Raw genomic sequence first — 57,671 nt, forward strand, 5'->3', positions numbered from 1 at the left:
AAGCGCGACAGAAGCTGCGTTGCGTTGCCGTCTTGGGAGAAATCGTTCAGCGACTGGCCCGGAAAGCTGATCTCGGTCAGCATGATGTCGTCCTTGCCCAGAAAGGACATCGCCCGATCCAGCGCGGCCTCATAGGCGGCGGGGTCGGTCTCGCCCTTTGCGGCATGCCAGCCGGGATAGACATGCGCCGCCCAGACCAGCCGCGGGCCGATCTCGGCGCGCAGGAAATCCAGCGCCGATTGCGCGCCGACCCGTTCCTCGGCCAGATCGTCGAACTGCGCCGAATAGGCCCAGCCGCCGACCAGAATGCGCCCGTCGTCGCGCGGCGCGATCACGTCGGCCAGCGCGGCCATGTGGCGGGCGTAAAGGGCCACGAACTGCGCCTCGGCCGCGCCCTTGGTGCCTTGCGGCGCCAGCTCCACCGCGCGTTCATAGGCGGCGGGCTCATTGGCCAGCTCATAGCCCCAGACCGCGTTTTTCACCCCGGGATGGCGGTCAAGCCAATCCATCATCCGGTCCCATGTCGCTAGCGCGCGCGCCTGCACATCCTGTTCCAGCGCGGTCTTCATCTCGGCGGTGGTCAGGCTGCGATCGGCGCCCAGTTGCTGCTGGTCGCCATCGGCATAGGTCAGCAACAGCCGGAAGCCCTGCGCGGCGGCAGCGGCCAGAAAGCGTTCATATTGCGGATGCAGCGCACCCTGCGCGTCAAAGGCCCAGGCGTTGAAGGTCAGCCGCAAGGTATTGACCCCCGGCAGGCTGGCACGCAGCCCGGCGGCAAAGCCCTCGGGGTCGCCATCCATGCCAAGCGGCATCATGCGCTGCTGGCCCTGCCAGAGGTAATATTGCGGATCGGCGGCGATATTCGCGTCATAGCGCCCGGCGGCCCGATCGGCCGTCGCGGCATCCTCGCCATAGCAGAGGATGTTGATCGCGTTGATATCGCCCAGATTACTCATCATCGTCCAGAATTGCCGTGCCAACAGGGACTAGGGGGCAATTGCGGCAGCAATGCGCCCGCACCGCGGCGACAAGACGGGAGAGTTTCCGGAATGGAAAACGCCCGCCGGTTGCGGCGGGCGTTCGGGATGTCGTTCGGTGCAGCTGCGGGTCAGGCCCGGCCGCGCCGGCCGCCACGGCGACCGCCGGCGGCCTGGCTGGCCGCGGCCGAGGCCTCGGCAAAGCTCGCGCCGCCCTCGACGGCTTCCAGCACCTTGGCAAAACGGATCCACTCGCCGCCATTGGCGTCGTGATTCATCAGGAAGTTGGCGGCGCGGATCGCCTCCATCTCCACCTGACGGACCGGGTTCATGATCGCGCTGGTCATGCCGGCGCCGATGGCCATCGGCAGGAAGGCCGCGTTGATGCCATGGCGATGCGGCAGACCGAACGAGATGTTCGAGGCGCCACAGGTGGTGTTCACGCCCAGTTCCTCGCGCAGGCGGCGGACCAGAGCAAAGACCTGCTGGCCGGCGCTCGCCATGGCGCCGACCGGCATCACCAGCGGGTCCACCACGATGTCATGCGCCGGAATGCCGAAATCGGCGGCGCGTTCCACGATCTTTTTCGCCACGGCAAAGCGGACATCCGGGTCGGGCGAGATGCCGGTATCGTCGTTGGAGATGGCGACGACCGGGACGTTGTATTTCTTGACCAGCGGCAGCACCAGTTCCAGCCGCTCTTCCTCGCCCGTGACCGAGTTCAGGAGCGGGCGGCCCTCGCAGGCCATCAGGCCCGCTTCCAGCGCGCCCGGCACCGAGCTGTCGATGCAGAGCGGCACGTCCACCGTCTGCTGGATGATCTCGATCAGCGATTTCATCAGCGGCGGTTCGACAAAGTTGTTGTCGGCATAGCGCGGGTCTTCGGCCATCTTGTTGGTGAAGACGGCGCCCGAGTTCACGTCCAGCACGGTCGCGCCGCAGGCGACCTGTTCCAGCGCGTCCTTGATGACGGTGTCGAAATTGCCCATCTCCAGCTCGGCCGCCAGTTTCTTGCGGCCGGTGGGGTTGATGCGCTCGCCGATCACGCAAAAGGGCTCGTCAAAGCCGATGACGACGGTTTTGGTCTTGGATTCGAGAACGGTCCGGGTCACGGGTCTTTATCCTTATGCTTGAGCGGCGGGCACGCCCGAGGCGCCGCCATTGTCGGTCGCCCACTGGGCGTTGGTCTTGATGCCACCCAACGGGAAGAAATGCACCTGTTCAATGCCGAAGCCCGGGTTTTTCGCCTTGTGGGCGGCCAGTTCGGCGACGAATTCGGTGGGCTCATAGGGCAGCAGCAGCTTGGTCACATCCATCGCGCGCTTTTGCAACACGCGCAGCGACGGGCCGACGCCGCAGGCGATGGCGAACTTGATCATGGTTTGCAGCTTGGCGGGGCCGGCGACGCCGATATGCACCGGCAGCGCCACGCCCGCCGCATTGATGCGGTTGACCCAGTCGATGACCGGCTTGGCCTCAAAGCAGAACTGGGTCGCGATCGCCATCTTCGCATCGGAGCGGTTGGCGAAATCCTGCTTCCATTTCAGCGCCTGCATCACGATGCGGTCGCCGCCATCCTTGTCGATATCCTTGTTGCCCTCGGGGTGGCCGGCGACATGCAGCCGCTCGAACCCGTCGAACAGCCCGGTCTCGATCAGCTGCATCGAGGCGTCGAATTCGCCCGCCGGCGTGTTCACACCGCCGCCCAGCAGCAGCGCCTGTTTCACATCCGCCTCACCCTTGTAGCGCGCGATCCAGTCGGCCAGCGTCGCGCGGTCGGGGATGATGCGCGCCGGGAAATGCGGCATGACCGGAAAGCCCTCGGCATTCAACCGTTTGGCAGTCGCGACCATATCCTCGATCGGGGTGCCCTCGATATGGGCGATATAGACCCGCGTGCCCTTGGGCAGGATGGCGCGGAAATCCTCGACCTTTTCGGCGGTGCGCGGCATCACCTCCATTGAAAAGCCCTGGAGGAAGGCCTCCATCTCGGCGGTCGCGCCGGTGGCGGCGGCAGGGTTCGTATCGCGGCGGAAGTTGAACAGCGCCATCGGCGGTTTCCTTGGGCTAATGGGGCAGGGCGCTCAGGCCCGGCCCTCGGCTTCGATCAGCGCCTTGAGGCGCGCAGTATCATAAAGGGTTTCCAGCCGCGTGGCCTCGGCTTGCGCCACGGCCTCCGGCTCGCCCTCGACCTCATAGGGGGCTGCCTTGCGCCATTCCGCCAGATAGGCGTCGGCATCCTTTGCGCCCACCTTCATCGCGCAGCGGTCGATCGCCTGTTCAAAGCGTTCGCTCAGCTGCACCTTGGCGCCGCGCCGTCCCTTGCCCACGATGACCTGGGCGGGGATGTCGCGCCAATAGACGATGGTGACCTCCGGCATCGGTTGATTCCCTCCTCGGTTGCCCTTCGTTCTATGCCTGTGCGCGACCTCTCCGGCGTCGGTTTTCGACATGTGCCACGCAAGTTGCGACAGCGGCCCGCGCGGCGCAGTCCTACGCGCATCCGTGCCACAGCGGGAGAGGGGGCGTTCGGAAAAACATTCATTCAAAGCATGAGTTTTCCGCAACATCCCCTGCGGGGCCGGATCGGCGCTTGCGCAAGGGCGGCATCGCGACTAGGCTTGGATCAACCACATATGGAGGGCGGTCATGACGCCCGAGCGTCCCCGAGGGGAGGACGCGATCCCGCAGCCCGCGACGCAAACGCCGTCGTTCCGGGCGCCTGCGGTCGAACCGTCGCCCCCTCGTTCCGCCCAGTCGGCGCCGCAGCTTTACGCGGCGCTCGATCTGGGCACCAACAGTTGCCGGATGCTGATTGCCCAGGCGAAGGGCAGCCAGTTTCAGGTCGTGGACAGTTTCTCGAAATCTGTCCAGCTTGGCGTGGGGCTCGAAGCCTCGGGCCGGTTGTCGCGCAGCTCCATGGGGCGCACGATCCAGGCCCTGCGCATCTGCCAGAAGAAGATCGAGAAACATGGCGTCAGCCGGATGCGGCTTGTCGCGACCGAGGCCTGCCGCCGCGCCCGCAATTCGCGCGATTTCATGCGCCAGATCCGGCGCGAGACCGGCCTTTCGGTCGAGATCATCCCGGCCGAGGAGGAGGCGCGGCTGGCGGTGATTTCCTGCGCGCCGCTGGTGTCGCGCCGGACCGAGCAGTTGCTGGTGGTCGATATCGGCGGCGGATCTACCGAACTGGTCTGGATCGACCTTTCCGCCGTGCCGCCCGAGGATCGCGCCCGCGCCATCATGCGGCTTCATGCGGGCTTTGCGCCGACCGGGCCGCTGCCGGCGGCGCGGGTGGTGGACTGGATCTCGGTGCCGCTGGGGGTGGCCACGCTCAAGGACCAGTTCGTCGATGTGGAGGATGACGCGGCGCGTTTTGCCCTGATGAGCTGGTTTTTCGAGGAAAATCTGGCCAGCTTTTCGCCCTATAACGCCGACAATCCGCGCGAGGGGTTCCAGATCATCGGCACCTCGGGCACGGTGACGACGGTGGCGGCCAGTTTCCTGAACCTGCGCCGCTATGACCGGACCAAGGTGGACGGGCTGTCGATGACCTCGGACCAGATCGACAGCGTGATCCGCGAATATCTCTCGCTCGGCCCCGAGGGCCGGCGCAGCGACCCGCGCATCGGGCGTGACCGGCATTCGCTGATCATGTCGGGCGCGGCGATTCTTCAGGCCCTGATGCGCATCTGGCCGACCGACCGCCTTTCGGTGGCGGATCGCGGTCTGCGCGAGGGGCTGCTATATGCCCAGATGAGCGCCGATGGCGTTCTCGGAGATGGACCCTACAGATGAAGACACCTTCCAAGTCCGGCGACGGCAAGAATAGTTCGGGGCGCGGCCAGCGTGACCTGCGCGTCAAGGTCAAGACCGCCAAGGGGCGGAAACTATCCTCGACGCTCTGGCTCGAACGGCAGTTGAACGACCCCTATGTGCAGCGCGCCAAGCGCGAGGGCTATCGCGGTCGCGCGGCGTTCAAGATCATGGAACTGGACGACCGCTATGGTTTTCTGAAGCCGGGGGCGCGGGTCGTCGATCTGGGCTGCGCGCCGGGCGGCTGGTGCCAGGTGGCGGTGCCCCGCATCAATGCCCTGGGCGAGAACAGCAGGAAACCGCAGGGCCGCATCATCGGCGTCGATCTGCAAGAGGTGGAGCCGATCGCCGGGGTGGAGCTGCACCAGCTCGATTTCCTGTCCGATGACGCGGATGAAAAGGTCAAATCCTGGCTGGGCGGGCGTGCGGATGTGGTGATGTCGGACATGGCCGCCGCCGCCTCGGGGCACAAGGGCACCGATCACCTGCGCATCATCGCACTGATCGAGGCGGCGCTGGCCTTTGCCTTTGACGTGCTGGAGGATGACGGCACCTTTGTCGCCAAGGTGCTGGCCGGCGGCGCGGAAAACGAGATGCAGACGATCCTGAAGCGCAACTTCAAGAAGGTCGCGAATGTCAAACCGCCCGCCAGCCGGTCGGACAGTTCCGAGAAATTCGTGGTCGCCATGGGCTATCGCGGCCGGCAGGCCGACCCCGCGCCCGAGGATGACGGGATGTGACACGAAAAAGGGCGCCCGAGGGCGCCCTTTTTTCTGCCGGTCTGCCGAAAGGGGCGGTCAGCCGCCCCAGTGCCGCACCGGGCCGCAATCCATATGCACGAAATTCGACCCGGAATAGCGCCCGACCCCGCCCGAGGCGCAGGCCTCAGCCGCGCGGGCCATCTGCCCGACCGAGCGCGATTTCAGCCGCAGGTCGGCCGCCTGGCCCTTCATATGCAGCGAATTCTTGGCAACGCCGCTGGATTTCGACCGCAGCATCGCATTGGTGCGCGGGCTGCGATAGCCCGAGAGCAGCATGAAGGGTTCGGACACGTCAAGCAGCCGATGCGAGGCCGCCATGATATCGACGGTGCGGGGGTCCATGGTCATGGAGTCATCCGTGCGCCAGTCGCGCATGAAGTGATTGATTTCAACCAGAACTTCCTTGATGTATTTGCCTTCGATCCAATAGATCGTGTCCATGCTTTCGCCGGTGCGCCCCGAATACATGCGGATGCGGCGAATGTCGCCGGCGCCCCGCAGCAGGCCGAAAGCGTTGGAATAGGTCGGTGCGGCGACGGCGGCCGTCGCTGCAAACACGCCAAGAAGGCCCCGCCGCGAAAACCCGGTTTGCGCAAGTCTGGTCATGAAAGCCTGTCCCTCGGTCTTCTACCGCATGTGCCTGCGGTTCCTGCCACTTTCCTCAAGTGCCTTTATCTTATGGCACAGGACGAATCGCAACAGAAGCGCAAGTTTGCTCTCCGCTGCCCATCTGACACCCGATCGGCAAAGATTTGCTGAATCCGAAAATGCGTGGGAACCGTTTCAAGCCAGGTTCCGCTCTGTTGCCCAAATGTGACAAAATAGCCCCTTGCCTGCGTCCCGGCGGCCACCCTCACGGCGGTTGTGAATGGACTCGCCCCCGGAAATCCCGGAAATTGGAGAGACGTTCTTGCCGAGGATCCGATGCCTGTTTTTTCCGCCCCGTTTCGCCGCCCGCATCTGACATTTGCGCTTGCGCTGGCTGTCTGTGGGGCCTTTGCGGCGCCCGGTGCGGCCCAGGTCATCGACCCTTTCACCCAATCGCTTGCCGTGGCCGCCGCCGAGGATGAGGCGATCGCAAGCTTTTACGCGGCGCGCGCCTATCAGCCGGTCTGGACCGGCGCCGCCGATGCGGAGCGGCGTCAGCAGCTTCTGGCGGCCTTTGTGACGGCGGCCGATCACGGGCTGCCGGTGCAGCGCTATGATGCGCGCGCGCTGGCCGATGCCTTTCGCGCCGCGGTGACCGAAGGCGATCGTGGCCGGCTGGAGGTGCGGATGACCCGCGCCTACCTGACCTTCGTGCATGACCTGCATTCCGGCGTGCTGGACCCCAAGCGGATCGACCCGACCATCGTGCGGGATCTGCCGCGCATTCCGGCAGCGGCATCGCTGGCCGCGATCACCGGGCCGGATTTTCAGGGCTGGCTGGCCGCGCTGCCGCCTTCGGCGCCAGCCTATGCGCAACTGATCAAGGCCAAGCTTCGGCTGGAGGGCCAGATCGCCAAGGGTGGATGGGGGCCGGCGCTGGCCAAGACCACGCTGCAACCGGGCAGCAGCGGCGAGGCGGTGGTGGCGCTGCGCGACCGGCTGGTCGCCATGGGCTATCTCGGGCGGTCCTCCACCCGCGAATTTGACGGCGAAGTGCAAAAGGCGGTGCAGCGGTTCCAGGTAAGCCACGGGCTTGAACCCGATGGAATTGCTGATGAATCCACGATTGCCGAGATCAATGTCGCCCCCGAGGCGCGGCTGCAATCCGTGCTGGTCGCGCTGGAACGCGAACGCTGGATCAACATCCCGCGCGGCAAGCGCCATATCTGGGTCAATCTCACCGATTTCACCGCCCGCATCATGGATGACGGCAAGGAAACCTTCGTCACCCGTGCCGTGATCGGCAAGGAGGTGAAGGACCAGCGCACGCCCGAATTCTCGGACGAGATGGAATATATGGTCGTGAACCCGAGCTGGTCGGTGCCGCGCTCCATCACGACCAAGGAATATCTGCCGCTTTTGAAGAAAAACCCCAATGCCGCCGGGCATTTGCAGATCGTGGATCGCAATGGCCGGGTGGTCAGCCGGGGGTCGGTGAATTTCGGCAAATATACCGCCGCGAATTTCCCCTTTGCCATGCGTCAGCCGCCCTCGGATGGCAACGCGCTTGGGCTGGTGAAGTTCATGTTCCCCAATCAGTGGAACATCTATCTGCATGATACGCCGTCGAAATCCCTGTTCGACCGCGAAGTGCGCGCCTTCAGCCATGGTTGTATCCGGCTGGGGCAGCCCTTTGAATTCGCGCAGGCGCTGCTGGCGGTGCAAAGCGACGATCCGGTCGGCATGTTCAAGGCAGCCCTTTCCAGCGGCCGCGAACAGGCGCTGAAGCTGGAACAGCATGTGCCGGTGCATCTGGTCTATTTTACCGCTTTCCCCGGCGCCAAGGGCGAAATGAACTATCGCCGCGACATTTACGGCCGCGACGCGCTGATCCATGACGCGCTGATCGAGGCCGGGGTGGCGCCGGGCGGTCATCAGGGCTAAATCAGGGGCGGGGCCGGTTGCCCCGCTGATGAGGGTGCCATGAGCTATACGATCCGGGAAATTGCGGCGGCGCTTGGCGCCGAGGCGGCAGGCGATCTGGAACTGCGCGTGTCGCGCGCGGCCGAGCCGCAGGCGGCGGGGCCGCAGGATCTGGCACTGGCGATGGACCCGAAATATGCCGAAGGGCTGCGCGCCGGCGCCGCAGAGGCGGCGATGCTGTGGCCGGGGGCCGACTGGCAGTCGCTGGGCCTGAAGGCCGCGCTTTTCGCCCCGCGTTCGCGTCTGGCGATGGCGGGCCTCAGCCGGATGATGGATCCTGGCCCCGAGATCGCGCCAGGCATCCATGCCAGCGCGGTGATCGACCCGAGCGCCGAGATCGGCGCCGAGGCCGCCATTGGCCCCTTTGTGGTGATCGGGCGGGACGTGCGGATCGGCGCGCGGGCGCGGATCGCCAGCCATGTCAGCATTTCCGAAGGCGCCTCAATCGGTTGCGATGCGTTACTCATGCAGGGTGTGCGGATCGGGTCGCAGGTTACCATCGGCGACCGCTTCATCGGGCAGCCGGGCTGCGTGATCGGGGGCGACGGGTTTTCCTTCGTCACGCCGGAAAAGAGCGGGGTAGAGGAAATCCGCGCAACCCTTGGACATCGCGACGAAATCCGCGAACAGACCTGGACGCGGATCCACAGCCTGGGCGCTGTGACGCTGGGCGATGACGTGGAGGTCGGCGCCAATGCCACCATCGACAAGGGCACGATCCGCGACACCTCGGTCGGGCGCGGCAGCAAGATCGACAATCTGGTGCATCTGGGCCATAACGTGCAGGTCGGCGAGGATTGCCTGATCTGCGGCCAGGTTGGCGTTGCCGGATCGACCCGGATCGGCAATCGCGTGGTGCTGGCGGGGCAATGTGGGGTCAGCGACAACATCTTTGTCGGCGATGACGTGATCGCGGGCGGGTCGTCCAAGATCTTTACCAATGTGCCGGCGGGTCGGGTGATCCTGGGCAATCCGGCGGTGAAGATGGAAACCCAGGTCGAGATCAACAAGGCGCTGCGCCGCCTCCCGCGTCTGGCGGCAACGGTGGCCGAGCTTCAGAAACTTGTTTCAAAACTGTGAGATGACCCCCATATCTTCCCGGCAAGGGATCAGGAGGTGCATATGACGCAGAACGTGACCGAGCGGGTGATCGCCATTCTGGCCGATCAGGCGATGATGGATCCGGCGGCGATCCGGCTGGAGGATACGCTGGCGGATCTGGGGCTCGACAGTCTGGGGCTGGTGGAAAGCCTGTTCGCCCTTGAGGAGGCGTTCGACATTTCGGTGCCGTTCAACGCCAATGAGCCGGCCAAGTCGGATTTCGACCTGTCGTCGGTCGCCGCGATCATCGCGGCGGTGGAGGGGCTGGTCGCCGAAGCGCGGGCCGCATGAGGCGGGTCGTCATCACCGGGGCGGGCACGATCAACGCGCTGGCGCGCGACGTGCCCGGAACCCTGGCCGCCTTTCGCGAGGGGCGCTGCGGCATCGGCCCGCTGGAGTTTCGCGATGTGGAGCGCCTGTCGATCCAGATCGGCGGGCAGGTGCGGGACTGGAACCCGGAACAGCACTTCAACCGCCAACAACTTGTCATCTATGACAAATTCACGCAGTTCACCCTGCTCGCCGCCCGCGAGGCCGTGGCGCAGTCGGGGCTGAATTTCGACGGCCATCTGGGCTATGAGGCCGGTGTCGTGCTGGGCACCGCCGGCGGGGGCGTCAACACCTGGGACGAGAATTACCGCACGGTCTATGAGGAGGGGAAGAACCGCGTTCACCCCTTTGTCGTGCCGCGCCTGATGAACAATGCCGCCGCCAGCCATCTGTCGATGGAATTCAACCTGCGTGGCCCGGTCTTCACCGTCTCCACCGCCTGCGCCTCCAGCAATCACGCCATGGGGCAAGCCTTTCAGATGATCCGCGCCGGGCAATGCAAGGCGGTGCTGACCGGCGGGTCGGAATCCATGCTGTGCTTCGGGGGCATCAAGGCGTGGGAGGGGCTGCGCGTCATGTCAAAGGACGCCTGCCGCCCTTTCAGCCTCAATCGCAACGGGATGGTGCAGGGCGAGGGCGCGGCGGTCTTTGTCTTTGAGGATTACGAACATGCCGCCCGGCGCGGGGCGGAGATTCTGGCCGAGGTGGCGGGTTTTGCCATGACCTCGGATGCGGGCGATATCGTCATGCCGTCGCAGCAGGGCGCCGCGCGGGCGATGGCCGGGGCGCTGCGCGATGCGGGGCTGGCGCCCGATGAGGTGGGCTATATCAACGCCCATGGCACGGGCACCGCCGCGAATGACCGCACCGAATGCGCGGCGGTGGCCGAGGTGTTCGGCGCGGCGGCGGATCGGGTGATGATCTCCTCCACCAAGGCGATGCACGGGCATCTGATCGGCGGCACCGGCGCGGTGGAATTGCTGGCCTGCATCATGGCGCTGCGCGACGGCGTGATCGCGCCGACCATCGGCCATGACGAGCCGGACCCGGAATGCGCGCTGGACGTGGTGCCGAATGTCGCGCGCATGGCGCGGGTGAAGGCGGTTCTGTCCAATGCCTTTGCCTTTGGCGGGCTGAACGCGGTGCTGGCGCTGCGGGCGGCGCCCTGAATGCGGAAAAGGCGAATGCGAAAAGGCCGCGCCGGGGGGGCGCGGCCTTTCCAATGGGCGATCCCGGGCGCGTTACTGCGCGGCCGGCACCGGCATCGAGTCATAGGACTTGGTAAAGCCCTTGAGAGAGATCGACAGATTGACCTTCTGGTCGGGGGCGATTACCGGCACGATGGTCATCGTGGCCTTGTTGCCGCCCTTGAGCGCGGCCAGATCCTCGGCGGTGAAGCCCACGCGGGCGACGCAGCTCTGACGGTCGCACCAGGTATAGGGGTAGATGCGCGGTTTGCCCGAATCGACCTGGATCACCAGATTTTCGGTCAGCAGCGTTTCCAGCGGCACCGAGACGGTGGCGCCGGTCACCGCCTTCTGGCCGGTGGCCAGCGGGAAGACCGAGATTTCGGCGACCGAATTGCCCTTGTCGTCCTTCAGCAGCTGATACATCTGGCAAGGCTCGGTCTGGCCGGCCTCGACGCGGATGCAGCGCATTTCCCAGTCGCCCTCGGTGCCCTTGAGGTAGACCGAGCCCGGGCCATCGGCCGGCTGGGCCGCTGCGGGGGTCTCGGCCGGGGCGGCCGGGGTGGTTGCCGGTGCTTCGGCGGCGGGCGTTTCTGTCGGGGCGGGCTGGGTCGTGTCCTGCGCGACAGCGGCGCCTGCGACCAGGCCCAGCGACAGGGCGAAGGCGACGGCCTTGGTCGTGTCAATCATCGACATCTGCAATGGTCCTCAAATGATGATGGGGCGGCTTTAGCATGGCGGCCTGCCACTGTCACGCCGGCGCCTGCTGGCAAAGGCCGGTTTCCGCCGGTTGTGACCGGGGCAAGTGTGCGGCGGCAAAGTAGAAACTCCGGCATGGCCGGCCTGCGGGCAGGGGCGCAGCGGGCCGGGCGTCGGGAATAAGAAAAGGGCCGGCGGTGCCGACCCTTTTCCTGTCTTTATGCTCCCTGTCGGACTGGCCGACTTCATTGAGGCAGACGCTAGTGCCTGTCAGGCCACAGGTCAACACAATTTTGTGCATGACCCTTGCGAGGCTGCGAAATGGCGCGGGCGGAAAAAGGCCGCGATCCGCAACGGGATCGCGGCAAGGTCAGAGGGAGGAAGTCACACCGGCATCCGACCCGAACGGATGCGGCAAGATGAGGGTGGCACGAAGCGGTTAACATTGTATTTTCGGGGCGAACCGGCGTCAGGCAGGAGATGGATGTGAGCGGTGAGGCAGGGACGATTTTCGTGGGTGGCGGCGGCGAGGGCTATGGCCTGCCGCAGTCGCTCTTGCTCAAATATGGCAACCGCCACGGGCTGATCGCGGGCGCGACCGGCACCGGCAAGACGGTGACCTTGCAGATTCTGGCCGAAGGGTTTTCGGCGGCGGGGGTGCCGGTATTCCTGTCGGATGTGAAGGGCGATCTGTCGGGCCTCGCCGTGGCGGGATCGGCGGCGCACAAGCTGCATGAACCCTTCATGAAGCGCGCGGCCACCATCGGGCTGGATCTGCACTATGCCGCCTGTCCGGTCACCTTCTGGGATCTGTTCGGCGAACAGGGCCACCCGATCCGCGCCACGGTGACAGAGATGGGCCCCTTGCTGCTGTCGCGGCTGCTGGAACTGACCGAGGCGCAGGAGGGCGTGCTGAACGTGGCCTTCCGGCTGGCCGACGAGGAAGGGCTGCCGCTGCTCGACCTCAAGGATTTGCAGGCGATGCTGGTCTTCATCGGCGAGAATGCCGAGACGATCTCCACCCGCTATGGCCTGGTGGCCACCGCGTCGATCGGGGCGATCCAGCGGCGGCTGCTGGTGCTGGAGAATGAGGGCGGCGCGCGGCTGTTCGGGGAACCGGCGCTGGCGCTGTCCGACCTCATGCTGACCGATGCGGCGGGGCAGGGCCGGGTCAATATCCTGGCCGCCGACAAGCTGATGAACAGCCCCCGGCTTTATGCGACCTTCCTGCTGTGGCTCTTGTCGGAACTGTTCGAGGAACTGCCCGAGGTGGGCGACCCCGACAAGCCGAAGCTGGTCTTCTTTTTCGACGAGGCGCATCTGCTGTTCAACGATGCGCCCAAGGCCCTGGTGCAAAAGGTGGAACAGGTCGCGCGGCTGATCCGGTCCAAGGGGGTGGGGGTCTATTTCATCACCCAGAACCCGGCGGATGTGCCCGAGGCGATTCTGGGCCAGTTGGGCAACCGGGTGCAGCACGCGCTGCGCGCCTTTACCGCCAAGGACCAGAAAGACCTTCGTCTGGCGGCCGAGACCTATCGCCCCAATCCGCGCTTTGCCACCGAGGATGCAATCCGCGAGGTCGGCACCGGCGAGGCGGTGACTTCCTTCCTGGAGGCCAAGGGCGTGCCGGGCGTGGTGGAACGCACGCTGGTTCGCCCGCCCGCGTCGCAGGTCGGCCCGATCGACGCGGTGACCCGCGCTATGGTGATGGCCGGATCGCCGGTCAAGGGCAAGTATGACACCATCGTCGATCGCGAATCGGCCTATGAAAAGCTCAAGGCCCGGGCCGAGGTGGCGGCCAGGGCGGCGGCCGAACAGGATCAGGCGGCAACGCGCGATGACCTGCGCATCGACGACAGCGACCTGCGCGAGTTCAAGAAGGGCCGGCGCTATGAGGGCGGGGCGGCAGACAAGCCTGCGCCCAAACCGCGCAGCAGTTCCAGCCGGTCCGACAGCGTGACCGAGGCCTTTGCCAAGAGCTTTGCCCGCCAGCTGGGCTCGCGCTCGGGTCAGGCATTGGTGCGCGGCGTGCTGGGCACCATCTTTGGCACCAAACGCTAAGGGGGGCAGGGCGCGCGTCACCGATCTGGAAACAGTCCGTTTCCGCCATGACAATGCGCCCTGCCTGCCACAATTGGCCGTCACCCCTGTCCTCGACGCCCCGCTTCTGTCGGGGGCGCCCGTAACGAGGAGAGGGTCTGATGGCACTGACGGCAGCCGAGCAATATGCGATCGAACTGTTGAACCGGGCGCGGCTTGACCCCGCGGCCGAGGCGCGGCGGCAGGGCATCGGGTTGAACGACAATCTGCCGGCGGGCACCATCAAGGCGCTGCCGATGCAGGTGGTCGCGCCCTATAGTCCGGGCGAAAAGGCCGCGGTGCTGCATGCGGTCTGGATGATCGAGAATGACGTCTTTTCGCATAATCAGGGCGGCAAGCTGGATCGCGCGGATTCGCGGCTCATGGCCTCGGGCTTTGACACCGGGTCGGGACGCTGGGGCTGGGGCGAGAATCTGGGCGCGCAGACCACGTCGGGGCGCAGCGACCAGACCCTGATCCAGGAATTCCAGAAGGGCTGGATGCTGAGCGCGAGCCACCGCGAGGGCATGCTTGACCCCAATCAGCGCGAGATCGGCTATGCCCATGTGAAGGGCGACCTTTCGGTGCAGGGCGTCACCTTCCAGGAAATCGGCGTCGAGGTGTTTTCCTATTCCGCCAGCCGCGTCTATGTGACCGGCGTCGCCTATGCCGATCGGGACGGCGACGGCTTCTATTCCATGGGTGAGGGGCAGGGCCGGCTGGCCATGTCGATCGTCGGCGGCAAAGCCACCACCACCGCCAGCGCGGGGGGCTATGCGCTTTTGGCCAATGCGGGCGACGAGGTGACGGTGCAGATCGGCAGCGGCGCCTCGGTCACGCGGGTCAGGGTCGATCTGGAGCCGGGCAATGCCAAGCTCGACGTGGTCGGCGGGTCATGGCTCAAGGTCTCGGGCGATACGACGCTGGTTTCGGGCGCGATCCGCAAGGTCGAGGCGCTTGGCATCGGGCATATCGACCTGACGGGCAACGGCTATGCCAACCGGCTGGTCGGCAATCGTGGCAACAATGATCTGACCGGCAAGAACGGTGCCGACCGGCTGTTCGGCAATGGCGGGCATGACAAGCTGGATGGCGGCAACGGCGCCGATGTGCTGAATGGCGGGGCGGGCCGTGACCGGCTGATCGGTGGGGCGGGCAATGACCTGCTGACCGGCGGCGCCGGCCCCGACAAGTTCGTCTTTGCCCTTGGCGGCGATCAGGACCGCATCAGCGATTACAACCTGCGCCAGAACGACCGGCTGCTGCTGGATGATGCGCTCTGGTCTGATGCGGGCACGCTGACCGGCGCGCAGGTGGTCAGCCGCTTTGCCGAGGTGACAAGGGCGGGTGTGCTGTTCGACTTTGGCGATGGCGATACGCTGCAACTGAACGGGGTGAAGTCGCTGGCCGGCCTTGCCAGCCATATCGACATCATCTGACCGGGGTCAGAGCGGGCGGATCTTCAGCCGGGTCAGGCGGTTTTCCCGTCGGGCCGCCACCTCGAAGCGAAAGCCGTGAAAGCTGAAGGCCTGCCCCTCATTCGGGATCATCTGCGCCTCGTGGATGACCAGACCGGCGATGGTATTGGCCTCGTCATCGGGCAGGTTCCAGTCCATCGCGCGGTTGAGGTCGCGGATCGTCATCGCGCCATCCACCACGAAATCGCCATTGGCGTCGCGCTTCAGCCCCTCGTCCTTTTTCACCACGTCGAATTCGTCGGTGATCTCGCCCACGATTTCCTCGATGATGTCTTCCAGCGTGATCAGGCCCTGAAGCGCGCCATATTCATCGACCACCAGCGCGAAATGCGTGCGGCGTTTCAGGAATTCGCGCATCTGTTCATCCAGCGTCGTCGTCTCGGGCACGAAATAGGGCTTCATCGCCACTTTCAGCACATCGAGCCGCGCCAGCCCCTCGGCGCCGTCATCGGCCTCGGAGGTGCCGCGCATCAGGCGTTCCACCTCGCGCAGCAGATCCTTGGCATGGATCACGCCCACGATGTTTTCGGGGTCGTCGCGATAGACCGGCAGGCGGGTATGGGGCGAGGACAGAACCTGATTGAGCAAGATCTCCACCGGCAGGTCGGCATCGATCATCTCGATATGGCGGCGGTGCTTCATCACCTCTTCTACCGTGCGTTCGCCCAGATCGAGCGCCCCCAGCAGGCGGTCGCGATCTTCCTTTTCCACCGCGCCCTCGCTATGGCCAAGCGCAATGGCCCCCACGATTTCCTCACGCATGGCCAGCATGCGGCCATCGTCATTGGGCCGCAGCCCGAACAGCCGCAGCAAGCCGCGCACCAGCAGCCGCACCACCGACACGATGGGCGAGAACAGCGCCATCAGCACCCGGATCACCGGGGCCACGCGGGTTGCCACGGGTTCGGGATAGGTGATCGACAGAGTCTTGGGCAGCACCTCGCCAAAGACCAGCACCAGGACGGTCATCACGATCGTCGCCACCGCCACGCCATTGGCACCGAACAGCTTGGTCAGCAGCGCCGTGGCCAGCGAGGCGGACAGGATGTTGACGATGTTGTTGCCCAGAAGCAGCGCGCCGATCATGCGTTCGCTGTCCTCGGTCACCCGCATCGCGGCATGGGCCCCGCGCGAGCCCCGGTCGGCCTGCGCCTTGAGCTTGCCGCGCGAGGCGGCGGTCAGCGCGGTCTCGGATCCGGAAAAGAACGCCGACAGCACCAGCAGCAGCAGGATGGCGGCGCCCATCATCCAGTCACCCGGCGTCAGCAGGGGGGCGGCGGCGGTGGCGTCGGGGGTCATGTCTTGTCGGTCCTGTCAGCAAGGGGGTGGTGATCCAGCACGAGCGAGGTCAGATGCTCGTCAAGGACATGGGTATAGATCTCGGTCGTGGCAACATCGGCATGGCCCAGCAGGGTCTGGATCACCCGCAGATCGGCGCCGCCCGCCAGCAGATGCGTGGCAAAGGCATGGCGCAGCGTATGGGGCGTGACCTTGGCGGGGCTGACCCCGGCCAGAACCGCGATCTGCTTGATCAGCACATAGAAATGGTTGCGCGTCAGGTGCCCGGCGGCGCCGCGGCCGGGAAAGAGGTGCTTCGCCGCGGGCTGGCCGGCCTTGCGCGCGATATCCTCGGCGCGGTCGCGGCGCTCCAGCCAGTCGGCCACGGCCTCGCGCGCGGGGGGCGACAGCGGCACCATGCGTTCCTTGCCGCCCTTGCCCCGCACCAGGATCATGCGCGGATCGCCCCGCACCGCGGCGACCGGCAGTTCCACCAGTTCGGACACGCGCATGCCGGTGGCATAAAGCAGTTCCAGCAGGGCGCGGTTGCGGATCTGGTCATCGAGCGAGCGGCCCTTGTCGCGCGCGGCCTCCAGCAGGCGGTCCACCTCGTCATGGGTCAGCACCTTGGGCAGCCGCTGGTCCAGCCCCGGCCCCTTGAGCCGCAGCGCCGGATTGTCGGCGCGCCAGCCCTCTTCATGCGCGAAACGATACAGTTGGCGGATCGCCGACAGACGGCGGGCGCGGGTGGCCTTTGACAGGCCCTCGGCCTCGCAGGAAACCAGATAGGCCTCGACCTCGTCGCGGGTGGCCCCGGCGAAATCCTGCCCGCGATGGCCCAGCCAGCCCGCGAAATCCAGCAGGTCGCGGCCATAGGCCAGCCGGGTATTGCGCGCGGCATCGCGCTCGGCGGCCTGCGCGTCGAGAAAGGTGGAAATCCAGCGTTGCATCGCATCGGCCATGGCGCGGTTCAGCCCCGCCGTTCCAGCAGCAGCAATTCCAGTGCGGTGCGGCGGGCGACATCCTCCAGCCCCAGCCGGCGCAACAGCGACAGCCCTTCGGCCACGCCGCGCGGATCGCCGGTCACCCCGCGCCCGACATCGTCCAGTGCCAGCAGCAGCGCCTCGCCCACGCGGCGATCCTCCAGCAGATGCAGCGCCTCGTCGGTGACCTGCGGCGCCAGAAAGGCCGGGCGGATGGCGCGGGACATGCTGTCGGGCGGGGCCAGCCCCTCGACCCGACCGCGCGCGAGGCCGATCAGAAAGGCCTCGGTCAGGTCGGGCGGCGGGCTGGCGGCGGCGCGCGCCTGCGCGGCCTCTTGGTATTGCGGAGAAAGCAGGCCCACGCGAAAGGCCAGCGCGGCCGCCTCGCCGGTCAGCGGCACCTTCATCAGCCTTTCGCCATAAAGCTGCGCGAAGGGGATCTCCAGCTCGACCGAGGTCATGGCGGACCAGGCCTCGGGCAGCGCCTCGGCGATGGCGGCGGGTTCGCCCACCGACAGGGCGCGGTCGAAGCGCTGAAAGGCCGCGACGCGATCCCAGACCCCGCCCGAGGCTGCAGGGCGGCGTTCGGTATAAAGCCCGAGCAACTGGTTGGGGTCGATCGCGCCCATGCGGGCCAGCCGCTCTGCCGCTTCGATCTGCGCCTTCCAGCCGGCTTGCGGGCGCAGCTCGGCATGGCTGAAGGCCACGGGCAGGCCCAGCGTCGGCAGCGGCTCGCCGATTGCCTCATAAAGCCGCCAGACCAGCGGCGTGGGCTGATCGGGCGGCGGCAGCGGATCGGCGCCATCGGCAAGGCCGGGGTCGAGAAAGCGCACCAGCAATTCTTCCTCGGCCGGATCGACCTGGCCAAGCGCCTGCGCCGTGCCCAACGTCAGCGCCGCGGCCTGCCAGTCGCCGGCCCGGGCCAGACAGAAGATGCGCGCGGGCAATGTGGGCGCCAGATGCGGCGCGGCCTGCATCTCGGCGCAGGCGGCATCCTCGGTGCCGGTCAGCAGCGCGATGTCAAAGCGGCGGCGGAACAGGTCGGGCGAGGTGGTTTCCACCATGGCCGTCAGCGCCTGCGCCTGTTCCAGTGCGCCCATCGACAGCAGCTTGTCGATCCGCGCCAGCAACAGCATGCCCTGACCGCCGCTATCGACCGGCGGCTCCGCCTCGGCCAGCAAGAGCGTGAGCAGCAGCCCCTGAAGCGCGGGCAGGGTATCGGTGCGCTCTGCCGTCAGGCGGCGGGCGATATCCTCGGTGCGCGCCAGCGCCCAGAGCCGGTAGGGCAGCCCGGTGCGCGCCGCCGACAAGAGCCCGACCGCATCGGGCGAGGGTTTGCCCAGCACCGTCGCGGTGATCGGGGCGGGGCTCGCATCCTTTGTGATGGCGGGTTCGCCCGGCAGCTTGCGCGGCAGCGGCACCGAGGCGGGCAGGGCCGTGCCGCGCGGCAGGCTGGAACCGGGCTTGACCCCGCCGGCGGGCGGGGCGACCTGCGTGCCCTTGGGCGTCGTCACCGATTTCGACAGCCAGTCGATCGCCGAAAGCGGGCCCTCGGCCCGGGCGGGCAGCGCGACCAGCGTGGCGGCGAGGCAGGCCGCGATCAGCCGCGGGTCAATTGCCATCCAGCGGCACCGGCTTGACCACCTGATTCTGCGCGGGCGCCAGATCGCCCAGATAGGCATAGCCCGTCAGCCCGACAAACCCCACGATCCCCAGCAACAGCACCAGTTTGATGATCCGACCCATGGGCGCGTCTTCCTTCTCGTCTTCCAGCCCCTAAATGACGCCCCCGCCCACCGATGCCAAGGGGGGCGCCCCGGCTTCGCGCCGCTTCGTGCAGATTATATATGGCATTCGCCGCGACTTCACGCCATTCAGGGAAAGAGGGGACGTCGCGGGGCGAACATCCGCCAACGGGGACAAGATGGGAACAATCGTGGCCGAGCGCCTGAAAAAGACGGTCGTGCTGGTCGGAATGATGGGGGCGGGCAAGACGGCGGTCGGCACCGCGCTGGCGCGGCTTCTGGGTGTGCCGTTCTGCGATTCCGATGAAGAAATCGTGAAGGCCGCACAGCGCAGCATCGCCGAGATCTTTGAGCGCGATGGCGAACCGTTCTTCCGCGCCCGGGAATCGCAGGTTCTGGCGCGGCTGGTCAACGGCCCGCCCTGCATCCTGTCTACCGGCGGCGGCGCCTTCCTCTCGGCCCAGAACCGCGAGATTGTGGGTGCGGCAGGCATCTCGGTCTGGCTGCGGGCCGATCTGGAATTGCTGTGGAGCCGGGTGCGCCACAAGACGACCCGCCCGCTGCTGCGCACCGCCAATCCCAAGGAAACGCTGCGCGACCTCTACGCCGCGCGCGTGCCGCTTTATGGTCTGGCCGATCTGGCGGTGGATGCCGCGCCCGAATTGTCGATCGACGACATGGCGCATCGCGTGCTGGAGGCGTTGCGCGGCCGCGACGATGTGCTGGAAAGGATCTGAGAGGATGAACGGTTTGGATGTGGTGCCGGTCGCACTGGGCGCGCGGTCCTATGAGGTGCGCATCGGGCGCGGGCTGATCGGCCGGGCGGGGGCCGAGATCGCGCCGCTGTTGCGCCGCAAGCGCGTGGCGATCGTCACCGATGAAACCGTCGCCGCGCATCATCTGGCCGCGCTGGAGGCCGCACTGGCCGCCGAGGGCATCGCCTGCACCAGCCTTGCGCTGCCACCGGGCGAGGCGACGAAAGGCTGGCCGCAATTCGCCCGCTGCGTGGAATGGTTGCTGGAGCAAAAGGTCGAACGGCGCGATGTGGTGGTGGCCTTTGGCGGCGGGGTGATCGGCGATCTGGTCGGTTTTGCCGCATCCGTGCTGCGCCGGGGTGTGCGCTTCGTGCAGATCCCCACCACGCTCCTGGCCCAGGTGGACAGTTCTGTCGGCGGCAAGACCGGCATCAATACCGCGCAGGGCAAGAACCTGGTCGGCGCCTTTCACCAGCCCAGCCTGGTTCTGGCCGATATCGACGCGCTTGACACCCTCGCGCCGCGCGATTTTCTGGCCGGCTATGGCGAGGTGGTGAAATATGGCCTGCTGGGGGATGCCGATTTCTTTGACTGGCTGGAGGTGAACGGCCCGGCCCTCGCCGCCGATCCGGCGCGGCGCCAGCGTGCCGTGCGCCGCTCGGTCGAGATGAAGGCCGAGATCGTTGCCCGCGACGAGACCGAGGAAGGCGACCGCGCGCTGCTCAATCTGGGGCATACCTTCTGTCATGCGCTGGAAAAGGCCACCGGCTATTCCGACCGGCTCTTGCATGGCGAGGGCGTGGCGATCGGCTGCGCGCTGGCCTTTGAACTGAGCCAACGGCTTGGCCTGTGCAGCCAGGAGGCGCCAAGCCGTGTGCGCGCCCATCTGCGCGCCATGGGGATGAAGGTCGATCTGGCCGATATTCCGGGTGATCTGCCCGATGCGGCGGGGCTGCTCGCGCTGATGGGGCAGGACAAGAAGGTGGTTGATGGCCGCCTGCGTTTCATCCTGGCGCGCGGGATCGGCGCCGCCTTCGTGGCCGATGACGTACCGGGCGAGGCGGTGACCGCCGTGCTGACCGAGGCGCTGCACCGCCGCTGAAGCGGCGGTGGCTCTTGCGGATAGGGCCGGATCACCGAAGGACGAGACAGGCGCGGCCTGTCGCTACAGCGGAAAGGCCCAGAGGATCACCGGGATGCCGACCGCCGCGACGACGATCTCCAGCGGCAGGCCAAGCCGCCAGTAATCGCCAAAGCGAAAGCCGCCGGGGCCCAGGATCAGCGTGTTGTTCTGATGCCCGATGGGCGTGAGGAAGGAACAGGAGGCGCCGACCGCGACCGCCATCAGAAAGGCGTCGGGGTTGACGCCAAGCGCCCCTGCGGCGCCTATGGCGATCGGGCACATCACCGCCGCGGTGGCGGCATTGTTCATCACATCCGACAGCGTCATCGTCACCACCAGAATGAGCCCGAGCGCCAGCACCGCATGGCCGCGCGCGACATGGGTCATCAGCGCCTCGGCGATCAGGGCGGCGGTGCCCGATGTCTCCATCGCGCGGGCGACCGGCATCATCGCCGCCAGCAGCACGATCACCGACCAGTCGATGCTGTGATAGACCTCGGACAGCGGCAGGATGCGCGTCAGCATCACCGCCAGCATCCCGCCGGCAAAGGCGATGGCCGGCGGCGCAAGGCCCATGGCGGCGGCGGCCACCGCGCAGCCCATGATGGCGGCGGCCAGCAGCGCCTGTTTCGGGTCGGGCAGGCGCAGGTCGCGTGCGGCCAGCGGCACGAAACCCGCCGTCTGCGCAAAGGCCGACAGCGCCTCGGCCGCGCCTTGCAGCAAGAGCGTGTCGCCCGCCCGGAACCGCCAGGCCCGCAGCCGCGTCGCGGCCCGCGTGCCTGACCGGCCGACCGCCAGCAGGTTGATGCCATGGCGCGTGCGCAGCGACAGGTCGGTCGGCGTCGATCCGGCGATGCCGCTGTCGGGGCGCACCACATATTCGCGCAGCACGATTTCGTCGCTGCGTTCGGCGCGGGGCGTGTCCTCGCGCTGCGCGAGTTTCAGGCCCAGCGGCCGCACCACCTCGATCAGCGCCGAAAGGTCGGCCTCCAGCACGAGGATGTCGCCTTGCTGCACCCGGCGCGACGGGCGCGGCGCCGAAAGAAAGGCGCCGCCACGTTCCAGTGCCACCACCTGACCGCCGGCCTCGGCCAGCGCGGCCTCGATCTCGGCCAGGGTGGCGCCGATGGCGGGGGCGCCCTCGGGCACGGTCAGTTCGGCCATATAGGCGCCGGGATCGAATTCGTCGCCGCCGCTGCCCGACCGGCCCGGCACCAGGCGCCAGCCCGCCAGCACGATGAAGACCAGCCCCGCCAGCGTCACGGCCAGACCCGCAGGGGTAAAGTCGAACATCTCGAAGGGCTGGCCGGCCTCGCGGCCGCGAAAGCCCGCGACGATCAGGTTCGGCGGCGTGCCGATCAGCGTGACCGTGCCGCCCAGCACCGTGGCAAAGGCCAGCGGCATCAGCACCTGGCCCGGCATCAGCCCGACCCGCGTCGCCGCCTGAAGCGCCACCGGCATCAGCAAGGCCAGCGCCCCCACATTGTTCATGAAGGCCGACAGAAAGGCCCCCAGCCCGCACAGCGCCGCCAGCGTCAGCACCGCGCCGCCCCGCGCCGGCAGCACATGCCGCGCCAGCCAGTCCACCGCGCCGCTGACCTGAAGCGCCCGGCTCAGCACCAGCACGCAGGCGACCGTGATCACCGCGGGATCGGCGAAGCCGGCAAAGGCCTCGCGCGCCGGCACCAGCCCGACCGCCACCGCGGCCAGCAGGGCCGACAGCGCCACCACGTCATGCCTGAGCCGCCCGGACAGGAACAGCAACACCGTCGCACCGATCAACAGAAGGGTCAGGCCCTGATCCTGGGTCATCGCGTCCGCTCTCAGGCCTCCAGCTCGATCCAGACCGGCACATGGTCCGAGGGTTTCTCTCCGGCGCGCTCGGCCTTGTCGATGCCGCTGCCCGTCAGCAGGTCGGCCGCCTGGGGCGACAGCAGCAGATGGTCAATGCGGATGCCGTTGTTCCGTTCCCAGGCGCCGGCCTGATAATCCCAGAAGGTATACACCCCCGGCTGCGGGTGCTGCGCCCGGATCGCCTCGGTATAGCCGAGGTTCAGGATCCGCCGGAACGCGGCGCGGCTTTGCGGCAGGAACAGCGCGTCGCGGGTCCAGGTTTCGGGGCGGGCGGCGTCTTCGGGCTGGGGGATGATGTTGTAATCGCCCGCCAGCACCACCGGCTCTTCGGTCGCCAGCAGATCGGCGGCGCGCGCGCGCATCCGCTCCATCCAGGCCAGCTTGTAGCCGTATTTGCCGCTGGCCTCGGGCTGATCGGCGGCGTCGAAGGTGACGGGGTTGCCGTTGGGCAGATAAAGCCCGCACAGCCGCACCGCGCGGCTTTCGCCGATCACCGTCGCTTCGATCCAGCGGGCCTGTTCGTCGCTCTCGTCGCCGGGCAGGCCGCGCCTCACATCCTCCAGCGGCAGGCGCGACAGGATCGCCACGCCGTTAAAGCCTTTCTGCCCATGGGTTTCCACGCGCCAGCCCAGATCCTCGAACAGGGCGCGGGGAAAGGCCTCGTCCACCGACTTGATTTCCTGCAAGGCCACGACATCGGGCCGCGCGTGATCGAGCCAGCGGGGCAGGGCCTCCAGTCGCGCCTTGATGCCGTTGATGTTGAAGGTTGCGATCTTCATGCCGGTGCCCTTTTCCCGCCGCTGACCCCCTCTATCGCCCGCGCCCTGCTATATCGCAAGGCTTTCGCGGTTTGGGGGCGAGAACCGCCGTGTTAACACATTGTTAATACTTGCGAATCAATCTTGCCGCGTCTCCCTGTGGACAATTTACCCGCTCCGGTGCGGTGGATAACTCGGTCGGGGCGCAGTATTCTGAATGCCGCCATATGGTTAATGGCCCCCGGCTGTGTGGACAAGTCGGCGCGCAACCTGTGGATGCAATTTTGTTTGAAAAAACAATCATTTGGCGCAACCGTGAGAGGACAATCCTGCTCAATTACGGAGATCCCATCATGAGCGCACTGCGGAAAATCCAAGCCGAAACCACGCTGGAGACCATCGCCGACATGTCGATGGGCCTCGCGGCCGATCTGATGCCCTGCTCGAATGTCGAGGGCACCGAGATGATCCTGGGCGGCGCGACCGCGCTGATGCCCTGCTCCAACGTGGAGACCGGCGTCGCCGCCGACCTGATGCCCTGCTCCAACATCGAAACCGGCGACATGACCGCAGGTGCCGGCGTGGCGCTGATGCCCTGCTCGAACTGAGCGGAACGCGACCCCCGTTTCCCGTGCCGCCCGGCCGGGAACGGGGGCTCCCCGTCGTGACGGCCGGGCCAGAGTTGCGTCCCGGCGCCACATGCACGGGACGGGGAGGGTGACATGTCCAATGTGGTTTCCTTTGCAAGCCTTGCGCGGGCGCCGCGCGTAGCGGGGCAGGCTGTGCCGCAGGCCAACGGGGCCGGGGCGCTGCTGGCCGTTTTCGCCCATCACCGCCGCCGTCAGGGCGATGCCTGGTGGCTGAAGGAAAATGCCGAACTCCTGATGATCCTTGCCGCACTCGGGCGCAAGCCGGGCGATCTGGGCCTGGCGGCCTATCAGCCGTTTTACGAGGGCGCGGCCGAGATGGTGACTTTTCACCCGCAATATTACCGGCTGATCCTCGGCGTGGTGACCGCGCTCGAATCGCTGGGCTATCCCGGCGATCTGGGGCCGCGCCTGGCGCAATGGATCGCCGCCGAGGGCTGGATCGAGAGCGAGGTGAACGACCTGCAACGCGCCGAGGTGCGGCATCTGCTGGCGCGCAATGGCGTGACGCTGGACTGCCCGGGGCTGGATCAGCGGCTGATCGGCTTTCTGTCGCGGCCCGCCAGTTTTGCCCTGCCCAATCCGCGCGCGGCCTATGATCTGCTGCATGTGGTGTTCTACCTGTCCGATTACGGCCGGCGCCTGATCGACCTGCCCGAAGCCGCGATCGAAAGCCTGCTGATGCTGGGTTGCCTCGCGCATCTGGAACAGAATGGCGATCTCTTGGGCGAGGTGCTGCTGGCGCTGCATTATGCGGGTCAGGCGCTGCCGCCGCTCTGGCGCGATCATCTGCGCGCCGAGACCGCGGCCTTTCGGGTGGAAACCGTGCCCTGCCGCGATTCTTCGGACGCTTACCACAATTTTCTTGTCAATCAGTGGTTGATGGGCACTATGGGGGAAAGTGCTTTTCAGGATATTCCTTCGGCAGGTGCCATGAGCTTTCGCCTTACCCGCCCCGTTATCGCACCACTGCTGGAGTGGTCGCAGGCCCTCAAGGGCCTTGGCGCGCAGCGAAGCGGCGACTGGCCGGAGATGCGCGTGGCCTGCGCGCCGCAACTCTCCGATCAGGCACTGGCAGTGGCCGATGCGGGGGCGGCGGGGTCGCCCTTGTTCGACCGCTTCTTCACCAGTTTTGCGCGCGCCGCCGGACCGGCCGCGCCGCCGCTGCGCCGGAAGCTCGCATGACGCTGCCGCAGCCCCGCACCGCGCTGAAGCTCAGCGCCCTGCTCGGGGCCGCGCTGACCATTGTGAATACGCTGGTGGGCGTTTCGACCGATGCCCTGGCCAAGGGGCTGGTGGCGCATCATGCCGCGCCGCAACTGATGGCGCTGTCGGCCAGCCTTGCGGTGGTGATCGGGCTGGGCGCCGTGGCAGGCGGGCAGGGGCGCCGCATCCTTGCGACCGCGACGCCGCGCCGGGTGGCGCTGCGCTCGACGCTGGCCGCGTTCAGCACGATCGGGTTCTTTCTGGCGCTGCGCGATCTGCCCTTCGTGCAGATGTTCCTTTTCATGGGGTTGATGCCCATCCTGGGCGCGCTGCTGTCGGGGCTGATCCTGCGGGAAAGGCTGCGCCCGGGCATCTGGGCGGCTTTGGCGCTTGGCTTTGGCGGCATGGTGCTGATGGTGCCGGGCGGGCTGACGGGCCTGGGCCCGGGCCATGGCTGGGGGTTTTTCGCCACGCTGTGCGGCGCGGGATCCATCGTGCTGTCGCGCGGCATCTGCCGCAGCCATACCCATGCCTTCGCGCAGGTTTTCTACGCGCAACTGGCCTGTGCCACGCTGGGCCTCGTGCTGCTGCCCTGGTATTGGCAGCCGATGACCGCGGCCGATCTGGGGTTGCTCGGGCTCTATACGCTCTGCCTGCTGACGACGCGCTGGCTCATGGTGGTGATCGTGCGGCTGCTGCCGGCCTATGTCGCCATGCAGATCGCCAATATCCAGTTCGTCTGGATGGTGCTGGTCGGCGAAACCGTATTCGGCGAGACGACGGCGCTTGCCACCTGGGCGGGCTCCGCGCTGATCATCGCTGCCGGGGTCTGGCTGGTGCTGGCGCAGCGCAGCCCCGCCCCGCCGGTCGCGGCCGCGCCAGTGCCGGCCGAGTGACCGGCGCCGGATTTCAGACCGAAAAAGACGTGCCGCAGCCGCAACTGGTGGTCGCATTCGGGTTTTCGATGACGAAGCGCGCGCCGATCAGTTCCTCGGTGAAGTCGATCACCGCGTTTTGCAGAAAGGGCAGCGAGACCGGATCGACCAGCACCTGCTGGCCGTCCTTTTCCAGAATCAGGTCATCGGCAGCGGCATCGTCCAGCCGGATGTCATATTGAAAGCCCGAACAGCCGCCGCCCTCTACCGCGACACGCAGCGCCTTGCGGGCGCCGGTCAGTTCGGCGATTTCGGCCAGACGGGCAAAGGCGCGGTCGGTCACGCGGGGTTGTGCGGCATCGGGGGGAAGATGCAGGTCGATCATCGGATTTTCCTTAGCCTTCATGGGCTTTTCCCCATATAGGGAAGCCAGCCTTTTGAAACAAGTTCCGATGACCCAGACCTTCGCTCCCTTTGCCTGCCAGCCCGACGCCTCGCGCGGGCGGCGCCATGCCGAAATCATGTCCACCTTCCGCTCGCCCTTTCAGCGCGACCGCGACCGGATCATCCATTCCTCGGCCTTTCGCCGGTTGAAACACAAGACGCAGGTCTTCATCGAACATGAGGGCGATTACTATCGCACCCGCCTGACCCATTCGATCGAGGTGGCGCAGGTGGCGCGCACCATCTCGGGCGTGCTGGGGCTGAACAGCGATCTGGCGGAATGTATCGCGCTGGCGCATGATCTGGGGCACACCCCCTTTGGCCATACCGGCGAGGATGCGCTGGCGCGGCTGATGGAACCCTATGGCGGTTTCGATCACAACGCGCAGGCCCTGCGGATCGTCACCCGGCTGGAGCGGCACTATGCGGGCTTTGACGGGCTGAACCTGACCTGGGAAAGCCTGGAGGGCATCGCCAAGCATAACGGGCCGGTCACCGGCCCCAATGCCGATGCCAAACATGCCGGCCCCTTGCCCTATGCCCTGGCCGAGGTGAATGGCGACTGGGATCTGGAACTGGACACCCATGCCAGCGCCGAGGCCCAGGTGGCCGCCATCGCCGATGACGTGGCCTATAGCCATCACGACCTGCATGACGGTCTGCGCTCGGGCCTGTTCACCGAGGAAGACCTGATGGAGCTTCCGGTCACCGCGCCCGCCTTCGAGGAGGTGGACCGCCTCTATCCCGGGCTGGAAAAGATGCGTCGCCGCCACGAGGCGCTGCGCCGCGTCTTCGGCCGCATGGTCGAGGACGTGATCCATGTCGCCCAGAACCGGCTGGAGGCCGCGCAGCCGAAATCGGTTGATGACATCCGGCATATGGGCATGACGATCATCCGCTTTTCCAAGCCGCTCTATCAGGAACTCAAGGCGGTGCGCAGCTTCCTGTTCCACCGGATGTATCGCGCGCCCTCGGTGGTGAAGATGCGGGCCGAGGTGACGGCGATGCTGGATGATCTGTTCCCGCTCTTTCTCAGTCGCCCCGAACTGCTGCCCGAGGAATGGCGCGCCGATATCGAGGCGGCGACGGACGAGACGCAACTGGCGCGCATCGTCGCCGATTACGTCGCCGGCATGACAGACCGCTTTGCGATCCAGGAACATGGACGTTTGATCGGCTGATCCGTTGCTCGCGGGGGCTGTCTGCCCCCGCACCCCCGAGGATATTTTTGAACAGATGAAGGGGAAGGGCGCGTTTCTTGCCCCTCATCTGTTTCAAAATATCCTCAGGGGGTGAATTGAGCCGTGAGGCTCAAGAGGGGGCGCGAGCGCCCCCTGCCGGTCTCACCGCCGCGCGGCGGTGAACCAGATCGCGGCGAGGATCACCGAGGCGATCACGTTCCAGCCAGCCATGGAGATGCCCATCAGGCTCCAGGCGATGGCGTCGCAGCGCACCACCTGCGCCACATCGACCGCCGGGTTCAGCAAGTCGCTGGCGCTGATGCCGCTGATCGAGCCGGCGGTGCAGGATTGCAGCCCCGCCCACCAGCCCTGTTCCACGCCGACATGGAACACACCGATCCCGGCCGAGGTCAGCGCGGCCAGCCCCCCCAGCACCGCCAGCCCGCGTGCACCGAATGTGACGGCCACCACCCCGATCAGCACCGCCGCGAGATGCGGCCAGCGTTGCCAGATGCACAATTGGCAGGGCGCCAGCCCACCGAGATACTGAAAGGCCAGCGCGCCGAGCAGCAGTCCCGCCGATCCGGCGGCGGCGATGGCGATTTGCAGGCGTTGCGGGGTGGGCAGGGATGTCGTCACAGGAATTTCACCGCATAGAAGCCGCCGAGCAGGAGCGCCACGGCAAGTGTGAACATAAGGCCAAGGCGGCGTTCGATAAAGTCACGGATCGGTGCGCCGAATTTCCACAGCAGCGCCGCCAGCACGAAAAAGCGCAGGCCGCGTGCCACGATGCTGGCCAGCATGAAGACCGGCAGCGACAGGCCCGTCGCCCCCGACAGGATGGTGATCACCTTGTAGGGAAAGGGGGTCACGCCGGCGATCAGCACCGCCCATGCGCCCCAGTCGTTATAGGTCTGGCGGAAGGTGTCGAACTCGGCCGCCATGCCGTAGAAATCCAGCACCGGCTGGCCGACCGCGTCGAACAGGAAGGCGCCGATCAGATAGCCGGCCAGCCCGCCCAGCACAGAGGCGAGGGTGGCGATGCCGGCCAGCACGAAGGCCCGGCCGGGGCGCGCGACGATCATCGGGATCAGCAGGATATCGGGCGGGATCGGAAAGACCGAGCTTTCGACAAAGGCCACGACCGCCAGTGCCCATGTGGCGTGGCGATGCGACGCCAGCGACAGCGTCCAGTCATACAGCGCGCGGATCATCGCTTCTCCTTGGGGATTGCGGCACCGGCTTGCCGCAGGAATGTCGCGCCGTCAAGCAGCGGTGCGGGGCGTGAAGCGGGCTTTTCGCCGGGGCCAAGCCTGCGCTATGCTGCGCCAAACAGGGTGAGGGTCACAGGTCATGGAATGGCGCGGACGCCGGGGCAGCCGGAACATCGAGGATCGTCGCGGGCAGGGTGTGGGGCGCGGCGGAGTCGCCGTGGGCGGCGTGGGGGCGCTGGTCCTCTTGCTGATCGGGGCCTATTTCGGCGTCGATGTCTCGCCCATGCTGGACGGCGGCGCCCCCAGCCCGGGCAAGACCGAACTGACCCACGCCGATCAGGAGGCGGCGCAATTCGTCTCGGTCGTGCTGGCCGATACCGAGGAGGTCTGGGCCACCGTCTTTCCCGATCAGGTGGGCAAGCCCTACAAGGCGCCGGTGCTGGTTCTGTATTCCGGGGTCACGCAATCGGCCTGTGGCGGGGCGAGCGGGGCGACGGGGCCGTTCTATTGCCCGGGCGACCGCAAGGTCTATCTCGATACCGATTTCTTTGGCACCATGTCGCGCGAACTGGGGGCGCGGGGCGATTTCGCCGCCGCCTATGTGGTGGCGCATGAGGTGGCCCATGGCGTGCAGGATCAGCTGGGCATCCTGAGCAAGGCCAATCAGGTGCGCGCGCAATCGTCCGAGGCCGACAGCAACGCCATTTCGGTGCGGATCGAATTGCAGGCCGATTGCCTGTCGGGCATCTGGGCGCGCGGCGCCGAGGAGATGTTCGGCAGTCTGCATGCCGGCGATGTCGAAGAGGCGGTGAATGCCGCGCATCGTATCGGCGACGATACCTTGCAGCGCAATGCGGGCCGTGTGCCGATGCCGCATACCTTTACCCATGGCACGTCGGAGCAGCGCGCACGCTGGTTCGTGCGCGGCTATGAAAGCGGCGACATGGGGCAATGCGATACCTTCGCGGCGCGCCAGCTCTGACACGCTTCGCCGGTTGACGCCCGCCCGGCGGCGGGCTAAATCCGGCCCTGTGCCCGAGTGGCGGAACGGTAGACGCAGGGGATTCAAAATCCTCCGCCGCAAGGTGTGTGAGTTCGAATCTCACCTCGGGCACCACTTTCCGCAAGAATGACAAAATCATGGCCGCCCCGCCGGAGTTGTGCGGGGCTTGGCGTCTTGATTCGGCCTTTATCAACCTTTCCAGTATGTTGACCGTCGCGCTGATGGCGCCGGTCCGCGATTCCCGTGGGGATTGGTGCCCCCGCGCGAACGCCCGTCTCGAAATGCGGCGAAAATGTCCTACAGGGTTAACGGCGGCGTGGGCCGAGCGACCAGGCGGGTTTGCGGAAACAATCCGATGGGTTTTGCCGTTGCCGGGCCGCAGACCTGCACCTTTGTTGCAAAGTCGGAAACAATGCCGCCCATACCCCCCGCTTTTCCGACGCCTCTGGGGCGGCCAAACCGGGCAGAACTGGGGCAAAGGGGGAATTTGCCGTATTTTTTGCACTTTTCGTAAAGGATAACAAAAGGTATCAAGAAGGGGTCTTGCTGGGAAAGACATCTGGCCGTGGGGGCGGTCTCAAATGGTGTGTGGCGTCTTTGGGCGCAGGAGTATGGTTAAGGCTGCCAAGGGACCGGGTGCTGCGCCCGGTTTACAGAAACGATGATTTCCCGCGTCCGCTTCGGCGGTTCTGGCACTTTTCCCTGATCTACCACATCGCGCGACCTGGCCTTCTGGGCGCAGGGCCTTTGCACAAGGCCGCGCCGGTCAACGCCCTTTCGGGGGCACATGAACGGTTGGACGGGCCACGGCCCTGCTGGGATGAGGAAGATCAATATGCCGGTTTTCGCGCTGTACAACTTGGATGATGCAGGCAGCACCGTTCAGGATGCCGCGCTTGGCAATGGCGCGCAGAACGGCGTTTACCTGAATGGCGCGGGGTCGAATGGCACCCAGGCCGTGCTGGATGGCACGGATGACCTGGTGAAGATCTGGCCGTCCGAGACGTTCCAGCTGGATCGCGGCACGCTGGAGGTGCAGTTCACCTCCTCGACCACGCCGCAGACCGAAGTGCAGACCATTCTGGCGCGCGACAGCATCGGCGACCATGCCGGCGGCTACAGCATCGAGCTGCTGCCCGACGGGTCGCTGCTGATCACCCATGAAACCGAAGGCGGCAGCGTCACCTACTCGACCGGCGCGGGCTTCATGTCGCCGGGCGACGAGGTCAACCTGTCCTATTCCTGGGATGTCGCCAATGGCGGCCATCTGGTGATCGAGAACCTGACCGACGCGACCAGCTTCAACGCCGAAACGCCGGCAGGGCTGACCATGGATCAGGGCGATATCAGCCAGCCCTGGACCGTCGGCGCCGGGCAGAACACCTCGGCCCCCGATCTGCTGAACAATATCGACCAGCATTTCGCCGGGTCGTTCGAATATTTCTCGCTTTCAGATACGGTGGACAATTTCGGCGGGCCCGATGGCATCGTGCGCGGCACCGAGGGCGGCGATCTGATCGACCTGACCTATGTCGATCCGACCGATGGCGACCGGATCGACGCGAATGACGCGCTGATCCCGGGCGATGCGCCCAATGACGACCGCGTGGTCGCGGGCGGTGGCGATGATACTATCCTGGCCAATCTGGGCGATGACACGGTGGATGCCGGCGCGGGCAATGACCAGGTCGATGGCGGCGACGGCAATGACCTCTTGGAAGGCGGCGCCGGCGACGACACGCTGTATGGTGGCGCGGGCGATGACACGCTGCTGGGCGGCGATGGCAATGACGTGGTTGATGGCGTCACCGGCAATGAGCTGATCGACACCCGCAATTCCGGCGACGAAGGCTCGCCCGACCGTGCCTTCCCGGGGCTTTACCCCGCCGATGGCAACCCCGATGACGACCGCGATCTGGTGCGCGCGGGCGCCGGGGCCGACACGATCATGACCGGCGACGACGCCGATACGATCCATGCCGGCGGCGGCAATGACCTGATCTATGCCGGCGTCGATGCCGACAGCGTGACCGCGGCCGGCGGCGACGATACCGTCTATGCGGGCGAGGGCAGCGATACCGTGACCGGCGATCTGGGCGATGACCTGATCTATGGCGGCACGGGCGACACGGCCTCCGATCCCACCCATCTGACCGATGACACCGACCCCGACCCGGACAATAACCGGGACGCGCTTTATGGCGGCCTGGGCGATGACACGATCTATGGCGAGGATGACGACGACACCATCTATGGTGGCCAGGACAATGACCTGATCTTTGGCGGGATCGACGAGGATCTGGTCTATGGCGGCGAAGGCAATGACACGCTGCATGGCGATGCAGGGGCCGATACGCTGATCGGGGGCTACGACCGCGATCTGTTCATCGGTGGCAATGTCGGCGATTTCGTGGACGGGTCGGAAACCGGCGACGATTACGATACGCTCGACCTGCGCGGCTCGGGTCCGCTGTCGATCGTCTATGATGCCGACAATGCCGAAAACGGCACCGTCACCTTCTATGATGCCGATGGCGCGGCGACCGGCACCATGCGCTTTGTGAATATCGAGAATGTCATCACCGACCCGCCGGTCCGCGATGGCTGGGTCGATGGCACCGGCGGCGGCGATCTGATCGACACCGGCTATACCGGCGACCCCGATGGTGACCGGATCGACGCCAATGACGCGATCCTGCCCGGCGATGCCCCGAATGACGACCGCGTGCGCGCGGGCGACGGCGATGATACCGTGCGGTCTGGCGCGGGCGACGATCTGGTCTATGGCGGCGCCGGCAATGACGATGTCGATGGCGGCGAGCGCGATGACAGCCTGCTGGGCGAGGGCGGCAATGACACGCTGACTGGCGGGCAGGGCAGCGATCTGGTCGATGGCGGCGATGGCAATGACGTGATCGACACCGCCGGCGGCGGCGCCTATCCCATGCCCGACATGGGCTATCCGGGGCTTTATCCCGCCGACAGCGACCCGACCGACGATCTGGACACTGTCTATGGCGGCGCGGGCGATGACACGATCCGCACCGGCGACGATGCCGACCTGATCGACGGCGGCACCGGCAATGACCTGATCGACGGCGGCATCGACGCCGACACCATCACCGCGGGCGATGGCAACGACACCGTCATCGGCGGCGAGGGGTCGGATCTGATCGACCTCGGCGCGGGCGACGATCTGGTCTATGGCGGGCTGGATCCCAGCTTCCCCGACGAGCTGAACGTGCCCGACGCCACCGATCTGCGGCCCGACAATGGCCGCGACACCATCGACGGCGGCGCCGGCAATGACACCATCTTCGGGATGGATGACGATGACAGCCTGAGGGGCGGCGACGGCAATGATCTGATCGACGGCGGTATCGACGAGGATACGATCCTGGGCGATGCCGGCAATGACACGATCATCGGCGGCGACGGGGCCGACAACATGGCGGGCGGCGATGACCGCGACACCTTCCTTGTCTCGGAGGCGGGTCAGGGCATCGGCGATGTGATCGACGGCAATGAGGGCGGCGACGATTACGACACGCTCGACCTGCGCGGTGCCGGCCCGCTGCACATCACCTATGACCCGGACAATGTCGAAAACGGCGTGGTCGATTTCCTCGACGGCGACGGCAATGTCACCGGCTCGCTCACCTTCACCAATATCGAGAACGTCATCCCCTGCTTCACCCCCGGCACGATGATCGCCACCCCGCGCGGCGAGATCCCGGTCGAGGAACTGAAGGCCGGCGATCGCGTCATCACCCGTGACAACGGCATCCAGCAGATCCGCTGGGTGGGCCAGAAATCGCTGAGCTGGGCGGATCTCTCGCTCAACCCGCATCTCAAGCCGATCCTGATCCGTCAGGGCAGCCTGGGCAATGGCCTGCCGGAACGCGACATGATGGTCAGCCCCAATCACCGCGTGCTGGTGGCCAATGACCGCACCGCGCTCTATTTCGACGAACATGAGGTGCTGGTCGCGGCCAAGCATCTGGTGGCCGGGCGTGGCGTGCATGAGGTGGACAGCATGGGCACCGCCTATATCCACTTCATGTTCGATCGCCACGAGGTCGTGCTGTCGAACGGCGCCTGGACCGAAAGCTTCCAACCCGGCGACTATACGCTCAAGGGCATGGGCAATGCGCAGCGCAACGAGATCTTCGAACTGTTCCCCGATCTCAAGACCGAACAGGGCCGCGACGATTATGCGGCGGCGCGTCGCACACTGAAAAAGCACGAAGCGCGGCTTTTGCTGAAATAAGGTTTATGCAGCGAGGGCCGGTTCGCCGGCCCCTGAAAGGCCCCCCGCGTGGGGGCCTTTTGTCATGCAATTCAGGCGATTGCGCCATGTTTTTGCCATGAAGTGCCACTTGTGCCGCCAAGGCTCCACAGCGGCCCCACGAAATCAACACAATTGAAAACGACATGATTGCTTAAGGCTTTGTCCCGATTTTGGGGCAGGTCCAGATGTGGATATCAGTAGCATGACGTTTTTCGCTGCCGCAGCATTGACAGGTGTCAAGGCGCCCCGGGCATCAGGCCACGGGGTTTTGGGCTGCGCGCGCGTCATGCAGCGACGGAAAGGAACAGGGTCATGACACCGCTTGCCTTCGGGCCGTGCCTGACCCCCGCCCTTTCCCTGCCCAACCGCCCCCTTTCAGTGAACGAGTGACATCATGGCCATTGCAAACGAACTCTCGATCAACACCACCGCAACCGCGGAACAGATGTTCAACGCCATCTTCGGGAATGGCGTGCAACTGGTCAGCGGCAGCGCGACCTTCAGCGGCGATGCGCAGTCTTCGGGGATCTATAGTGGCGGTCTGACCACCATCGCGGGCGTGAGCCCGACCGATACCGGGGTCATCATCTCCACCGGCAATGTCTCCGATTTCACCAACAGTTCGGGCACCACGAATACCAACGTCAATACCGGCACCGGCACCAATGTTGCCGGCGGCGTGGATGGCGATGCGCAGTTGAACGCGCTTTCCGGCGTTGCCACCTTTGACGGCGCGATCCTCCAGGCGAATTTCATTCCCGACGGTGACATGATCACGATGCAATTCGTGTTCACGTCCGAGGAATATCCCGAATATGTCAGCGGCGGTGTGAACGATGCCTTTGGCGTCTGGGTGAACGGGGTCTTTGCCCCGATCAGCGTCACCACCTCGGGCAATGTCGCGATCGACACGGTCAATTCGGGCAGCAACGAAAACCTCTATCGCGACAACACGCTGGATCAGTTCAACACCGAGATGGACGGGCTGACCTATGTCCTGTCGATCAAGGCGCCGGTCAATGCGGGCCAGGTGAACACGATCAAGATCGGCATCGCCGATGGCGGCGATGCGGTCTACGATTCCAACCTGCTCATCATGGGCGACAGCGTCCAGACCTATACGCTGGCCAATGACGATACGGTCAATGTGGTCAGCAATTCCACGCGGACCTTCGACATTCTGGCCAATGACGAACATCCCGCGGGCAGCAACCTGACGATCACCCATCTGAACGGGCAGAGCGTGGTTGCCGGGCAGACCATTACCCTGCCGTCAGGTCAGCAGGTGCGGCTGAACGCCGATGGCACGATCACCGTCTTTGCCAATGGCACCACCGGGGATGAGCCGTTTTCCTATACGATCTCGGATGGAATGGGGAATACCGATGTCGGCTTTGTCACCATCCATACCTCTGCCGCGGTAACGAAGGACGGCATCGTTTCCGGCACCAGCGGCAATGACGTGATCGACGGCTCTTATGTCGGCGACCCGGATGGCGACCGGATCGACAACAATGACGGGCTGGGCGTGCAGGGCACCACCGGCAATGCCGACCTCGTCTATGCCGGGGCGGGCAACGATACCGTCACCGCGGGCGAGGGCAATGACATCGTCTATGGCGGCACGGGAACCGACGTGCTGTATGGCGGCAATGGCGGTGACTCGCTCTATGGCGACGAGGGCAATGACACCGTTTATGGCGGGGCCGGCAACGACCTGATCCATGGCGATCTGGGGGCCGACAACCTGCTGGGTGAAGCCGGCAATGACACGCTGTTCGGCGATGACGGCAATGATGTGCTGCGCGGCGGCACCGGCAGCGACAGCCTCGTGGGCGGGGCGGGCGATGACAGTTTCTATCTGGGTGATGGCGCGGGCAGCGATGTCGATACCGTTATCGGCGGCGAAACCGGCGAAACCGCGGGCGACAGCCTTGATGCGATCCTGGTCACCACCGGGGTCAATGTCACCTTCACCGGCAATGAAAGCGGCACGGCCACCTATACCGGCGGGTCCACCACCTTCTCGGAAATCGAGAATGTCTATGGCGGCACCGGCAATGACACGATCAACGCCGCCTCCAGCACGACCAGCCATCTCTTCGACACGGCAGGCGGCAATGACAGCATCACCGGCGGTTCGGGGGCCGAAAGCATCTATGGCGGCGCCGGTAATGACACGATCACCGGCGGCGGCGGGGCCGATATCTCCAGCGGCGGCGCGGGCGATGACCGTTTCGTGCTGTCGGGCAGCTATGGCAATGACACGATCACCGGCGGCGAAACGACCGAAACCACGGGCGACAGCCTGGACGCGTCGGGCCTGACCACCAATGCCACGCTGACCTTCTCGGGCGCCGAGGCGGGGACGCTGACCTCGAGCAGCGGCACGGCCAGTTTCAGCCAGATCGAGACCTTCACCCTGGGTGCGGGCAATGACACGGTCTATGGCGGCGTCGGCAATGACAGCGTGGCGACCGGGGCGGGCAACGATTCCATCCTCGCGGGCGCCGGAAATGACAGCATAGACGCGGGCGCGGGCAATGACATCGTCTATGGCGGCGATGGCAACGACCTGCTGATCGGCGGCATCGGCAACGACATCGTGGATGGCGGCACCGGCAATGATACGGTGGATGGCGGCACCGGCAATGACGTGATCTATGGCGGCGCCGGCAATGACAGCCTGTCGGGCGGGGCCGATGCCGACACGATCTGGGGCGGCGCGGGCGATACCATCGTCGGCGGCGAAACCGGCGACGACAATGACGTGCTGGTGGTCGAGGCCGGTTCGGTCGTCACCTATGGCGGCGGCACCAACGAGGCGGGCACCATCGCCCTGGCCTCGGGCGGCACGCTGACCTTCAGCGAGATCGAAAAGATCGTCTTTGCCGGCCCGGTGGATGGCACCTCGGGCAATGACGTGATGAATGTCGGCTATACCGATCTGAACGGCGATCAGATCGACGGCACCGACGGCATCAACGACACGATCTTTGGCTATGCCGGCGATGACAGCATCACTGCCGGCACCGGCAATGACACCGTCTATGGCGGCACCGGCAATGACACGATCAATGGCGGCGCGGGCGACGATACGCTTTATGGCGAGGCGGGCAACGACACGCTGTCCAACGTTCAGGGTAACTCGGCCCAGTATGGGGGTGATGGCAACGACACCATGGGTGGCGGTCTTGGCAATGACAGCTACTATGGCGGCACTGGCGACGACTATGTGATGGATAGCGGCGGTCAGAACCTTGCCCAGATGGGCGATGGCAATGACACGGTCTATACGGACTGGGGCAATGACACCCTCTATGGCGAGGCCGGCAATGACTGGCTGGATGGCGGCACCAACGACGACCTGATTTACGGCGGTCTGGACAACGACACGCTGCGCGGCAACGACGGTAACGACCAGCTTTATGGGGGTGCGGGGGCGGATTCGCTGGAAGGCCAGGTCGGCAACGACTGGATCTTTGGCGACGCTGGCGCGGACACGCTTTCTGGCGGCGATGGCAACGACTATCTCGACGGCGGCGATGGCAATGACCTGATCTATGGCGGTCTGGGCAATGACTCGCTTTCCGACGGTGACAGCGGCAACGATCAGCTTCTGGGCGGCGATGGCGATGACCAGATCTCGCTGAACAGCGGCAATGACACGGCTTGGGGTGACGCTGGCAATGACGATCTGTCGGCCAGCTCGTCGCTGGGCACGGCTACCCTTTATGGTGGCACCGGCGATGACAGTGTCTACGGCAGCTGGGCCGGTGGCGACAGCCTGATGGGCGATGCGGGCAATGACCGGCTTTACGGTAATGCCGGCAATGACTCGATCTATGGGGGCACTGGCAACGACTATGTCGATGCGGGCGATGATGCCGACCTCGTCTATGGCGGCGACGGCAATGACACGCTCGACGGCGCGCTTGGCAACGATACGCTTAACGGCGAACTCGGTGACGACAGCATGCTTGGCGGCGACGGCAATGACGTGTTCATCGGTGGTGCCGGTGCGGACACCATGTTCGGCCAGAATGACAGCGACACCTTCTTTGGCGGCGCGGGAGATTCGATCGTCGGCGGTGAAGGCTTCACCACCGGCACCGACAACGACACCCTGATCCTGAACTACGCCGATGTCCAATCCATCACCTATGGCGGCGGCAACAACGAGGCGGGCACGGTCACCTTCACCGCAGCCTCGGGCGGTGGCACGCTCACCTTCAGCGAGATCGAGAACATCCAGTTCACTGGCGCGGTCGATGGCACTTCGGGCGACGACTTCATGCCCATCGGCTATACCGATGCGCAGGGCGACCAGATCGACGGCACCGACGGGATCAATGACACGATCTATGGCTATGCCGGCAATGACGAGATTTACGCAGGGGCAGGCAGCGACCTGGTCTACGGGGGCATCGGCAATGACTCGGTCTATGCCAGCGACGGTGCGGATACCGTCTATGGTGAGGCGGGCAACGATGGCCTCTCGGGCGAGGCGGGCAATGACCTGCTTTATGGCGGCGCGGGTGACGACACCGTTTCGGGCGCGGAAGGCGATGACACGGCCTTTGGCGATGCGGGCAACGACTATATCGACACCGGCATCGGCAATGACAGCGTCGACGGCGGCGACGGCGATGACCTGATCTTCGGCCAGGACGGCAACGATACGCTGATCGGCGGCGCCACGGGCGAAGACACCATCTATGGTGGCGCGGGCAATGACCTGATCGACGGCGGCACCAGCAACGACACGCTGGTTGGCGATGACGGCGATGACACGGTCTATGGCGGAGACGGCAACGATCTCATTCAGGGCAATCTTGGCAACGACAGCATCGTCGGCGGTCTGGGGGATGATTACATCAATGCTGGCGACGGCAATGACTTTGTCGATGCGGGCGTTGGCAACGACACCATCTTCGGCTTTGGCGGCAATGACACGCTTTATGGCGGAACCGGGAATGACGCGATCGATTCCGGTGACAATGGCGACGTTGTGGATGGCGGCGACGGAAAAGACACGCTGACGACCGGCATTGGCAATGACATTGTCATTGGCGGGCTGGGCAATGACGAAATCTATGCTGGCGGGGACGCGGACACGATCTATGGCGGCGTCGGCGATACCGTGGTGGGCGGCGAAACCGGGCTCGACAATGACATCCTGGTGCTGAACTACGCCGATGTCGAATCCATCACCTATGGCGGCGGCGACAACGAGGCCGGCACGGTCAATTACTATGGTGGCGGCACGCTGACCTTCAGCGAGATCGAGAATGTGGTCTTTGCCGGCCCGGTGGATGGCACCTCGGGCAATGACACGATGCTGCCGGGCTATACCGACCTGAACGGCGATCAGATCGACGGCACCGACGGGATCAACGACACGATCCTGGGCTATGGCGGCGATGACCTGATCGTCGCCGGGGCGGGCAATGACACCGTCTATGGCGGCACCGGCAATGACGAATTGCAAGGCAGTGCCGGCAATGACGTGCTTTATGGTGATACCGGCAATGACTTCCTGAATGGCGGGGCGGGCGATGACCTGTCCTATGGCGGGGCGGGCAATGACAGCTTTGCCACCGGCGGGGCCTATGGCACCGGCGCCGACACCATGTATGGCGGCGATGGCTGGGATACCTTCACTGTCTATTCCGATGCCGGCACCGAAACCATTGTCGGCGGCGAGGATCCGGGCGACCGCGACGTGGTCTGGTTGCAGAACCTGGGCACCGCCGGGGCGACCGTTACCTATACTGGCAATGAGACGGCGAATTTCGGCTTTGCCGGCGGCACCAGCGGCACCTATTCCGAGATCGAGGTGCTTTGGGGCTCCAACGCCAATGACCTGGTCGATGCGTCGGTCACGACGCAGGGCACCACGATCCTGGGCTTTGACGGCGATGACACGATCACCGGTGGCAGCGGCAATGATTATTTCACCGGCGACGCGGGCAATGACCAGCTCTTTGGCGGGGCGGGCGGCGATACGCTGGATGGCGGCGCCGGCAATGACACGCTGGATGGCGGCGCCGGCAACGATCTGCTGACGGGCGGCGACGGGGCGGATACCCTGTCGGGCGATGATGACCGCGACCTGTTCACCGGGCTTGGCATCGGCGATGTCGTCGATGGTGGCGAAGGGGGCGACGACCTCGATACGCTGGATCTCAGCGATTGGGGCAAGGCGCTGACCAATATCATCTATGACAGCGCCAACCCCGAAAACGGCACGGTGCAGTTCCTCGACAGCACCGGGGCGGTGGTCGGCACCATGGCCTTCTCGAATATCGAGACGGTCATCCCCTGCTTTACCCCCGGCAGCCTGATCGCCACCGCACGCGGTGAGGTGCCGGTGGAGGCGCTGGAGGTTGGCGATTGGGTGTTGACCCGCGACAACGGCTATCAGCCGCTGCGTTGGATTGGCCAGCGGGCGCTGACGGCGGGCGAACTGGCGGCGAACCCCAACTTTACCCCTGTGCGCATCGCGCGCGGTGCGCTTGGCGATGGCCTGCCGCAGCGCGACATGATGGTCAGCCCGCAGCACCGCATGCTGATGTCCAGCGCCAGGTCCGAGATGTATTTCGGCGAACGCGAGGTGCTGGTCGCCGCGCTGCATCTGCTGGGCCAGCCTGGTATCGAACGGGTGCAGCCCGAGGGCGTGACCTATCTGCACCTGCTGTTCGACCAGCATGAGGTGATCCGCGCCGATGGTGCCTGGACCGAAAGCTTCCAGCCGGGCGACCTGACACTGGCGGGGATGGATGACGCGCAGCGCAACGAGGTGCTCGCGCTGTTCCCGGAACTGCTGCAAGGCGCGAGCTTTGTCGCGGCGCGGCGTAGCCTGAAATCGCGCGAGGCGCGGGTCTTGCTGATGGCCTGAGCCGGGCAGGGGCGCAACAAGCAGAAGGGGCGCCGAGGCGCCCCTTTCTCATTTCTCCGGGATCAGGCCGCGCGGGCTGAATCGCAAGACCAGCAGCAGGATCACCCCCAGCGTCAGCAAGCGCATATGTTGCGCGCTGTCCACCAGATGCGCCTTGAGCGGTCCTTCGGCCATGCCGGCGGTGATCCAGCCCATGAGCTGCGGGCCAAGCGCCTCCACGATCAGCCAGAGCCAGCCGATCAGCATCGCGCCCAACACGGCGCCCCAGTTGTTGCCCGAGCCGCCGACGATGACCATCACCCAGATCAGGAAGGTAAAGCGCAGCGGTTGATAGGTGCCGGGGTTCAGGATCCCGTCCATCGAGGTGAGGATGGCGCCCGCCACCCCGATCACAGCCGAGCCCAGGATGAAGACCTGCAAATGCCGCGCGGTCACATCCTTGCCCATGGCGCGGGCGGCGTCCTCATTGTCGCGGATCGCGCGCATCATCCGGCCCCAGGGGCTGTTCAGCGCGCGTTCCGACAGCCAGATCACCAGCCCCAGCACCACCAAGATCATCGCCATATAGACCAGCTTGACGAAGATCGACGAGCCGGTGACCGGGTCGAAACCCAGCGTGCTGGCCAGACCGAGGAAGGTCTCGTTCTGTTGCAGGTTGACCTCAAAGGGCACCGGCCAAGGCCGTTCCTTCAGGTTCACCATCTTGACGCCGCGCGCCAGCCAATCCTCGTTCTTCATCACCGCGATGATGATCTCGGCAATGCCCAGCGTGGCGATGGCGAGGTAATCCGACCGCAGGCCAAGCGCGGTTTTCCCGATGGCCCAGGCCGCGCCAGCGGCCAGAACCCCGCCCAGCGGCCAGGCCAGCAGGACCGGCAGGCCCAGCCCGCCCAGGTTGCCGGTGACCGAGGGGTTGATCGCCTCGACCGCCGTCACCGCCGGATCGAACACCCAGCGGAACAGCATGAAGCCCCCGACCAGCAGCGCCAGCATGGCCAGCGCGCGGTTGCGCCCCTTGGGCATGCGCCTCCACAGCGCGACCCCGGCCGCGACGGTGGCCACACCGATCGCCAGCCCCAGCAGGATGCCAAAGCCGCCAACCCGCCAGGCCTCGCCCACGGGGGGCGTGGCGACCAGCGCCACCGCCAGACCGCCAAGCGCGGCAAAGCCCATGACCCCGGTATTGAACAGCCCGGCATAGCCCCATTGCATGTTCACCCCAAGCGCCATGATCGCCGAGACCAGCCCGAAATTCAGGATGAACAGCGCCTGGTTCCAGGACAGAAGCAGCCCGGTGGCCAGAAACAGCAGCCCGACGCCGAGAAAGAGTTTCAGGTTCTTCGACATCAGTAAGCCTTCCCCTTGAAGATCCCGGTCGGCATGAACAGCAGCACCAGGATCAGGATCCCGAAGCTGACGGCATATTTGTAGTCCGTCCCCATCAGTTGCAGCAGCCCGTCCGGCGCCATGTCGGCCGGCAGGACATAGGTGACGACCTTTTTCCAGGCATAGGTCACCATCACCTCGGAAAAGGCGATGATGAAACCGCCGGCAATGGCGCCCAGCGGGTTGCCAAGCCCGCCCACGATGGCCGCGGCAAAGATCGGCAGCAGCAGCTGGAAATAGGTGAAGGGGCGGAAGCTCTTGTCGAGGCCATAGAGCACCCCGGCAATCGTTGCCAGCGCGGCGGCGATGACCCAGGTCACCTGCACCACGCGGTCGGGGTTGATGCCCGACAGCAGCGCCAGATCCTCGTTATCGGCGAAGGCGCGCATGGATTTGCCGGTGCGCGTCTTTTGCAGGAACCAGAACAGCACCGCCACGGTCAGCCCCGCGGTGATCACGGTCACCGCCTGGCTGCCCTTGATCGCCAGCCCCTCGGCCAGCCCGGTCGCCGCCTTGAAATCGCCGGCCGAAATCAGGAAGCGCCCGCCATCGGCGAAATTCTGGTCATCGACCCCGATGAACAGGCGCACGATACCGTTCATCACGAACATCACCCCCATGGAGACGATGACGAGGATGGTCGGGGTGGCCTTTTGCCGGCGGTAGAACTGATAGACCACCTTGTCGGTCGCCAGCACCAGCAGCGCCGTCGCCGCGATGCCGAAGGGCAGAGCAAGCAGCGCCGTCGGCAGCACGCCCGCGGTCAGCCCGATCGACTGGAAGAACCAGGTCACGAAGATCGTGACCATGGTGCCGAAGGCCATCGTGTCGCCATGGGCAAAGTTGGAAAACCGCAGGATGCCATAGATCAGCGTCACGCCAAGCGCGCCAAGCGCCAGCTGCGCGCCATAGGCCAGCCCGGGAATGAAGACGAAGTTGAGAAAGGCCGCAAGGGCGTTGAGGATATCCATCAGCGGCCCCTCTGATTGGCGGCGGCAGTCGCGATTCTGCGGTTTCCTGCGGTTGTCACGGCGGTTATCCCCAAGGCGCAGGCCAAAAATGTTGCAAATGTGAAAATCATGTTCAGCCCCCCAAGAACGACCGGCGCACCTCCGGGTCGGCCAGAAGGGCCTGCCCGGTATCGGTGAAGCGGTTGGCACCCTGCACAAGGACATAGCCCTTGTCGGCGATTTCCAGCGCCTGCCGCGCGTTCTGTTCCACCATCAGGATGGAAATGCCGGTGCGGGCGATCTCGATAATGCGGTCGAACAATTCGTCCATCACGATGGGCGACACGCCCGCCGTCGGTTCGTCCAGCATCAGCACCTTGGGGCGCGTCATCAGCGCGCGACCGACCGCCACCTGCTGCCGCTGCCCGCCCGACAATTCGCCGGCCGGCTGGTGCCGCTTGTCCTTGAGGATGGGGAACAGGTCATAGATCTGGCCCATGGTGCCGCTGAAATCGTCGTCGCGGATGAAGGCCCCCATTTCCAGATTTTCCTCGACCGTCATCGAGGGAAAGATGTTGTGGGTCTGCGGCACGAAGCCCATGCCCTTGGCCACGCGGGCCTGCGGGCTGAGCCGGGTGATATCCTCGCCATCCAGCGTCACATGGCCTTCGCGCAGCTTGAGCATGCCGAAGACCGCCTTCATCGCGGTGGATTTGCCGGCGCCATTCGGGCCGACGATCACCGCGATCTCGCCCTTTTCCACGGCGATGGTGCAGCCATGCAGGATATCCGCCCCGCCATAGCCGCCGGTCATGGCGGAGCCGATCAGAAAGGGGTCAGCCATGGGCGGCCTCCTCCTTGACCTTGTTCTTCAACCCGGTGCCGAGATAGGCCTCGATCACCCGTTCGTCGTTCTTCACCTCGTCCACCGTGCCTTGTGCCAGCACCTTGCCCTCGGCCATGCAGATGACCGGGTCGCAGATGCGGCCGATGAATTCCATGTCATGTTCGATCACGCAGAACGTATAGCCGCGTTCGCGGTTCAGCCGCTGGATCGCGTCGGCGATGGTATAAAGCAGCGTGCGGTTCACGCCGGCGCCCACCTCGTCCAGGAAGACGATCTTGGCATCCACCATCATGGTGCGGCCCAGTTCGACCAGCTTTTTCTGCCCGCCCGAGATCTGCCCGGCCTTGAGATCGGCGATATGGCTGATCGTCAGGAATTCCAGCACCTCGTCGGCCTTGTCGCGAATCTTCGCCTCTTCGCGCGCGACATGGTCACGGCGGAACCAGGCGTTCCACAGGGTTTCGCCCGATTGCAGCGCGGGCACCATCATCAGGTTCTCGCGCACGGTCATCGAACTGAATTCATGCGCGATCTGAAAGGTGCGCAGCAGGCCCTTGCCGAAAAGCTGATGCGGCGGCATGCCGGTGATATCCTCGCCATCCATGATGACGCGGCCCGAGGTGGGCGGCAGGCGCCCGGCAATGACGTTGAACAACGTCGATTTGCCCGCGCCATTCGGCCCGATCAGCCCTGTGATGGAGCCCTTGGCAATTTCAAGCGTCGCCCCGTCAACGGCGCGAAAGCCGCCGAAATGGCGATGCAGATTTTCTACACGGATCATCCCGTTTCCCCTGGGGGCCGCCACGGTGCCGGGGTTTGCCCCGATCGCCGTCCCTGCGGTCCGGTTGGTTTTTCAGTACAGAGGCCCGGGCGTTACCCCGGGCCGCTGCCGATCACAAGTCCGCGCCTGATGGCTCAGCGGAACTTGATGGTCTCGAAGCCGCCATCCTTGACTTCATATTCGCGGAAATTGCCGGCGCTTTCGCCCGAGCCGATCATCTCCACCGAGGTGGCACCGACATAGTCGATGTCCTGACCGGCGGCCAGCAGCTCCAGCGCCTTGCCCAGTTCGCCCGGATAGATCGGCTCGCCCGGGGCATTGGCCACGTCCATCACCTTGGTGGTCCAGTCCTTGCCGGCGGTCGATTTCGCGGCTTCCATCGACAGCAGGATCAGCGCGGCGGCGTCATAGCTTTCGCCCGAATAGGCGGTGCCGCCGTCAAAGCCCGCGGCCTTGGCCAGTTCGACATATTTCGCGGCGCCGGGGCTGTCGGTGCCCGGGACCGAGCCATAGGAGCCGTTGAGCGGCGCGCCGATGGCGTCAACAAGGCTCTGGCCATACATCCCGTCGGGCAGGAAGAAGGTCGAGAAGGCGCCCGAGTCGACCGAGGCCTGGATCATGCCCTTGCCGCCCTGATCGACATAGCCCGCGACGACCAGCACATCGCCACCGGCCGAGGCCAGCGCCGCGACTTCGGCCGAATAGTCGGCCTTGCCGTCTTCATGCGGGGCCGACAGGGTGACATTGCCGCCCTTGGCCGCGAAAGCCGCGGCAAAGGCATCGGCCATGCCCTTGCCATAGTCGTTGTTGGTATAGGTCACGGCGACCGATTTCACGCCACGATCCGACAGGATGTCGGCCATGATCTCGCCCTGACGCGCATCCGACGGGGCGGTGCGGAAGAACAGGCCGTCATCCTCGGCGGTGGAAAGCGCGGGCGAGGTGGCCGAGGGCGAGATCATGCCCACGCCATTCGGGCGCGCCACGTTTTGCAGCACGGCCCCGGTGACGCCCGAGCAGTCGCCGCCCATGATGCCAGCCACCTTGTCCGAGGTGACCAGACGTTCGGCCGCCGATTGCGCCGCCGCCGCGTCCACGCAGGTCGTGTCGCCGCGCACCGGCGCCACGGTCGAGCCGCCCATGAACTTGCCCGAATCGGACACTTCCTTGATCGCCAGTTCAGCGCCATTGGCCATGTTCGGCACGGTGGTTTCCAGCGGGCCGGTGAAGCCCATCAGCACGCCGATCTTGACCTCTTCGGCAGTGGCAGCGCCGGCCATCAGAGCGGTCGCCGCAGTGGCGAGCAGCAGTTTTTTCATTTTTGACTCCCATGTCGGATGCATATCCTGCGGGCAGGCTAGACCGCATGTGATCAAAAGAAAAGCACCGTTTTCCTGCCCCTGGGTCAGCCTTGGCCCGGCGATTGGCGAGGCCCCGCCGGTCGTGGCGCAAGGCGGTTGATCCCCGCCCGCGCCGCCCCCAGATTGGTCTTGTTCGCCCCGCTTCGCCCCAGCCCCCTGACGAAAGGACGTTCCATGCCGCCCCACGCCGCCCTTGCCCTGAGCCTTATCCTTGTCGGGATCGCCGCCCCGGCCGGGGCCGGCACGGTTGCCACCTCGGCCGGTCCGATGCAGATCGCGCCGCTGCTGACCGGGCTGGAGGAACCCTGGGCCGTCGCCGTGCTGCCCGATGGCACGATACTGATCACCGAACGCGAGGGGCGGCTATTGGGGTTTCGCAACGGGCGGCGCCAGGAAATCCAGGGCCTGCCCAATGTGCATGTTGAGGGGCAGGGCGGTCTGCTCGACATTCTGGTGCCGCGCGACTTTGCCGAAAGCCGGGAAATCTGGCTCAGCTATGCGCTGCGCGTGGCGGGGGGCGCGGCTACGGCCGCGGGGCGCGGGCGGCTGACCGAGGCGGGGCGGCTTGAAGGATTCGAGACGGTCTTTGCCGGAGAGGGCTATCCCGGCGGGCGGCATTTCGGCGCGCGCCTGGTCGAGGCGGCCGATGGCGCGATCTATCTGACCACCGGCGAACGCGGCACCGGCCCGCAGGGGATGGAGGCGCAAGACCCCGCGTTGGTTGCGGGCAAGGTCATCCGCCTGACCCGGCAGGGCGAGGCCGAGGTCATCGTGCCCGGCTGGGCGCCGGGAGTCCTGTCGCGCGGGCATCGCAACATCCAGGGCGCCACCCTCGCGCCCGATGGCAGCCTGCTGACGGTCGAACATGGCGCCCGCGGCGGGGATGAGCTGAACCGGGTGGAGGCGGGGCGCAATTACGGCTGGCCGGTCATCACCTATGGCCGCAACTACAACTTTCTGCCCATCGGCGAGGGCAGCGAAAAGCCCGGCATGGAACAGCCGCTGCATTACTGGGATCCCTCCATCGCGCCCTCGGGGCTGATGGTCTATTCCGGCGCGCTGGTGCCGGAATGGGCGGGCGACATCTTTACCGGCAGCCTCAACAGCGGCTTCATCAGCCGGCTTGACCCTGACAGCCCCGCCGAGACCGGCTATGCCGAGGAACAGATCGCCGCCGATGAAACCGGGCGGGTACGCGATATCATCGAGGCCCCGGATGGCGCGATCTGGTTCCTGTCGGTGATCGACGGCGCGCTCTATCGGATGGCGCCCGAGGGGTGATGCCCGCAAGGCGCTGGATTTCCGGCGCGGTCAGGCGCAGTCTTGCATCAGGTTCAGGAGGGCGCGCGCCATGACATTCCTCGAAGCCGTGAAATCGGCCTATCGCAACTATTTCCGTTTCTCGGGCCGCGCCGTGCGGTCGGAATATTGGTGGTATTTCCTGTTCAACATCGCCGTCGCGGCGGTCATCGCGCTGGTCGAGGGCGGCACATCCAGCGTGTCCGGCCCGGGGGGCGTGTCGGCCAGCTACAATGCGGGTCTGTTCGGCTCGCTCTGGTCGCTGGCCAATCTGGTGCCGGGGCTGGCGGTCGGGGTGCGGCGCCTGCATGACACCGACCGGTCGGGCTGGTGGTTGCTCATTGCATTCGTGCCGTTGATCGGTGCGCTTTTGCTGATCTACTGGCTCGCCTCGCGCGGGACGCCCGGCAGCAACCGCTTTGGCGCCGACCCGATGGGCGCCGATGCCCGCATCTTCAACTGACCCCGGCAGCGCTTTTGGCAGCGATCTTTCGACGAAAGATCGCGGCCCTAGACCGCCAGCCGCGTGCCCAGCCCAGGGACCGCGCCCTGGGTGCCGCGTTCGCGGTAAGGCGTGGTGTTGTAATGGCTGCGGTAGCATTTCGAGAAATGCGACGGGCTGGCAAAGCCGCAGGCGAGGGCGACATTGATCACGCTCATATCGGTCTGCATCAGCAGGTTGCGCGCCTTTTGCAGCCGCAGTTCCATGTAATAGCGCTTGGGGCTGCGGTTCAGATAGCGGCGGAACAGGCGCTCCAGTTGCCGGGTGGACATGCCCACATCCTCGGCCAGATCGGCAGGCGATATCGGATCCTCGATATTGCGCTCCATCATCTGAATGACCTGGCTCAGCTTCGGATGCCGCACGCCGATCCGGGTCGGGATCGACAGGCGCTGCGTGTCCTGATCGGTGCGGATCGCGTTATAGACCAGCTGGTCGGCCACGGTATTGGCCAGATCCTCGCCATGATCGGCGGCGATGATCTTGAGCATGAGGTCGATGGACGAGGTGCCCCCGGCGGTGGAGATCCGGTTGCCGTCGATCACGAAGACCGATTTCGTCAGCTTCACCTCCTCGAATTCCTCAAGGAAGCCATCCTGGTTTTCCCAATGGATCGTGGCCTTGCGCCCGTCCAGCAGACCCGCCCGCGCCAGCGCATAGGATCCGGTGCAGAGCCCGCCCATCACCGCACCGCGCCGCGCCTCGCGCCGCAGCCAGCCGGTCACCGCCTTGGTGGTGGCGCGTGCAACGTCGATGCCGCCGCAGACAAAGACGGTGTCGTCGCGCTCGATCTCGTCCAAGCCCATGTCCAGCCGGAAGGCCGCGCCATTGGAGCAGACCGCCTCCTGCCCGCCTTCGCCGGCCAGCCGCCAGGCATAAAGCTCGCGCCCCGCGACGCGATTGGCGATGCGCAGGGGTTCGATGGCCCCCGCGAAAGAGATCATGGTGAACCGATCGAGCAGCAGAAAGACAAAGCGGCGGGGACCGCCCTCCTTGGCCAGATTGGTAGCTTTGCGCGGAGCGACAGTCATGTGCGACCTGTAAGCGTCGGAATCGTTGCATCACATCAGGATTTGACCGCCTGTTCAAGGGGCCACATCACGCCGCCGCCGGCAATTCTGCGCGGTCGCTGCGCCGCCTATCCGGGGCGCGTGCGGCGCCCTTGCCCCATTGCCTTTTCCGTCCGTTTCACTATAGGCGTTGCGCTACCGCTAACGCACGGAGGACAGCCATGACCAAATCCTGGTCGAAATCGGATTGGCGCGCCAAGCCGCGGGTGCAGATGCCGGATTATCCGGATCAGGCCGCGCTGAACGGGGTCGAGGCCCAATTGGCGAAATATCCTCCGCTGGTCTTTGCCGGCGAGGCCCGCCGGCTGCGCAAGGAACTGGCCGCTGCCGGCGAAGGCCGGGCCTTCCTGCTGCAAGGCGGCGACTGTGCCGAAAGCTTTGCCGAATTCAGCGCCGACAATATCCGCGACACCTTCCGCATCATGCTGCAAATGGCCGTGGTACTGACCTATGGCGCCAAGGTGCCGGTGATCAAGGTCGGCCGCATGGCGGGCCAGTTCGCCAAGCCCCGCTCGGCCCCGACCGAGGTGATCGGCGGCGTGGAATACCCGTCCTATCGCGGCGATATCATCAATGGCTTTGACGCCACGATGGAGGCCCGCCAGCCCGATCCGGGCCGGATGCTGCAAGCCTATACCCAGGCCGCGGCCAGCCTGAACCTGCTGCGCGCCTTCTCGACCGGGGGCTTTGCCGATATCCACCGCGTCCATAGCTGGACGCTGGGCTTTGCCGAACATGACAAGGCCGAACGCTATCGCGAATTGTCGAACCGCATCTCGGACGCGCTCGATTTCATGGCGGCGGCGGGCGTTACCTCGGATACCGCAAACGAACTGGCGCGCGTGGATTTCTACACGAGCCATGAGGCGCTGCTGCTGGAATATGAAGAGGCGCTGTGCCGGGTGGATTCGATCACCGGCCAGAACATCGCCGGCTCCGGCCACATGATCTGGATCGGTGACCGCACCCGCCAGCCCGACGGCGCCCATGTCGAATTCTGTCGCGGCGTGCTGAACCCGATCGGCCTGAAATGCGGCCCTTCCACCACGGCGGAAGACCTCAAGGTGCTGATGGCCAAGCTGAACCCGGCGAACGAGGCCGGCCGGCTGACCCTGATCGCGCGCTTTGGCGCCGGCAAGGTGGGCGACCATCTGCCGCGCCTCATCAAGGCGGTGCAGGAGGAAGGCGCCAATGTCGTCTGGTCCTGCGACCCGATGCATGGCAACACCATCAAGTCCTCGACCGGTTACAAGACCCGGCCCTTCGACAGCGTGCTGCGCGAGGTGCGCGAATTCTTTGCCATTCACAAGGCCGAAGGCACCGTCCCCGGCGGCGTGCATTTCGAGATGACCGGCAAGGACGTGACCGAATGCACCGGCGGGTTGCGCGCGGTGACGGACGAGGATCTGTCGGATCGCTATCACACCGCCTGCGACCCGCGGCTCAACGCCTCGCAATCGCTGGAACTGGCCTTCCTCGTCGCCGAGGAGCTGACCGCCCGGCGCGAGGAACAGCGCCGCGTCGCGATGTGACCACGCGCGGGCCGGGGGCTTTGTGCCCCCCGGCACCTGCGGGGGTGAATGCGCCGTAGGCGCAGAAGGGGGCGTTCGCGCCCCCTTTTTGGTGTCAAAGATGGATGCGCGTGCCGCCGGAGCGGGCCGAATCCGCGACCGCATGGATCACCCTTTCGATGCGCAGCGCGTCATCGAAATTCGGATGCGCCGCTTCCAGCCCGGCAATCGCGCGCAGCAGCGCCGCACATTCGATCACCTTCAGGTCGTTGAAGCCCAACTGATGCCCCGGCGCGGGGCAGAACTCGCCATAGGGCGGATGGGCGGGGCCGGTGAGGATGGTCTGAAAGCCCTGCCGGTCTTTCGGCCCGTCATTGCGGTAAAGCTGCAATTCATTCATGCGTTCCTGATCGTAGACGATCATGCCCTGGGTGCCATGCACCTCGAATCCCAGGCGCGACTTGCGCCCCCAGGCCGCGCGCGAGATCACCATGCTGCCCTGCGCGCCGCTGGCAAAGCGCAACAGCACGGCGGCGGCGTCCTCGTTTTCGACCACGCCGCGGCCGGACCCGTCGGGCAGGGGGCGGGTTTCGTGGATGGTCTGCATATCGGCCAGCAGCGAGGCGATCGGCCCCATCAGCCCCTGCGCCATCGAGACGAGGTGCGACCCGATATCGCCAAGCGCGCCCAGACCCGCCTCGGCCAGCTTCGCCCGCCAGCTCCAGGGCAGGTCGGGGTCGGCCTGGTAATCCTCGTCCACCCAGCCGCGGAACTGCACCACGCGGCCAATGGCGCCGCTGGCGATCAGGCGTTGCGCATGGGTGAAGGCGGGGTTTCGCAGGTAATTGTAGCCGACCATCGTCACCACGCCCCTTTCGCGCGCGGCCGCGGCCATTTCCTCGGCCTGGGCAAGGGTCAGCGCCATTGGTTTTTCGCACCAGACATGCTTGCCGGCGGCGATGGCGGCCATGGCCATCGGGTGATGCAGTCCGTTGGGCGTGGTGATCGAGACTACATCGACGCCCGGATCGTTGACCAGTGCGCGCCAGTCGTCGGTGGCGGCGGCAAAGCCGAATTGCGCGGCCATGTCGCGCGCCTTTTCCGCCGGCGTCTCGCACAAGAGGCGCAGTTCGGGCACCGGCACCGCGCCCATGCTGCCGCCCATCACCGCCCGCACCGCCCGCCAGGCCAGGATATGGGTCTTGCCCATGAAGCCCGTGCCGATTACGCCAACTCCCAGTGACATTCTGCGCTCCCCCGCATTCATATTGGAATATTTTTTCCACGCATGTTAGGGTGATGCAAGCGAAAAGAAGGAAGGCGCCATGCAGACCAGCCCAGCCCAAGCCCCCGCAACGGTCGAGGCGTTTCGGGCGCGGCTGGCCGAGATCTCGGGCGGGTTGCCCAAGCGGCTGCGCCAATGCGCCGAACATATCGCGGCCAATACCGACCGGATCGCCGTATCCACCGTGGCAGAGCTGGCGGCGGGGGCGGATGTGCCGCCCTCGGCCTTGATGCGTTTCTGTCAGCTCATGGGGTTTTCCGGCTTTTCCGAGATGCAGAAGCTGTTCCGCGAGGCCTATAGCCCCGGCTGGCCGGATTATGCGACGCGGCTGGAAAATCTGCGCAAGGGGCAGTCGGGCGGGCCGGCGGCGCTTTTGGCAGAATTCATCGAGGCGGGCCGCGCCAGCCTTGAAATGTTGGCGCGCACTACCGACGAAGCCGCGCTGTCAAAGGCGGTTTCGCTGCTGGGTGCGGCGGGAACGCTGCATGTGGCGGGGTTTCGGCGCGCCTTTCCGGTGGCCAGTTACCTGACCTATGTGCTGGACAAGATGTCGGTCCCGGCAATGCTGCATGACGGGGTGGGCAAGCTGGATCACCGCCATGCGCTGCGCCCCGGCGATGCGTTGATCGCGATCACCTTCGCGCCCTATTCCGAAGAAACGCTGGCGATTGCCGCCGATGCCCGGGCGCGCGGCCTGTCGGTCGTCGCGCTGACCGATCACCTGACCAGCCCGCTGGCGGCGCATGCCAGTGCCGTCATCACCGTGCCCGAGGTCGATTTCGGCGCCTTCCGGTCGCTGTCGGCGACAATCGCCCTGGCGCTGGCGCTGGCGGTCGCTGTGGGCACCGCGCGCAGCGACAGGTGAATTTGGGGCTTCCTTCATCGGCGGAAATGGAATAATTATTCCAAACAAGGCCCGCCGGATGCGAATCCCGGCACGCCGAGGGCGAGGGAGGATGCCATGAAGACGCTGGACGTGATCACCATTGGCCGCGCGTCGGTTGATCTTTACGGCGCGCAGGTGGGCGGGCGGCTGGAGGATATGGGGTCGTTCGAGAAATATATCGGCGGCTCACCATGCAACATGGCGGCCGGGACGGCGCGGCTGGGGTTGCGCTCGGCGCTGATCAGCCGGGTGGGCGACGAACATATGGGCCGCTTCATCCGCGAGGAACTGGCGCGCGAGGGCGTCGATGTGCGCGGCGTCATCACCGACCCGGAGCGTCTGACCGCGCTGGTGCTGCTGGGCATCCGCGATGACAGCCAGTTTCCGCTGATCTTCTACCGCGAGAATTGCGCCGACATGGCGCTTTGCGAGGCCGATATCGACCCCGCCTTCATCGCCGAGGCCCGCGCCGTGGTGGCGACGGGCACGCATCTGAGCCATCCGCAGACCGAGGCGGCGGTGCTGAAGGCGCTTGGCCTGGCGCGCGAAACCGGCGGGCTGACCGCGCTCGATATCGACTATCGCCCGAACCTCTGGGGCCTTGCCGGCCATGGCGACGGCGAGAGCCGCTTCATCGCCAGCGCTGCCGTCACCGCAAAGCTGCAATCGACGCTGCACCTGTTCGACCTGATTGTCGGCACCGAGGAGGAATTCCACATCGCGGGCGGCAGCACCGATACGGTGACGGCGCTGCGGGCTGTGCGGGCGGTGTCGGGGGCGACGCTGGTCTGCAAACGCGGCGCGGCGGGGGCGGTGGCCTTTACCGGCGCGATCCCCGATACGCTGGACGAAGGCGAAACCGGCCCCGGTTTCCCGATTGAGGTGTTCAACGTGCTGGGGGCGGGCGATGGTTTCATGTCGGGGTTGCTGAAGGGCTGGCTCGATGGGGAAAGCTGGCCGGTCGCGTTGAAATACGCCAATGCCTGCGGGGCCTTCGCGGTCAGCCGGCACGGCTGTACCCCGGCCTATCCGAGCTGGGCGGAGTTGCAGTTCTTCCTGGATCGCGGCGTGGTCGAAAAGGCGCTGCGCAAGGATCGCCGGCTGGAGCAGATCCATTGGGCGACCAACCGGCATGACGACTGGTCCACCATGCGGGTCTTTGCCTTTGACCACCGGATGCAGCTGGAGGCGATGGAGGGCGCGAGCCCGGAAAGAATAGGCGCTTTCAAACGCTTGTGCCTTGAAGCTGCGAAAGTGGTTCAGGCGGGCCGCCCCGGCTATGGCATTCTGTGCGACAGCCGTCTGGGCCGCGAGGCGCTGTTTGCTGCGGCGGGCAGCGGGCTGTGGATCGGGCGCCCGGTGGAATGGCCCGGCTCGCGCCCGCTGGTGCTGGAACCCGAGATCGGCCCCGATTTCGGCGGCGTTTCGGAATGGCCGCTGGCGCATGTCTGCAAGGTTCTGTGCTTTTGCCACCCCGACGACACGCCCGAGATGCGCGCGGAACAGGAGGCGACGGTGCTGCGCCTGTTCCATGCCTGCCGGCGCAACCGGCTGGAGATGCTGCTGGAGATCATCCCCTCCAAGGTGGCGCCGGTGGATGACCAGACCTCGGCCCGGCTGATCCAGCGGTTCTACGATCTGGGGGTCTATCCCGACTGGTGGAAGCTGGAGCCGTTTACCAGCGCCGCCGCCTGGGAAAACGCCTGCGCCGCGATCACCCGCAACGATCCGCATGTGCGCGGCATCGTGGTGCTGGGGCTGGACGCGCCGCCCGATCAACTGGCCGCCAGCTTTGCAATCGCGGCGCGGCACGATCTGGTCAAGGGCTTTGCCGTGGGGCGCACGATCTTTGCCGATGCGGCGCGCGGCTGGCTGAAGGGCGAGATCGACGATGCAGCGGCGATTGCCGACATGGTGGCGAAATACGAAAACCTCTGCCGTGTCTGGGACGCGGCGCGCGCGGCGAAAGGGCTTGCGGCATGACGACGATCCGGCTGACGGCGGCGCAGGCGATGGTGAAGTGGCTGGGCGTGCAGATGACGCCGGGCGGCGAGCGGTTCATCGAAGGCATGTGGGCGATCTTCGGGCACGGCAATGTGGCCGGGCTGGGCGAGGCGTTGCAGCAGGGCTTGCAGGGCGATCTGTGCGGCAATGACCCGTTCCCGACCTGGCGGGGCCAGAATGAACAGACCATGGCCCATGCGGCGATTGCCTTTGCCAAGGGGCGGGGGCGGCGGCAGGCGATGGCGGTGACCTCGTCGATCGGGCCGGGGGCCACCAATATGGTGACGGCGGCGGCGCTGGCGCATGTGAACCGTCTGCCGGTGCTGTTCGTGCCCGGCGATGTCTTTGCCAATCGCCGCCCCGATCCGGTCTTGCAGCAGATCGAGGATTTCGACGATGGCACGGTCAGCGCCAATGACTGTTTCCGCCCGGTGGTGCGCTATTTCGATCGCATCACCCGGCCCGAACAATTGCTGAGCGCCCTGCCGCGGGCCTTGCGGGTGATGACCGACCCGGCGAATTGCGGGCCGGTCTGCCTGTCCTTCTGTCAGGATGTGCAGGCCGAAGCCTTTGACTGGCCTGCGGAATTCTTTGCGCCGAAGGTCTGGCACATCCGCCGGCCCGCCCCCGATGCGCGCGAGCTGGATGAGGTGGCGGCGCTGATCCTTGCGGCGAAACGCCCGGCGATCATTGCGGGGGGCGGCGTGATCTATTCCGGCGCCGAGGCGACGCTCGCGGATTTTGCGAGTGCGCATCGCATCCCGGTGGCGGAAACCCAGGCCGGCAAATCGGCGCTGGCCCAGGCGCATGAGATGAACTTTGGCGCGGCCGGGGTCGATGGATCGGCTGCCGCCAATGCGGCGCTGCGGGCGGCCGATCTGGTGATCGGTGTCGGCACGCGGCTCCAGGATTTCACCACCGGCTCGCGCACGCTGTTCGCGCCCGAGGCCCGGCTGGTCAGCCTCAATATCCATGGCCATGACGCCGCCAAGCATGGCGCGACCAGTCTGGTCGCCGATGCGAAAGTGGCGCTGGAGGCGCTGACGGCGCGGCTGGGTGCCTATCGCGCCAGCCCCGATACCGGGGCGCGGGCCGACTGGCTGCGCGCGGTGGATGCCCATTGCGGCGCTCCGGTCGCGGCGGGCGCGCTGCCCAGCGATGCGCAGGTGATCGGCGCGGTGCAGCGCGCGACCGGCGCGGAGGCTATCGCCATGTGTGCCGCCGGCACCATGCCCGGCGCGCTCAAGCTGTTGTGGCAGCCGTCGCAGGGCGGCTATCACATGGAATATGGCTTTAGCTGCATGGGCTATGAGATCGCCGGCGCCATGGGGCTGAAGCTGGCGCAGCCCGGGCGCGAGGTGATCTGCTTTGTCGGCGATGGCAGCTATATGATGGCCAATGCCGAGCTCGCGACAGCGGTGATGCGGCGTATTCCCTTTACGGTCGTGCTGACCGACAATCGCGGCTATGGCTGCATCAACCGGCTGCAAACGCTGGGCTGCGGCGGGGCGGCCTTCAACAACATGTATGTGGATTGCCTGATCGAGGATCAGCCGCAGATCGACTATGTGGCCCATGCCGCCAGTATGGGCGCCCATGCGGTGAAGGCGCGCGATCTGGACGATCTGGCGGCGCAGATCGCGGCGGCGCGAGGGCGCCCGATCCCGACGGTGATCGTGATCGACACCACCGCGAGGGATTTTCCCGGCACCGGGATCGAAACCACCGCCGGCCCGCATGGCCAGTTCTGGGATTTGGCCATGCCAGAGGTCGGCGACCATGACAATCTGCGCGCGGCCTATGCGCGCTACCTTGAAAATGCCGCGCTGGTGCGGCTGACCAATTGAGGCATCCATGATCCGTTTCGGAACCAACCCGATTGCCTGGGCCAATGACGACGACCAGACGCTGGGCGCCGATATTCCCACGGCCCGCATCCTTGACGAGGCCGGCCGCCAGATCGGCTTTGACGGAATCGAGAACGGCCATCGCTGGCCTGACGACCCCGAGGCGCTGCGCGCGCTTCTGGCCGAATACGGTCTGGCCTTCATCTCGGGCTGGTATTCGACCAATCTGCTGCTGCACTCGGTCGAGGCCGAGATCGCGGCGGTGCAGGGCCATCTGGCCAAGCTGAAGCATAATGGTTGCAAGGTCTGCATCGTCTGCGAGACCTCCAACGCCATTCACGGCGATGCGGGGCGCGCGCTGAAGGACCGCCCGGTGCTGACTGCCGGCGAGATGGTGGATTTTGGCGCCAGGCTGGAGGCCTTTGCCGCCTATCTGGCGACCGAGGGGGTGACCTTGGTCTATCATCACCACATGGGCACCATCGTCGAGACCCCGGCCGAGATCGACGCGCTGATGGCCGCGACCGGGCCTGCGACGCATCTGCTGTTCGATGCGGGCCATTGCGCCTTTGGCGGCGGCGACCCCGCAGCCGTGCTGGCGCGCCATGTGGGCCGGGTGCGGCATTTCCACGCCAAGAACATCCGCCCGGCAGTCACCGCGCGGGTGCGCGCCGAGGGGCTGAGT

At 65.8% G+C, this 57,671-nt stretch carries 46 protein-coding genes and 1 tRNA gene (2 of these 47 running past the window's edge); 25 read left to right on the forward strand and 22 right to left on the reverse strand.

Annotated features, from left to right (window positions below):
- The 4 genes from FOA17_RS13895 to FOA17_RS13910 form a co-directional block, all read right to left on the reverse strand.
- Nucleotides 1-959, reverse strand: the start of a protein-coding gene (locus FOA17_RS13895; protein WP_149142109.1) for a calcium-binding protein. Its footprint begins 1,546 nt before the window's first position; 959 of the gene's 2,505 nt are visible here — the first part of the coding sequence; the start codon lies at nt 957-959; the stop codon falls past the left edge of the window.
- A 149-nt stretch (nt 960-1,108) separates the two neighbouring features.
- Nucleotides 1,109-2,089, reverse strand: coding sequence for a methyltetrahydrofolate cobalamin methyltransferase (locus tag FOA17_RS13900; protein WP_149142110.1), 981 nt, complete (start codon nt 2,087-2,089; stop codon nt 1,109-1,111).
- A gap of 12 nt (nt 2,090-2,101) precedes the next feature.
- Entirely contained in the window at nt 2,102-3,028 is a 927-nt protein-coding gene (locus tag FOA17_RS13905) for a methylenetetrahydrofolate reductase (RefSeq protein ID WP_149142111.1), read from the reverse strand.
- Between the two features lie 33 nt (nt 3,029-3,061).
- A complete protein-coding gene (locus FOA17_RS13910) occupies nt 3,062-3,358 on the reverse strand; it encodes a virulence factor (RefSeq protein ID WP_149142112.1) in 297 nt (98 codons plus the stop codon).
- 268 nt (nt 3,359-3,626) lie between these two features.
- Here FOA17_RS13910 and FOA17_RS13915 point away from each other — a divergent pair, with 268 nt between their 5' ends.
- Nucleotides 3,627-4,775 carry a Ppx/GppA phosphatase family protein gene (locus FOA17_RS13915; RefSeq protein ID WP_149142113.1) on the forward strand — a complete coding sequence of 383 codons (1,149 nt, stop codon included), beginning with the start codon at nt 3,627-3,629 and terminating at the stop codon, nt 4,773-4,775.
- Nucleotides 4,772-5,533, forward strand: coding sequence for an RlmE family RNA methyltransferase (locus tag FOA17_RS13920; protein ID WP_149142114.1), 762 nt, complete (start codon nt 4,772-4,774; stop codon nt 5,531-5,533). The genes FOA17_RS13915 and FOA17_RS13920 overlap by 4 nt, the downstream gene beginning before the upstream one ends.
- Before the next feature lie 57 nt (nt 5,534-5,590).
- On the opposite strand, the gene mepK is transcribed toward FOA17_RS13920, so the two are convergent.
- Nucleotides 5,591-6,160 carry a peptidoglycan L,D-endopeptidase MepK gene (gene mepK / locus FOA17_RS13925; protein WP_149142115.1) on the reverse strand — a complete coding sequence of 190 codons (570 nt, stop codon included), beginning with the start codon at nt 6,158-6,160 and terminating at the stop codon, nt 5,591-5,593.
- A gap of 318 nt (nt 6,161-6,478) precedes the next feature.
- Here mepK and FOA17_RS13930 point away from each other — a divergent pair, with 318 nt between their 5' ends.
- The 4 genes from FOA17_RS13930 to FOA17_RS13945 are packed head-to-tail and all read left to right on the forward strand — an operon-like array spanning nt 6,479 to nt 10,725.
- On the forward strand, nt 6,479-8,086 hold the full coding sequence (locus tag FOA17_RS13930; protein WP_149142116.1) for a L,D-transpeptidase family protein: 1,608 nt from the start codon (nt 6,479-6,481) through the stop codon (nt 8,084-8,086).
- Between the two features lie 39 nt (nt 8,087-8,125).
- Nucleotides 8,126-9,205, forward strand: a complete 1,080-nt coding sequence (gene lpxD, locus FOA17_RS13935) for a UDP-3-O-(3-hydroxymyristoyl)glucosamine N-acyltransferase (protein ID WP_149142117.1) — start codon at nt 8,126-8,128, stop codon at nt 9,203-9,205.
- Between the two features lie 42 nt (nt 9,206-9,247).
- Entirely contained in the window at nt 9,248-9,517 is a 270-nt protein-coding gene (locus tag FOA17_RS13940) for an acyl carrier protein (protein ID WP_149142118.1), read from the forward strand.
- On the forward strand, nt 9,514-10,725 hold the full coding sequence (locus FOA17_RS13945) for a beta-ketoacyl-[acyl-carrier-protein] synthase family protein (RefSeq protein WP_149142119.1): 1,212 nt from the start codon (nt 9,514-9,516) through the stop codon (nt 10,723-10,725). Before FOA17_RS13940 ends, FOA17_RS13945 begins: the two co-directional genes overlap by 4 nt.
- A 72-nt stretch (nt 10,726-10,797) precedes the next feature.
- Here FOA17_RS13945 and FOA17_RS13950 read toward each other — a convergent pair whose 3' ends face one another.
- Nucleotides 10,798-11,439 carry an invasion associated locus B family protein gene (locus FOA17_RS13950; RefSeq protein ID WP_149142120.1) on the reverse strand — a complete coding sequence of 214 codons (642 nt, stop codon included), beginning with the start codon at nt 11,437-11,439 and terminating at the stop codon, nt 10,798-10,800.
- 483 nt (nt 11,440-11,922) lie between these two features.
- Here FOA17_RS13950 and FOA17_RS13955 point away from each other — a divergent pair, with 483 nt between their 5' ends.
- Together FOA17_RS13955 and FOA17_RS13960 are read left to right on the forward strand one after the other, a co-directional pair.
- Nucleotides 11,923-13,503 carry a helicase HerA-like domain-containing protein gene (locus tag FOA17_RS13955; protein ID WP_149142121.1) on the forward strand — a complete coding sequence of 527 codons (1,581 nt, stop codon included), beginning with the start codon at nt 11,923-11,925 and terminating at the stop codon, nt 13,501-13,503.
- Between the two features lie 140 nt (nt 13,504-13,643).
- Nucleotides 13,644-14,960: a CAP domain-containing protein gene (locus FOA17_RS13960; protein WP_149142122.1), complete on the forward strand. Its 1,317-nt coding sequence runs from the start codon at nt 13,644-13,646 to the stop codon at nt 14,958-14,960.
- Nucleotides 14,961-14,966: 6 nt separating this feature from the next.
- Here the strand turns inward: FOA17_RS13960 and FOA17_RS13965 are convergent, their stop codons facing one another.
- From FOA17_RS13965 to FOA17_RS20310, 4 genes are read right to left on the reverse strand one after another with little or no spacing between them, the layout of a single operon-like run.
- A complete protein-coding gene (locus FOA17_RS13965; RefSeq protein WP_420841715.1) occupies nt 14,967-16,298 on the reverse strand; it encodes an HlyC/CorC family transporter in 1,332 nt (443 codons plus the stop codon).
- On the reverse strand, nt 16,295-17,239 hold the full coding sequence (locus FOA17_RS13970) for a site-specific tyrosine recombinase XerD (RefSeq protein WP_162528265.1): 945 nt from the start codon (nt 17,237-17,239) through the stop codon (nt 16,295-16,297). The genes FOA17_RS13965 and FOA17_RS13970 overlap by 4 nt, the downstream gene beginning before the upstream one ends.
- Before the next feature lie 8 nt (nt 17,240-17,247).
- Nucleotides 17,248-18,882, reverse strand: coding sequence for a hypothetical protein (locus FOA17_RS13975; RefSeq protein WP_149142123.1), 1,635 nt, complete (start codon nt 18,880-18,882; stop codon nt 17,248-17,250).
- Complete coding sequence (locus FOA17_RS20310; protein WP_275260060.1) at nt 18,872-19,006, reverse strand: hypothetical protein; 135 nt, start codon at nt 19,004-19,006, stop codon at nt 18,872-18,874. Before FOA17_RS20310 ends, FOA17_RS13975 begins: the two co-directional genes overlap by 11 nt.
- Nucleotides 19,007-19,196: 190 nt before the next feature.
- On the opposite strand from FOA17_RS20310, the gene FOA17_RS13980 reads away from it, so the two are divergent.
- Nucleotides 19,197-19,742, forward strand: coding sequence for a shikimate kinase (locus FOA17_RS13980; RefSeq protein ID WP_238991842.1), 546 nt, complete (start codon nt 19,197-19,199; stop codon nt 19,740-19,742).
- A gap of 4 nt (nt 19,743-19,746) precedes the next feature.
- The gene (gene aroB, locus FOA17_RS13985; protein WP_149142125.1) at nt 19,747-20,862 is read left to right on the forward strand and encodes a 3-dehydroquinate synthase; all 1,116 of its coding nucleotides are present in this window, start codon (nt 19,747-19,749) and stop codon (nt 20,860-20,862) included.
- A 63-nt stretch (nt 20,863-20,925) separates the two neighbouring features.
- Here aroB and FOA17_RS13990 read toward each other — a convergent pair whose 3' ends face one another.
- Together FOA17_RS13990 and xth are read right to left on the reverse strand one after the other, a co-directional pair.
- Nucleotides 20,926-22,695 carry an SLC13 family permease gene (locus FOA17_RS13990; RefSeq protein WP_149142126.1) on the reverse strand — a complete coding sequence of 590 codons (1,770 nt, stop codon included), beginning with the start codon at nt 22,693-22,695 and terminating at the stop codon, nt 20,926-20,928.
- A gap of 11 nt (nt 22,696-22,706) precedes the next feature.
- On the reverse strand, nt 22,707-23,516 hold the full coding sequence (gene xth, locus FOA17_RS13995) for an exodeoxyribonuclease III (RefSeq protein WP_149142127.1): 810 nt from the start codon (nt 23,514-23,516) through the stop codon (nt 22,707-22,709).
- Nucleotides 23,517-23,848: 332 nt separating this feature from the next.
- Between xth and FOA17_RS14000 the strand changes: the two genes are divergently transcribed.
- From FOA17_RS14000 to FOA17_RS14010, 3 genes are all read left to right on the forward strand, one after another.
- Nucleotides 23,849-24,103 carry a hypothetical protein gene (locus FOA17_RS14000; RefSeq protein WP_149142128.1) on the forward strand — a complete coding sequence of 85 codons (255 nt, stop codon included), beginning with the start codon at nt 23,849-23,851 and terminating at the stop codon, nt 24,101-24,103.
- A gap of 114 nt (nt 24,104-24,217) precedes the next feature.
- Nucleotides 24,218-25,327, forward strand: coding sequence for a DUF6902 family protein (locus tag FOA17_RS14005; RefSeq protein ID WP_149142129.1), 1,110 nt, complete (start codon nt 24,218-24,220; stop codon nt 25,325-25,327).
- Nucleotides 25,324-26,244, forward strand: a complete 921-nt coding sequence (locus tag FOA17_RS14010) for a DMT family transporter (protein WP_149142130.1) — start codon at nt 25,324-25,326, stop codon at nt 26,242-26,244. The genes FOA17_RS14005 and FOA17_RS14010 overlap by 4 nt, the downstream gene beginning before the upstream one ends.
- A gap of 13 nt (nt 26,245-26,257) precedes the next feature.
- Here the strand turns inward: FOA17_RS14010 and erpA are convergent, their stop codons facing one another.
- Entirely contained in the window at nt 26,258-26,608 is a 351-nt protein-coding gene (gene erpA / locus FOA17_RS14015) for an iron-sulfur cluster insertion protein ErpA (protein WP_149142397.1), read from the reverse strand.
- A gap of 67 nt (nt 26,609-26,675) precedes the next feature.
- Between erpA and FOA17_RS14020 the strand changes: the two genes are divergently transcribed.
- A complete protein-coding gene (locus FOA17_RS14020; protein ID WP_149142131.1) occupies nt 26,676-27,848 on the forward strand; it encodes a deoxyguanosinetriphosphate triphosphohydrolase in 1,173 nt (390 codons plus the stop codon).
- Nucleotides 27,849-28,010: 162 nt separating this feature from the next.
- Here the strand turns inward: FOA17_RS14020 and FOA17_RS14025 are convergent, their stop codons facing one another.
- Both FOA17_RS14025 and FOA17_RS14030 read right to left on the reverse strand, forming a co-directional pair.
- Nucleotides 28,011-28,487 carry a disulfide bond formation protein B gene (locus tag FOA17_RS14025; RefSeq protein ID WP_238991825.1) on the reverse strand — a complete coding sequence of 159 codons (477 nt, stop codon included), beginning with the start codon at nt 28,485-28,487 and terminating at the stop codon, nt 28,011-28,013.
- Nucleotides 28,484-29,062 (reverse strand): YqaA family protein, encoded by a 579-nt coding sequence (locus FOA17_RS14030; protein WP_149142132.1) that lies wholly within the window; start codon nt 29,060-29,062, stop codon nt 28,484-28,486. The genes FOA17_RS14025 and FOA17_RS14030 overlap by 4 nt, the downstream gene beginning before the upstream one ends.
- A gap of 139 nt (nt 29,063-29,201) precedes the next feature.
- Here FOA17_RS14030 and ypfJ point away from each other — a divergent pair, with 139 nt between their 5' ends.
- The 4 genes from ypfJ (at nt 29,202) to FOA17_RS20315 (ending at nt 41,257) form a co-directional block, all read left to right on the forward strand.
- A complete protein-coding gene (gene ypfJ, locus FOA17_RS14035; RefSeq protein ID WP_149142133.1) occupies nt 29,202-30,044 on the forward strand; it encodes a KPN_02809 family neutral zinc metallopeptidase in 843 nt (280 codons plus the stop codon).
- 51 nt (nt 30,045-30,095) lie between these two features.
- Nucleotides 30,096-30,179, forward strand: a tRNA-Leu gene (locus FOA17_RS14040).
- 721 nt (nt 30,180-30,900) lie between these two features.
- Nucleotides 30,901-34,335, forward strand: coding sequence for a Hint domain-containing protein (locus tag FOA17_RS14045; RefSeq protein ID WP_162528266.1), 3,435 nt, complete (start codon nt 30,901-30,903; stop codon nt 34,333-34,335).
- A 415-nt stretch (nt 34,336-34,750) separates the two neighbouring features.
- Nucleotides 34,751-41,257 carry a Hint domain-containing protein gene (locus tag FOA17_RS20315; protein WP_149142135.1) on the forward strand — a complete coding sequence of 2,169 codons (6,507 nt, stop codon included), beginning with the start codon at nt 34,751-34,753 and terminating at the stop codon, nt 41,255-41,257.
- 48 nt (nt 41,258-41,305) lie between these two features.
- Here the strand turns inward: FOA17_RS20315 and FOA17_RS14055 are convergent, their stop codons facing one another.
- The 5 genes from FOA17_RS14055 to FOA17_RS14075 all read right to left on the reverse strand — a co-directional run bounded on the left by FOA17_RS14055 (nt 41,306) and on the right by FOA17_RS14075 (nt 46,540).
- A complete protein-coding gene (locus FOA17_RS14055) occupies nt 41,306-42,604 on the reverse strand; it encodes a branched-chain amino acid ABC transporter permease (protein WP_149142136.1) in 1,299 nt (432 codons plus the stop codon).
- Nucleotides 42,604-43,614 (reverse strand): branched-chain amino acid ABC transporter permease, encoded by a 1,011-nt coding sequence (locus FOA17_RS14060; RefSeq protein WP_149142137.1) that lies wholly within the window; start codon nt 43,612-43,614, stop codon nt 42,604-42,606. Before FOA17_RS14060 ends, FOA17_RS14055 begins: the two co-directional genes overlap by 1 nt.
- Nucleotides 43,615-43,726: 112 nt before the next feature.
- Nucleotides 43,727-44,437: an ABC transporter ATP-binding protein gene (locus FOA17_RS14065; protein ID WP_149142138.1), complete on the reverse strand. Its 711-nt coding sequence runs from the start codon at nt 44,435-44,437 to the stop codon at nt 43,727-43,729.
- Nucleotides 44,430-45,221, reverse strand: coding sequence for an ABC transporter ATP-binding protein (locus FOA17_RS14070; protein ID WP_149142139.1), 792 nt, complete (start codon nt 45,219-45,221; stop codon nt 44,430-44,432). The genes FOA17_RS14065 and FOA17_RS14070 overlap by 8 nt, the downstream gene beginning before the upstream one ends.
- Nucleotides 45,222-45,355: 134 nt before the next feature.
- Entirely contained in the window at nt 45,356-46,540 is a 1,185-nt protein-coding gene (locus FOA17_RS14075) for an ABC transporter substrate-binding protein (protein ID WP_149142140.1), read from the reverse strand.
- A 216-nt stretch (nt 46,541-46,756) separates the two neighbouring features.
- On the opposite strand from FOA17_RS14075, the gene FOA17_RS14080 reads away from it, so the two are divergent.
- On the forward strand, nt 46,757-47,863 hold the full coding sequence (locus FOA17_RS14080) for a PQQ-dependent sugar dehydrogenase (protein WP_149142141.1): 1,107 nt from the start codon (nt 46,757-46,759) through the stop codon (nt 47,861-47,863).
- Nucleotides 47,864-47,933: 70 nt separating this feature from the next.
- Nucleotides 47,934-48,344 carry a DUF805 domain-containing protein gene (locus FOA17_RS14085; protein WP_149142142.1) on the forward strand — a complete coding sequence of 137 codons (411 nt, stop codon included), beginning with the start codon at nt 47,934-47,936 and terminating at the stop codon, nt 48,342-48,344.
- Nucleotides 48,345-48,391: 47 nt separating this feature from the next.
- Here FOA17_RS14085 and FOA17_RS14090 read toward each other — a convergent pair whose 3' ends face one another.
- On the reverse strand, nt 48,392-49,414 hold the full coding sequence (locus FOA17_RS14090) for a GlxA family transcriptional regulator (RefSeq protein ID WP_149142143.1): 1,023 nt from the start codon (nt 49,412-49,414) through the stop codon (nt 48,392-48,394).
- Between the two features lie 200 nt (nt 49,415-49,614).
- On the opposite strand from FOA17_RS14090, the gene FOA17_RS14095 reads away from it, so the two are divergent.
- Nucleotides 49,615-50,985: a class II 3-deoxy-7-phosphoheptulonate synthase gene (locus tag FOA17_RS14095; protein WP_149142144.1), complete on the forward strand. Its 1,371-nt coding sequence runs from the start codon at nt 49,615-49,617 to the stop codon at nt 50,983-50,985.
- Between the two features lie 94 nt (nt 50,986-51,079).
- Here the strand turns inward: FOA17_RS14095 and FOA17_RS14100 are convergent, their stop codons facing one another.
- The gene (locus FOA17_RS14100; protein ID WP_149142145.1) at nt 51,080-52,210 is read right to left on the reverse strand and encodes a Gfo/Idh/MocA family protein; all 1,131 of its coding nucleotides are present in this window, start codon (nt 52,208-52,210) and stop codon (nt 51,080-51,082) included.
- A 79-nt stretch (nt 52,211-52,289) separates the two neighbouring features.
- On the opposite strand from FOA17_RS14100, the gene FOA17_RS14105 reads away from it, so the two are divergent.
- The 4 genes from FOA17_RS14105 to iolE all read left to right on the forward strand — a co-directional run.
- Complete coding sequence (locus FOA17_RS14105; protein ID WP_149142146.1) at nt 52,290-53,114, forward strand: MurR/RpiR family transcriptional regulator; 825 nt, start codon at nt 52,290-52,292, stop codon at nt 53,112-53,114.
- A gap of 96 nt (nt 53,115-53,210) precedes the next feature.
- Nucleotides 53,211-55,118, forward strand: a complete 1,908-nt coding sequence (locus FOA17_RS14110) for a bifunctional 5-dehydro-2-deoxygluconokinase/5-dehydro-2-deoxyphosphogluconate aldolase (RefSeq protein ID WP_149142147.1) — start codon at nt 53,211-53,213, stop codon at nt 55,116-55,118.
- The gene (gene iolD, locus FOA17_RS14115) at nt 55,115-56,986 is read left to right on the forward strand and encodes a 3D-(3,5/4)-trihydroxycyclohexane-1,2-dione acylhydrolase (decyclizing) (protein ID WP_149142148.1); all 1,872 of its coding nucleotides are present in this window, start codon (nt 55,115-55,117) and stop codon (nt 56,984-56,986) included. Before FOA17_RS14110 ends, iolD begins: the two co-directional genes overlap by 4 nt.
- Nucleotides 56,987-56,993: 7 nt before the next feature.
- Nucleotides 56,994-57,671, forward strand: the 5' portion of a protein-coding gene (gene iolE / locus FOA17_RS14120; RefSeq protein WP_149142149.1) for a myo-inosose-2 dehydratase. It continues 219 nt past the right edge of the window; the window shows 678 of its 897 coding nt (coding positions 1-678); its start codon is at nt 56,994-56,996; the stop codon falls past the right edge of the window.

This window comes from Gemmobacter caeruleus, from assembly GCF_008271655.1.
GTDB classification, from domain to species: domain Bacteria; phylum Pseudomonadota; class Alphaproteobacteria; order Rhodobacterales; family Rhodobacteraceae; genus Gemmobacter; species Gemmobacter caeruleus.

Excerpts from the sequence above, each read along its gene's own strand:
- FOA17_RS13905 (WP_149142111.1), bottom strand. The coding sequence starts at position 3,028 with ATGGCGCTGTTCAACTTCCGCCGCGATACGAACCCTGCCGCCGCCACC.
- FOA17_RS13910 (WP_149142112.1), bottom strand. The coding sequence starts at position 3,358 with ATGCCGGAGGTCACCATCGTCTATTGGCGCGACATCCCCGCCCAGGTC.
- FOA17_RS13915 (WP_149142113.1), top strand. The coding sequence starts at position 3,627 with ATGACGCCCGAGCGTCCCCGAGGGGAGGACGCGATCCCGCAGCCCGCG.
- FOA17_RS13920 (WP_149142114.1), top strand. The coding sequence starts at position 4,772 with ATGAAGACACCTTCCAAGTCCGGCGACGGCAAGAATAGTTCGGGGCGC.
- mepK (WP_149142115.1), bottom strand. The coding sequence starts at position 6,160 with ATGACCAGACTTGCGCAAACCGGGTTTTCGCGGCGGGGCCTTCTTGGC.
- FOA17_RS13930 (WP_149142116.1), top strand. The coding sequence starts at position 6,479 with ATGCCTGTTTTTTCCGCCCCGTTTCGCCGCCCGCATCTGACATTTGCG.
- lpxD (WP_149142117.1), top strand. The coding sequence starts at position 8,126 with ATGAGCTATACGATCCGGGAAATTGCGGCGGCGCTTGGCGCCGAGGCG.
- FOA17_RS13940 (WP_149142118.1), top strand. The coding sequence starts at position 9,248 with ATGACGCAGAACGTGACCGAGCGGGTGATCGCCATTCTGGCCGATCAG.
- FOA17_RS13945 (WP_149142119.1), top strand. The coding sequence starts at position 9,514 with ATGAGGCGGGTCGTCATCACCGGGGCGGGCACGATCAACGCGCTGGCG.
- FOA17_RS13950 (WP_149142120.1), bottom strand. The coding sequence starts at position 11,439 with ATGTCGATGATTGACACGACCAAGGCCGTCGCCTTCGCCCTGTCGCTG.
- FOA17_RS13955 (WP_149142121.1), top strand. The coding sequence starts at position 11,923 with ATGGATGTGAGCGGTGAGGCAGGGACGATTTTCGTGGGTGGCGGCGGC.
- FOA17_RS13960 (WP_149142122.1), top strand. The coding sequence starts at position 13,644 with ATGGCACTGACGGCAGCCGAGCAATATGCGATCGAACTGTTGAACCGG.
- FOA17_RS13965 (WP_420841715.1), bottom strand. The coding sequence starts at position 16,298 with ATGACCCCCGACGCCACCGCCGCCGCCCCCCTGCTGACGCCGGGTGAC.
- FOA17_RS13970 (WP_162528265.1), bottom strand. The coding sequence starts at position 17,239 with ATGGCCGATGCGATGCAACGCTGGATTTCCACCTTTCTCGACGCGCAG.
- FOA17_RS13975 (WP_149142123.1), bottom strand. The coding sequence starts at position 18,882 with ATGGCAATTGACCCGCGGCTGATCGCGGCCTGCCTCGCCGCCACGCTG.
- FOA17_RS20310 (WP_275260060.1), bottom strand. The coding sequence starts at position 19,006 with ATGGGTCGGATCATCAAACTGGTGCTGTTGCTGGGGATCGTGGGGTTT.
- aroB (WP_149142125.1), top strand. The coding sequence starts at position 19,747 with ATGAACGGTTTGGATGTGGTGCCGGTCGCACTGGGCGCGCGGTCCTAT.
- FOA17_RS13990 (WP_149142126.1), bottom strand. The coding sequence starts at position 22,695 with ATGACCCAGGATCAGGGCCTGACCCTTCTGTTGATCGGTGCGACGGTG.
- xth (WP_149142127.1), bottom strand. The coding sequence starts at position 23,516 with ATGAAGATCGCAACCTTCAACATCAACGGCATCAAGGCGCGACTGGAG.
- FOA17_RS14000 (WP_149142128.1), top strand. The coding sequence starts at position 23,849 with ATGAGCGCACTGCGGAAAATCCAAGCCGAAACCACGCTGGAGACCATC.
- FOA17_RS14005 (WP_149142129.1), top strand. The coding sequence starts at position 24,218 with ATGTCCAATGTGGTTTCCTTTGCAAGCCTTGCGCGGGCGCCGCGCGTA.
- FOA17_RS14010 (WP_149142130.1), top strand. The coding sequence starts at position 25,324 with ATGACGCTGCCGCAGCCCCGCACCGCGCTGAAGCTCAGCGCCCTGCTC.
- erpA (WP_149142397.1), bottom strand. The coding sequence starts at position 26,608 with ATGATCGACCTGCATCTTCCCCCCGATGCCGCACAACCCCGCGTGACC.
- FOA17_RS14020 (WP_149142131.1), top strand. The coding sequence starts at position 26,676 with ATGACCCAGACCTTCGCTCCCTTTGCCTGCCAGCCCGACGCCTCGCGC.
- FOA17_RS14030 (WP_149142132.1), bottom strand. The coding sequence starts at position 29,062 with ATGATCCGCGCGCTGTATGACTGGACGCTGTCGCTGGCGTCGCATCGC.
- ypfJ (WP_149142133.1), top strand. The coding sequence starts at position 29,202 with ATGGAATGGCGCGGACGCCGGGGCAGCCGGAACATCGAGGATCGTCGC.
- FOA17_RS14045 (WP_162528266.1), top strand. The coding sequence starts at position 30,901 with ATGCCGGTTTTCGCGCTGTACAACTTGGATGATGCAGGCAGCACCGTT.
- FOA17_RS20315 (WP_149142135.1), top strand. The coding sequence starts at position 34,751 with ATGGCCATTGCAAACGAACTCTCGATCAACACCACCGCAACCGCGGAA.
- FOA17_RS14055 (WP_149142136.1), bottom strand. The coding sequence starts at position 42,604 with ATGTCGAAGAACCTGAAACTCTTTCTCGGCGTCGGGCTGCTGTTTCTG.
- FOA17_RS14060 (WP_149142137.1), bottom strand. The coding sequence starts at position 43,614 with ATGGATATCCTCAACGCCCTTGCGGCCTTTCTCAACTTCGTCTTCATT.
- FOA17_RS14065 (WP_149142138.1), bottom strand. The coding sequence starts at position 44,437 with ATGGCTGACCCCTTTCTGATCGGCTCCGCCATGACCGGCGGCTATGGC.
- FOA17_RS14070 (WP_149142139.1), bottom strand. The coding sequence starts at position 45,221 with ATGATCCGTGTAGAAAATCTGCATCGCCATTTCGGCGGCTTTCGCGCC.
- FOA17_RS14075 (WP_149142140.1), bottom strand. The coding sequence starts at position 46,540 with ATGAAAAAACTGCTGCTCGCCACTGCGGCGACCGCTCTGATGGCCGGC.
- FOA17_RS14080 (WP_149142141.1), top strand. The coding sequence starts at position 46,757 with ATGCCGCCCCACGCCGCCCTTGCCCTGAGCCTTATCCTTGTCGGGATC.
- FOA17_RS14085 (WP_149142142.1), top strand. The coding sequence starts at position 47,934 with ATGACATTCCTCGAAGCCGTGAAATCGGCCTATCGCAACTATTTCCGT.
- FOA17_RS14090 (WP_149142143.1), bottom strand. The coding sequence starts at position 49,414 with ATGACTGTCGCTCCGCGCAAAGCTACCAATCTGGCCAAGGAGGGCGGT.
- FOA17_RS14095 (WP_149142144.1), top strand. The coding sequence starts at position 49,615 with ATGACCAAATCCTGGTCGAAATCGGATTGGCGCGCCAAGCCGCGGGTG.
- FOA17_RS14100 (WP_149142145.1), bottom strand. The coding sequence starts at position 52,210 with ATGTCACTGGGAGTTGGCGTAATCGGCACGGGCTTCATGGGCAAGACC.
- FOA17_RS14105 (WP_149142146.1), top strand. The coding sequence starts at position 52,290 with ATGCAGACCAGCCCAGCCCAAGCCCCCGCAACGGTCGAGGCGTTTCGG.
- FOA17_RS14110 (WP_149142147.1), top strand. The coding sequence starts at position 53,211 with ATGAAGACGCTGGACGTGATCACCATTGGCCGCGCGTCGGTTGATCTT.
- iolD (WP_149142148.1), top strand. The coding sequence starts at position 55,115 with ATGACGACGATCCGGCTGACGGCGGCGCAGGCGATGGTGAAGTGGCTG.